This is a genomic window from Gordonia caeni (assembly GCF_039537105.1).
Lineage (GTDB): Bacteria > Actinomycetota > Actinomycetes > Mycobacteriales > Mycobacteriaceae > Gordonia > Gordonia caeni.
On the sequence record NZ_BAAAZW010000005.1, the window covers coordinates 341848 to 389651 of the forward strand.

General features: G+C 71.0%; 43 protein-coding genes and 1 pseudogene (1 of these 44 running past the window's edge). 40 read left to right on the forward strand and 4 right to left on the reverse strand.

The window, feature by feature from the left end; translation table 11 throughout:
• The 3 genes in view from ABD732_RS10645 to ABD732_RS10655 are tightly spaced (at most 25 nt apart) and all read left to right on the forward strand, a layout consistent with a single transcriptional unit that may run on beyond the window.
• On the forward strand, window positions 1–14 hold the 3' end of the coding sequence (locus ABD732_RS10645; protein WP_344783400.1) for an ABC transporter substrate-binding protein. Its footprint begins 1675 nt before the window's first position; only the last 14 of its 1689 coding nucleotides appear in the window; its start codon lies off the left edge, out of view; its stop codon occupies window positions 12–14.
• Complete coding sequence (locus ABD732_RS10650) at window positions 11–577, forward strand: adenine phosphoribosyltransferase (RefSeq protein ID WP_344783402.1); 567 nt, start codon at window positions 11–13, stop codon at window positions 575–577. Before ABD732_RS10645 ends, ABD732_RS10650 begins: the two co-directional genes overlap by 4 nt.
• 25 nt (window positions 578–602) lie before the next feature.
• Window positions 603–2906, forward strand: coding sequence for a RelA/SpoT family protein (locus tag ABD732_RS10655; protein ID WP_344783404.1), 2304 nt, complete (start codon window positions 603–605; stop codon window positions 2904–2906).
• Window positions 2907–2924: 18 nt separating this feature from the next.
• Here ABD732_RS10655 and ABD732_RS10660 read toward each other — a convergent pair whose 3' ends face one another.
• Window positions 2925–3899 carry a peptidylprolyl isomerase gene (locus ABD732_RS10660; RefSeq protein WP_344783406.1) on the reverse strand — a complete coding sequence of 325 codons (975 nt, stop codon included), beginning with the start codon at window positions 3897–3899 and terminating at the stop codon, window positions 2925–2927.
• Between the two features lie 217 nt (window positions 3900–4116).
• Here ABD732_RS10660 and ABD732_RS10665 point away from each other — a divergent pair, with 217 nt between their 5' ends.
• The 4 genes from ABD732_RS10665 to ABD732_RS10680 all read left to right on the forward strand — a co-directional run bounded on the left by ABD732_RS10665 (window position 4117) and on the right by ABD732_RS10680 (window position 8221).
• Window positions 4117–4818, forward strand: a complete 702-nt coding sequence (locus ABD732_RS10665) for an MBL fold metallo-hydrolase (RefSeq protein WP_344783408.1) — start codon at window positions 4117–4119, stop codon at window positions 4816–4818.
• Window positions 4815–6098, forward strand: a complete 1284-nt coding sequence (gene hisS / locus ABD732_RS10670; protein WP_344783410.1) for a histidine--tRNA ligase — start codon at window positions 4815–4817, stop codon at window positions 6096–6098. The genes ABD732_RS10665 and hisS overlap by 4 nt, the downstream gene beginning before the upstream one ends.
• 156 nt (window positions 6099–6254) lie before the next feature.
• Window positions 6255–6740, forward strand: coding sequence for a PH domain-containing protein (locus ABD732_RS10675; RefSeq protein ID WP_344783412.1), 486 nt, complete (start codon window positions 6255–6257; stop codon window positions 6738–6740).
• Window positions 6741–6799: 59 nt separating this feature from the next.
• Complete coding sequence (locus ABD732_RS10680) at window positions 6800–8221, forward strand: PH domain-containing protein (protein ID WP_344783415.1); 1422 nt, start codon at window positions 6800–6802, stop codon at window positions 8219–8221.
• Window positions 8222–8228: 7 nt separating this feature from the next.
• Here the strand turns inward: ABD732_RS10680 and ypfJ are convergent, their stop codons facing one another.
• A complete protein-coding gene (gene ypfJ, locus ABD732_RS10685) occupies window positions 8229–9104 on the reverse strand; it encodes a KPN_02809 family neutral zinc metallopeptidase (protein WP_344783417.1) in 876 nt (291 codons plus the stop codon).
• Between the two features lie 137 nt (window positions 9105–9241).
• Between ypfJ and aspS the strand changes: the two genes are divergently transcribed.
• The 12 genes and pseudogenes from aspS to aroB all read left to right on the forward strand — a co-directional run bounded on the left by aspS (window position 9242) and on the right by aroB (window position 23920).
• Window positions 9242–11071, forward strand: a complete 1830-nt coding sequence (gene aspS / locus ABD732_RS10690; RefSeq protein ID WP_344783419.1) for an aspartate--tRNA ligase — start codon at window positions 9242–9244, stop codon at window positions 11069–11071.
• A complete protein-coding gene (locus ABD732_RS10695) occupies window positions 11068–12192 on the forward strand; it encodes a hypothetical protein (RefSeq protein ID WP_344783422.1) in 1125 nt (374 codons plus the stop codon). Before aspS ends, ABD732_RS10695 begins: the two co-directional genes overlap by 4 nt.
• A gap of 39 nt (window positions 12193–12231) precedes the next feature.
• Window positions 12232–13701, forward strand: coding sequence for a replication-associated recombination protein A (locus ABD732_RS10700; protein ID WP_344783424.1), 1470 nt, complete (start codon window positions 12232–12234; stop codon window positions 13699–13701).
• A 64-nt stretch (window positions 13702–13765) separates the two neighbouring features.
• Complete coding sequence (gene alaS, locus ABD732_RS10705; protein WP_344783426.1) at window positions 13766–16450, forward strand: alanine--tRNA ligase; 2685 nt, start codon at window positions 13766–13768, stop codon at window positions 16448–16450.
• Window positions 16447–16905 (forward strand): Holliday junction resolvase RuvX, encoded by a 459-nt coding sequence (ruvX, locus tag ABD732_RS10710; RefSeq protein WP_344783428.1) that lies wholly within the window; start codon window positions 16447–16449, stop codon window positions 16903–16905. Before alaS ends, ruvX begins: the two co-directional genes overlap by 4 nt.
• A complete protein-coding gene (locus tag ABD732_RS10715) occupies window positions 16898–18841 on the forward strand; it encodes an endolytic transglycosylase MltG (protein ID WP_344783430.1) in 1944 nt (647 codons plus the stop codon). The genes ruvX and ABD732_RS10715 overlap by 8 nt, the downstream gene beginning before the upstream one ends.
• Window positions 18841–19686 carry a shikimate dehydrogenase gene (locus tag ABD732_RS10720; protein ID WP_344783432.1) on the forward strand — a complete coding sequence of 282 codons (846 nt, stop codon included), beginning with the start codon at window positions 18841–18843 and terminating at the stop codon, window positions 19684–19686. The genes ABD732_RS10715 and ABD732_RS10720 overlap by 1 nt, the downstream gene beginning before the upstream one ends.
• 93 nt (window positions 19687–19779) lie before the next feature.
• A complete protein-coding gene (locus ABD732_RS10725) occupies window positions 19780–20190 on the forward strand; it encodes a prepilin peptidase (RefSeq protein ID WP_344783434.1) in 411 nt (136 codons plus the stop codon).
• Between the two features lie 75 nt (window positions 20191–20265).
• Window positions 20266–21030, forward strand: a complete 765-nt coding sequence (locus ABD732_RS10730; RefSeq protein WP_344783436.1) for a DUF1906 domain-containing protein — start codon at window positions 20266–20268, stop codon at window positions 21028–21030.
• A gap of 26 nt (window positions 21031–21056) precedes the next feature.
• The gene (gene aroC, locus ABD732_RS10735; protein ID WP_344783438.1) at window positions 21057–22265 is read left to right on the forward strand and encodes a chorismate synthase; all 1209 of its coding nucleotides are present in this window, start codon (window positions 21057–21059) and stop codon (window positions 22263–22265) included.
• A 26-nt stretch (window positions 22266–22291) separates the two neighbouring features.
• A pseudogene (locus tag ABD732_RS10740) lies at window positions 22292–22732 on the forward strand (shikimate kinase); the annotation flags it as partial.
• Window positions 22733–22813: 81 nt separating this feature from the next.
• Window positions 22814–23920 (forward strand): 3-dehydroquinate synthase, encoded by a 1107-nt coding sequence (aroB, locus tag ABD732_RS10745; protein WP_344783519.1) that lies wholly within the window; start codon window positions 22814–22816, stop codon window positions 23918–23920.
• Between the two features lie 103 nt (window positions 23921–24023).
• On the opposite strand, the gene ABD732_RS10750 is transcribed toward aroB, so the two are convergent.
• Window positions 24024–24548, reverse strand: a complete 525-nt coding sequence (locus ABD732_RS10750; protein ID WP_344783440.1) for a B-4DMT family transporter — start codon at window positions 24546–24548, stop codon at window positions 24024–24026.
• A 42-nt stretch (window positions 24549–24590) separates the two neighbouring features.
• On the opposite strand from ABD732_RS10750, the gene ABD732_RS10755 reads away from it, so the two are divergent.
• From ABD732_RS10755 to pyrF, 10 genes are read left to right on the forward strand one after another with little or no spacing between them, the layout of a single operon-like run.
• Window positions 24591–25733: a M24 family metallopeptidase gene (locus ABD732_RS10755; RefSeq protein ID WP_344783442.1), complete on the forward strand. Its 1143-nt coding sequence runs from the start codon at window positions 24591–24593 to the stop codon at window positions 25731–25733.
• 56 nt (window positions 25734–25789) lie between these two features.
• Window positions 25790–26353 (forward strand): elongation factor P, encoded by a 564-nt coding sequence (gene efp / locus ABD732_RS10760; protein ID WP_344783444.1) that lies wholly within the window; start codon window positions 25790–25792, stop codon window positions 26351–26353.
• The gene (gene nusB / locus ABD732_RS10765; protein WP_344783446.1) at window positions 26340–26807 is read left to right on the forward strand and encodes a transcription antitermination factor NusB; all 468 of its coding nucleotides are present in this window, start codon (window positions 26340–26342) and stop codon (window positions 26805–26807) included. Before efp ends, nusB begins: the two co-directional genes overlap by 14 nt.
• 58 nt (window positions 26808–26865) lie before the next feature.
• Window positions 26866–27474 carry a bifunctional pyr operon transcriptional regulator/uracil phosphoribosyltransferase PyrR gene (pyrR, locus tag ABD732_RS10770; protein ID WP_344783448.1) on the forward strand — a complete coding sequence of 203 codons (609 nt, stop codon included), beginning with the start codon at window positions 26866–26868 and terminating at the stop codon, window positions 27472–27474.
• Complete coding sequence (locus ABD732_RS10775; RefSeq protein WP_344783450.1) at window positions 27471–28460, forward strand: aspartate carbamoyltransferase catalytic subunit; 990 nt, start codon at window positions 27471–27473, stop codon at window positions 28458–28460. The genes pyrR and ABD732_RS10775 overlap by 4 nt, the downstream gene beginning before the upstream one ends.
• The gene (locus ABD732_RS10780) at window positions 28460–29746 is read left to right on the forward strand and encodes a dihydroorotase (RefSeq protein ID WP_344783452.1); all 1287 of its coding nucleotides are present in this window, start codon (window positions 28460–28462) and stop codon (window positions 29744–29746) included. Before ABD732_RS10775 ends, ABD732_RS10780 begins: the two co-directional genes overlap by 1 nt.
• Window positions 29743–30318: a PH-like domain-containing protein gene (locus ABD732_RS10785; RefSeq protein ID WP_344783454.1), complete on the forward strand. Its 576-nt coding sequence runs from the start codon at window positions 29743–29745 to the stop codon at window positions 30316–30318. The genes ABD732_RS10780 and ABD732_RS10785 overlap by 4 nt, the downstream gene beginning before the upstream one ends.
• Window positions 30315–31535, forward strand: a complete 1221-nt coding sequence (carA, locus tag ABD732_RS10790; protein ID WP_344783456.1) for a glutamine-hydrolyzing carbamoyl-phosphate synthase small subunit — start codon at window positions 30315–30317, stop codon at window positions 31533–31535. The genes ABD732_RS10785 and carA overlap by 4 nt, the downstream gene beginning before the upstream one ends.
• A complete protein-coding gene (gene carB, locus ABD732_RS10795) occupies window positions 31535–34885 on the forward strand; it encodes a carbamoyl-phosphate synthase large subunit (RefSeq protein ID WP_344783458.1) in 3351 nt (1116 codons plus the stop codon). The genes carA and carB overlap by 1 nt, the downstream gene beginning before the upstream one ends.
• Window positions 34886–34913: 28 nt before the next feature.
• Entirely contained in the window at window positions 34914–35771 is an 858-nt protein-coding gene (gene pyrF, locus ABD732_RS10800; protein ID WP_344783460.1) for an orotidine-5'-phosphate decarboxylase, read from the forward strand.
• A 27-nt stretch (window positions 35772–35798) separates the two neighbouring features.
• On the opposite strand, the gene ABD732_RS10805 is transcribed toward pyrF, so the two are convergent.
• The gene (locus ABD732_RS10805) at window positions 35799–36875 is read right to left on the reverse strand and encodes an alpha/beta hydrolase (RefSeq protein WP_425553025.1); all 1077 of its coding nucleotides are present in this window, start codon (window positions 36873–36875) and stop codon (window positions 35799–35801) included.
• Between the two features lie 216 nt (window positions 36876–37091).
• On the opposite strand from ABD732_RS10805, the gene mihF reads away from it, so the two are divergent.
• From mihF to ribD, 11 genes are all read left to right on the forward strand, one after another.
• Window positions 37092–37406 carry an integration host factor, actinobacterial type gene (gene mihF, locus ABD732_RS10810; RefSeq protein ID WP_344783462.1) on the forward strand — a complete coding sequence of 105 codons (315 nt, stop codon included), beginning with the start codon at window positions 37092–37094 and terminating at the stop codon, window positions 37404–37406.
• A gap of 32 nt (window positions 37407–37438) precedes the next feature.
• Window positions 37439–37999, forward strand: a complete 561-nt coding sequence (gmk, locus tag ABD732_RS10815) for a guanylate kinase (RefSeq protein ID WP_344783464.1) — start codon at window positions 37439–37441, stop codon at window positions 37997–37999.
• Between the two features lie 65 nt (window positions 38000–38064).
• A complete protein-coding gene (gene rpoZ, locus ABD732_RS10820) occupies window positions 38065–38361 on the forward strand; it encodes a DNA-directed RNA polymerase subunit omega (RefSeq protein ID WP_344783466.1) in 297 nt (98 codons plus the stop codon).
• A 35-nt stretch (window positions 38362–38396) separates the two neighbouring features.
• Window positions 38397–39692: a bifunctional phosphopantothenoylcysteine decarboxylase/phosphopantothenate--cysteine ligase CoaBC gene (coaBC, locus tag ABD732_RS10825; protein ID WP_344783468.1), complete on the forward strand. Its 1296-nt coding sequence runs from the start codon at window positions 38397–38399 to the stop codon at window positions 39690–39692.
• Window positions 39689–40906 carry a methionine adenosyltransferase gene (gene metK, locus ABD732_RS10830; RefSeq protein ID WP_344783471.1) on the forward strand — a complete coding sequence of 406 codons (1218 nt, stop codon included), beginning with the start codon at window positions 39689–39691 and terminating at the stop codon, window positions 40904–40906. The genes coaBC and metK overlap by 4 nt, the downstream gene beginning before the upstream one ends.
• A gap of 114 nt (window positions 40907–41020) precedes the next feature.
• Complete coding sequence (locus ABD732_RS10835; RefSeq protein ID WP_344783524.1) at window positions 41021–42961, forward strand: primosomal protein N'; 1941 nt, start codon at window positions 41021–41023, stop codon at window positions 42959–42961.
• A gap of 1 nt (window position 42962) precedes the next feature.
• Window positions 42963–43919, forward strand: coding sequence for a methionyl-tRNA formyltransferase (gene fmt, locus ABD732_RS10840; RefSeq protein ID WP_344783473.1), 957 nt, complete (start codon window positions 42963–42965; stop codon window positions 43917–43919).
• Window positions 43916–45307, forward strand: a complete 1392-nt coding sequence (locus tag ABD732_RS10845) for an RsmB/NOP family class I SAM-dependent RNA methyltransferase (protein WP_344783475.1) — start codon at window positions 43916–43918, stop codon at window positions 45305–45307. The genes fmt and ABD732_RS10845 overlap by 4 nt, the downstream gene beginning before the upstream one ends.
• Window positions 45304–45855 (forward strand): hypothetical protein, encoded by a 552-nt coding sequence (locus ABD732_RS10850; RefSeq protein ID WP_344783477.1) that lies wholly within the window; start codon window positions 45304–45306, stop codon window positions 45853–45855. The genes ABD732_RS10845 and ABD732_RS10850 overlap by 4 nt, the downstream gene beginning before the upstream one ends.
• A 34-nt stretch (window positions 45856–45889) precedes the next feature.
• Complete coding sequence (gene rpe, locus ABD732_RS10855; protein WP_344783479.1) at window positions 45890–46591, forward strand: ribulose-phosphate 3-epimerase; 702 nt, start codon at window positions 45890–45892, stop codon at window positions 46589–46591.
• 47 nt (window positions 46592–46638) lie between these two features.
• The gene (gene ribD / locus ABD732_RS10860; RefSeq protein WP_344783526.1) at window positions 46639–47625 is read left to right on the forward strand and encodes a bifunctional diaminohydroxyphosphoribosylaminopyrimidine deaminase/5-amino-6-(5-phosphoribosylamino)uracil reductase RibD; all 987 of its coding nucleotides are present in this window, start codon (window positions 46639–46641) and stop codon (window positions 47623–47625) included.
• Window positions 47626–47804: the final 179 nt, after the last annotated feature.

The window sequence follows — 47804 nt, forward strand, 5'->3', positions numbered from 1 at the left end:
GGGTGCTCAATTGACCGCGGCGGCCACCCCGGACTCGGTGCACCGCGCCCGGGCCGCGATCACGCGGCACATCCGGCTGGTGGAGGACTTCCCCTCGCCGGGGATCGCCTTCAAAGACCTCACACCGGTGCTGGCCGATCCGGACGGTCTGGACGCCGTGGTCGCGGCGCTCGCCGAGTACTGCGCCGGAGCCGACCTGATCGCCGGCATCGATGCGCGCGGTTTCCTCGTGGGCGGTGCGATCGCCCGGGAACTCGGCGTCGGCGTGGTGGCCGTCCGCAAGGGCGGCAAACTTCCCCCGCCGGTGATCGGGGTCGACTACCAGCTGGAGTACGGCAGCGCCCGGCTGGAGGTGCCCGCCGCCGGGATCACCCTGCGCGGCCGTTCGGTCGCCGTCGTCGACGACGTACTCGCCACCGGCGGCACTCTGATCGCGACCGGAAAGCTGCTTGCGGAGGCCGGTGCCCGGGTGCACGGATTGTCGGTGATCATGGAGCTGGACGGCATGGGCGGCCGGGAGGCCGTGGCCGCCGGACTGGGGGCCGACGTGCCGGTCCACAACCTGTGCGGCGGGTGACCCCGGTGGTGGCTAAGCTTTCACCATGAGTGAAGCGGACACCGGTCGCCGGCCCGACGAGGGAACCCCCCTGAGTTCTCGTCGGGTTCGCGCCCGGCTGGCCCGGCGGATCACCGCCGGTCCGCGCAGTCCGATCGATCCGGTGCTCGAGCCGTTGGCCACCCTGCACCGGGAGGTGTACCCCAAGGCCGACGTCGCAGTGCTCCAGCGGGCCTACGAGATCGCCGCCGCCCACCACGACGGTCAGTTCCGCAAGTCCGGCGACCCGTACATCACCCACCCGCTGGCGGTGGCCACCATCCTGGCCGATCTCGGGATGGACACCATCACACTGGTCGCCGCCCTGCTGCACGACACCGTGGAGGACACCGGCTACTCGCTGGAGGAGCTCGAAACCGATTTCGACGCCGAGGTGGCTCACCTGGTCGACGGCGTCACCAAACTCGACAAGGTGGCCCTGGGCAGCGCCGCCGAGGGCGAGACCATCCGCAAGATGATCATCGCGATGGCGCGCGATCCGCGCGTCCTGGTGATCAAGGTGGCCGACCGCTTGCACAACATGCGCACCATGCGGTTTCTGCCGCCGGAGAAGCAGGCCCGCAAGGCGCGCGAGACCCTCGAGGTGATCGCGCCGCTGGCGCACCGGCTCGGGATGGCGACGGTCAAGTGGGAGCTGGAGGACCTGTCGTTCGCGATCCTGCACCCCAAGCGCTACGAGGAGATCGTGCGCCTGGTGGCCGATCGGGCGCCCAGCCGCGACACCTATCTGGCCCGGGTGCGCAGCGATCTGAACAATGCGCTGGGCGGCTCCCGCATCCAGGCGACGGTGGAGGGCCGCCCCAAGCACTACTGGTCGATCTATCAGAAGATGATCGTCAAGGGCCGAGACTTCGACGACATCCACGACCTGGTCGGCATGCGGATCCTGTGCGACGAGGTGCGCGACTGCTACGCCGCGGTCGGCGTGGTGCACTCGCTGTGGCATCCGATGGCCGGCCGGTTCAAGGACTACATCGCCCAGCCGAGCTACGGCGTCTACCAGTCGCTGCACACCACCGTGATCGGCCCGGAGGGCAAGCCGCTCGAGGTGCAGATCCGCACCCACGACATGCACCGCACCGCCGAGTTCGGCATCGCCGCCCACTGGCGGTACAAGGAAGGCCGGAAAGGCAAGGGCCGCAAGGCCGTCGACACCACCGAGGTCGACGACATGGCCTGGATGCGGCAACTCCTCGACTGGCAGCGGGAAGCCGCCGACCCGGGGGAGTTCCTGGAGTCGCTGCGCTACGACCTCGCGGTCAAGGAGATCTTCGTCTTCACGCCCAAGGGCGACGTGCAGACCCTGCCGACCGGCTCGACCCCCGTGGACTTCGCCTACGCGGTCCACACGGAGGTGGGGCACCGCTGTATCGGCGCCCGCGTCAACGGGCGGCTGGTGGCGCTGGAGCGTCCCCTGGAGAACGGCGAAGTGGTGGAGGTCTTCACCTCCAAGGACGAGAACGCCGGGCCCAGCAAGGACTGGCAGGGCTTCGTGGTCTCCCCGCGCGCCAAGGCCAAGATCCGGCAGTGGTTCGCCAAGGAGCGCCGCGAGGAGGCGCTGGAGGCCGGCAAGGAGGCGATCATCAAGGAGGTGCGCCGCGGCGGTCTGCCGCTGCAGCGCCTGATGTCCGCCGAATCGGTCACCGCGCTCGCCAAGGAACTGGGCTACAACGACGTCGACGCGCTCTACACCGCGGTCGGCGAGCGGAACCTGACCGCCGGCCGGGTGGTCCACCGCCTGGTCACCATGCTCGGCGGCGTGGAGAGCGCCGAGGAGGAACTGGCCGAGCGCGCCACCCCGTCCAGTGTGTCGCAGCGCCCGCGCACCACCCCCGGCGACGCCGGCGTCGAGGTGGAGGGCGTCGACAACATCCTGATCAAGCTGGCCAAATGCTGCACCCCGGTGCCCGGCGACGAGATCCTGGGCTTCGTCACCCGCGGAGGGGGCGTGAGCGTGCACCGCGACGACTGCACCAACGCGGCGGCGCTGCGGGCACAGGAGGAACGGCTGCTGCCGGTCCGCTGGGCGCCGAGCCCGTCCTCGGTCTTTCTGGTCGCGATCCAGGTGGAGGCGCTCGACCGGCACCGGCTGCTCTCGGACATCACCCGGGAACTGGCCGACGAGAAGGTCAACATCCTGTCGGCGACGGTGCAGACCACCCGCGACCGGGTGGCGGTCAGCAAGTTCACCTTCGAGATGGGCGACCCGAAACATCTCGGGCACGTGCTGAACGTGGTCCGCAACGTCGAAGGCGTCTACGACGTCTACCGCGTCACCTCGGCCGCCTGAGCGGCGGCCGGATCCGGCTCAGTCGCGGACGCTGGTGCCGGTGATGACGACCTCGGTCTTGGGGACGCCCGACTGGATCGGCTCGCCCTCCTTGACCTCTCCGGCGCCCGGGCCCGGGCTGATCCCGCCGTCGCGGACCTTGTCCAGGACGGCCAGGCCGTCTTCGTCGACGCTGCCGATCACGGTGTAGTTGGGCAGCAGCGGGCTGTCCTTGAGGAAGAAGTAGAGGTTGCCCGAACCGGTGTTCGCGCTGCCCGGCTGCATCTGCATGGGGTTCTCGGGCTGGTTGACGTTGAACACGGCGACCGTGCCGCGCGGGTAGACCACCAGCTGCTCGTTGGGATCGAGCGGGTTGGCCTCGCCGTGCTCCTCCAGCCCGGTGGGCTGCTCGTCGGGCATGCTCCAGCCCGGATTGCCGCCGGCCCAGCCGGTCGACGTGCCGGCGGTGCCCGTCGGATCGCCGCACAGGATCGCGCCGGCATCGTCGGTGACGGTCATGCCGTGGCAGGGGACGTCGTCGTAGTAGCCGTCCTGCGCCAGCGACAGGACGCCGTTGACGTTGCAGGCCCCGTCAGCGCGGTCGAGGGTGGTCGGGATGGCACCCGCGGTGGTGTCGAAGGTGAGGCCGACGGTGCCTTCCTTGAGCGGGTGGTCGTCCGGCTTGGGGGAGGTGCGCTGAAGCTTCTCGCCCTTCTTGTACAGATCGAACAGCTCCTGCGTCTGCTGGCGCTGCTCGGCCGGGACGGTGTCGGGCAGCTCGTCCGGAATCTGGTCGAAGGGGTTGACGGCCTCGTTGTAGGTGCAGTTGACGCGACGCCCGTTGTCCCAGGCCCGGTAGACGAAGAAGCCCGCCACGGCGGCGATCACCAGGACGACGACGCCGCCGGCGGAGACCCACATGAGGCGGCGGCGGCGCGTCTGCTGCCGCTCGGCCTCGAGTCGCTGTTCCAGCTTGCGCTTCGCGGCTTCGCGGCGCTCCTCATTGGTCGTCACGCGGGGGAACCCTCCTGGTGGACTGCCGACGTGCGCACCACGACGGCCCATCGGCGCCCAATGCTATCGCAGCGCACCGCCAGCACCCGTGACCGGTGCGCTGCGCACGCCTCACCGGGGCGGTGTCCGCACGCCGCTGGCGCCGCTCGGCGGCGGTGCTGAGATACTGGGGCCTACGCACCACCCGGCCCGCCGTCGCCGGAGAAGGAAGGCCGCCGTGATCATCACCGGATTCCCCGCGGGGATGTTCCAGACCAACTGCTACCTCGTCGCCGACGAGGAGAGCCGCGAAGCCATCGTCATCGACCCCGGACAGGACTCGGCGCCGCAGGTCCGCGACCTGCTCGCCGAGCAGTCGCTGACCCCCGTCGCGATCTTCCTGACCCACGGGCACCTCGATCACACCTGGAACGCGCAGGAGCTGGCCGACGAGTACTCGATTCCGGTGTACATCCACCCTGACGACCGCGGCATGCTGGCCGATCCCGGCGAGGGCCTCGGAGCGGCGCTCGCCTCGATGATCGGCACCCTGGAGTTCCGGGAGCCGGAGAAGGTGATCGAGTTCAGCGACGGCGAGGAGTTGGAGGTGGCCGGTATTCGCTGGACGGTGGACCACGCCCCCGGGCACACTCGTGGCAGCGTGCTGCTGTCCACGCTGGTTCCCACCGACGCCGGTGACGCTCCCGTCTGCTTCAGCGGGGACGTCCTGTTTCAGGGGTCGATCGGCCGCACCGATCTGCCCGGCGGCAGCCACCGGCAGCTTCTGGACTCGATCGCCGCGCGCCTGCTGCCGCGCGCCGACCACACGGTGATCCTGCCCGGCCACGGCCCGCAGACCACGATCGGCGCCGAACGCGCCGCCAACCCGTTCCTGCAGGACGTGCAGGGCGACATCAAGAAGGGACGATTCGGACTGTGAGTGGAGAATTCGCCGCACCAAAGGGGGTGCCGGACTACTTTCCGCCGGCCTCCGCCGATTTCCTCGCCGTCCGCAACGCCCTGACCGATGCCGCCCACCGCGCCGGCTACGGACACATCGAACTGCCGATCTTCGAGGACACGGCGCTGTTCGCCCGCGGGGTCGGCGAGTCCACCGATGTGGTCAGCAAAGAGATGTACACCTTCGCCGATCGCGGCGGCCGCAGCGTCACGCTGCGCCCGGAGGGCACCGCCGGAGTGGTGCGTGCGGTGATCCAGCACGGGCTCGACCGCGGTCAGCTTCCGGTGAAGGTCTGCTACTCCGGTCCGTTCTTCCGGTACGAGCGCCCGCAGGCCGGCCGCTACCGCCAGCTGCAGCAGGTGGGCGTGGAGGCCATCGGCGTCGACGATCCGGCACTGGACGCCGAGGTGATCGCCGTCGCCGACGAGGGCTACCGCCGGCTCGGCCTGTCCGGCTACCGCCTGGAACTGAGTTCACTCGGCGACGACAGCTGCCGTCCGCAGTACCGAGCGGCCCTGCAGGAGTTCCTGCTCGGTCTCGACCTGGACGAGCCGACCCGCGAGCGGGCCCGCCTCAATCCGCTGCGCGTGCTCGACGACAAGCGCCCCGCGATCCGGGAGGCCACGGCCGGGGCGCCACTGATGATCGACTACCTGAGCGACTCGGCCCGCGACCACTTCGACCGGGTGCGCGGCCACCTCGATCGGCTCGGGGTTCCGTACCAGCTGAATCCGCGTTTGGTCCGCGGCCTGGACTACTACACCAAGACCACCTTCGAGTTCGTCCACGACGGACTGGGCGCGCAGTCCGGGATCGGCGGCGGTGGCCGCTACGACGGCCTGATGGGCCAGCTCGGCGGCAAACAGGAGCTGTCCGGCATCGGCTTCGGCATCGGCGTCGACCGCACCGTGCTCGCGCTGGCCGCCGAGAACGTCTCGGTGGCCGGGGATCCGCGCGTGCAGGTGTACGGCGTCCCGCTCGGCGGGGCCGCCAAGGACGAGCTGGTGGCACTGGCCGCGCGACTGCGGGACAAGGCCGTCGCCGTCGACCTGGCCTACGGCGACCGCGGTCTCAAGGGCGCGATGAAGGCCGCCGACCGCTCCGGAGCCCGCTTCGCGCTGGTACTGGGGGAGCGTGAGCTCGACGCGGGGGTGATCGAAGTGAAGGATCTGCGCACCGGCGACCAGCAGGAGATCGCGCTGGACTCGGTGGTCGACCACCTCGCCGCCCGTCTCGCCGGGGACCCGGCCACCGAGTAGGACGCGCGACTCCGCGGGCGCGGTGGATTTCGGCGCTTTGACCGACCTCGGCGGTCTGCTCGAGCGCCAAGATCGGCAGGCGAAGTCCTTCCGCGGAGGCTCCGGAGGATTCCGCGGTCGAACGGCGCCATCGAACGGCACAGTAGGTTGGACGCCATGGTGCTCGATCTGCTGCAACCCGACCATCCGCAGCTGACGCCGGTCTCACCCCGCCTCTCCACCGCGCGCCGGATGAGTTCGGCGCTGTTCTTCGCGATTCCGGCGATCGCCGGCGCGGTGCTGGCCGCGCTGGTCCAGCCGGCGTTCTGGGCGCTGACCGGGGCGGCGGTCGCCGCCTGGGCGGTGTCGTTCTGGGTGATCGGTCGACGGGTGTCAGCGCACCGGTACCTCGAAGATCGTGCCGACATCATCGTCGCGCGCGGGCGCTGGTGGCGGCAGGTGACGGTGGTCCCGTACGGCCGCATTCAGTTCGTGGACCTCGACGAGGGTCCACTGCTGCGGCTCTTCGGGCTGGCCCGACTGCAACTCAACACGGCCTCGGCCACCTCGGATGCGGCCATCGACGGCATCCCGCGCGCGGCCGCCCAGGAACTGCGTGAACGGCTCTCCGAGCGGGCGCGGGAAGCGATGGCCGGACTGTGACGTCCCCGGCGACTCCCGGCTACGCCACCGGCAGGCGGCGGGTGCATCCGCTCACCGCCGTGAGCGGACTGATTCCGGCGGGGGCGACCCTCGCGGTGGTCCTGGCTTTCAACGGTTCCGCGGCGCTGGCCGGTGTCGACCGGCTGACGCAGGGCCGCGGCGGTGCGGCGGCGGTCCTGGCCGTGCTCGGGATCCTCGTGGTCTGCGCGCTGGTGCTGGTGGCGGCCGGCTGGATCTCGTGGCTGTACCGGTTCTACGAGCTCGACGCCGACCAGATGTCCATCGGCTCGGGCTGGCTCATCCGCAGCCGCCGCACGGCGCGGCTGGACCGGGTGCAGGCGGTGGACATCACCCGCCCCCTGCTCGCCCGGCTCGCCGGCCTCGGGGAGGTGCGGATCGAGACCGCGGGCGGCCGCAACTCCGATCTGGTGGTCAAGTACCTGACGGTGGCTGACTGCGAGGACCTGCGGGCCCGGGTGCTGGAGGGGACGAGGGCGCGCGGCGAACCCCGGGGGCGCGCGCACGCCGCGCCGCACGCGGGCACGGCACCGTCGGCCGGCGCACCGCCGGCGGGAACAGCACCGGCGGGGGCGCCGACGGCCGGGGGATCGGGGCCGACCGTGCTCGACGGCCCGTTGCCGGCGGATCGGCTGTTGGGTTCGGTCCTGTTGAGCTCAGGGATGGTGGCGCTGGCCGGCGTGGTCACGGTGCTCGTGGTCGCCGGGATCGTCGCCCTGGCATTCGGGCTGTTCGCCGCGGCGCAGCCGCTGACCTGGATCGCCGGTGCGCTGGGGGCGGTGTCGGTCGGTACCGTCTCGGCGATCGTCTTCGGCCTGCTCGGCGTCCTCGGCAACGCGTGGTCGGCGTGGAATCGCTTCCACGGGTTCACCGTGAGCGACGATCGCGCCGCCGGGCAGTTGTACATCGAGGCCGGTCTGACCACCACGCGGCGGCAGAGCGTCCCGGTACGCCGCATCCACGCGCTGGAGGTGACCGAACCCCTCTGGTGGCGCCGGCACGGCTGGGCGCGGGTCACCTCGGACATCGCCGGGTACGCCGGGGAGACGGCCCAGGTGGCCACCACGCTGCTTCCGGTGGCCCCGAGGGCCCGGGCCGACGCGCTGGTCGACCGGATTCTCGGTCAGATCGCGCCCGGGGCGTCCGCAGAGGCCGAAGACCGCTGGGCCACGCCGCGGCGGGCCCGGTGGGTTTCACCGATCGATTGGCGGGCACAGTCGGTCACGGTCACCCCGCGTGCCCTGGTGGTCGGTCGCGGCCGATTCTTCGCGCGCCGGGCGGCGATCCCGTGGGCCCGCATCCAGGGACACACGGTGGTCCAGGGGCCCCTCGCGCGCCGACTCGACGTGGTCGACGTCCGCATCGATCTGGTGCCCGGTCCCGTCGTGGTCACCGCCGCGCAGCTGACGCCGTCGGATGCGGCCGCGTTGACGCGCCGCCTGCAGGAACGCCGAGGGGCCTGACGGGAAGTTACAGGTCGTTGGTGGCGAAGGTGTCGCAGCGGCGCGGGTCACCGTCGGCGTAGCCGATCTTGAACCACCGCACGCGCTGGTCCGCCGAACCGTGCGTCCAGCTCTCCGGGTTGGAGCGCGCCCCCTGGATGGTGTCGTCACCGATGGCGCGGGCCGTCTTGATCACCGAGTCGATCTGCTCGTCGGTGAGCGGCTCCAGCATCGCGTCCGGCCCCTTGTCCGCGTGGTAGGCCCACACGCCGGCCAGGCAGTCGGCCTGCAACTCGATCCGGACCGATCCCTCGTTGCCCATCCGCTGTCCCTTGGCCAGCACACCGGTCAGGTTCTCGATGTGGTGCGCGAACTCGTGGGCCACCACGTACTCCTGGGCCAGTGGCCCGTCCGAACCGCCCATGCGTTTGAGGTCGGCGAAGAACGAGGGATCGAAGTACGCGGTCTCGTCGGCGGGACAGTAGAACGGGCCCATCGCCGAGGAGGCGGCGCCGCAGCCGGTGTTGATCGAGCCGGAGAAGATCACCGTCTTCGGTGCGGTGTACCCCTTCATCAGCGTGGGCCACACCTTGTTGAGGCTGTTGGTGGTCGCCACGATGCGGCAGACGTCGCTGGTGTTGGCCAACTCGATCGTGCAGTCGTCGATCTGCTGCTGGAGGGCCTCGTTGGAGCCCACATCGTTGCTCTGCTGGTAGGCGCTGGTCCCGCCGCCGCCGGTGATGTCGCCCGGATTGATGCCGAAGAGCAGGGCGACGATGGTCAGCAGGAGGCCGGCGCCGCCGCCGATCGCGATCTTGCCGCCGCCGAAACCACCGCCACCACCGCCGGAACCGCCTGCGCGGACGCCGCTGGTATCCAGGCCACCACTGCCTTGAAAAGTCACGGTTCTCATGATGACACGCAGCGACCGGTCTGCCGGTAGATGCGCGCCAAGGGGATGCGAAGTGCCGTCTGTCGCCGGGGACCACTACGATTGTCGGTTGAGTATGTCTGCCGTCCGGCACCGCTGAAAGGAACTCAGTGCTTCGCACCCATCCCGCCGGTTCTCTCCGTCGTGAGAACGCCAATCAGACCGTCACCGTCGTCGGTTGGGTGGCCCGCCGCCGCGACCACGGGGGAGTGGTCTTCATCGATCTCCGCGACAGCTCCGGGCTGGTGCAGGTGGTGTTCCGGGACGAACAGGTCGCCGAGGCCGCGCATCGGCTGCGCGCCGAGTTCTGCGTGCAGGTGACCGGTCAGGTCGAGGTGCGTCCGGCCGGGAGCGAGAACCCGTCGCTGGCCTCGGGTGACGTGGAGATCAACGCGGTCGAGCTCACGGTGCTCAACGAGTCGGCGCCGCTGCCGTTCCAGCTCGACGAACACCCCGGGGAAGAGGCCCGGCTGCGGTACCGCTACCTGGATCTGCGGCGCGAGGGCCCGGCCCGTGCGCTGCGGCTCCGTTCGCAGGCCAACGCCGCTGCCCGCGCGGTTCTGGCCGAGAACGACTTCCTTGAGATCGAGACGCCGACGCTGACGCGGTCGACGCCCGAGGGCGCCCGCGACTTCCTGGTGCCCGCGCGCCTGCAGCCGGGCTCGTTCTACGCGCTTCCGCAGAGTCCGCAGTTGTTCAAGCAGTTGCTGATGGTCGCCGGCATGGAGCGCTACTACCAGATCGCCCGCTGCTACCGCGACGAGGACTTCCGGGCCGACCGCCAGCCCGAGTTCACTCAGCTCGACCTGGAGATGAGCTTCGTCGACGAGGACGACGTGATCGCTCTCGCCGAACAGATCCTGGTGGCGCTGTGGCGCCTGATCGGGCATGAGATCACCACCCCGATCCCGCGCATCACCTATGCCGAGGCGATGCGCCGCTTCGGCACCGACAAGCCGGATCTGCGCTTCGGCCTGGAACTGGTCGAGTGCACCGACTACTTCGCCGACACCCCGTTCCGGGTCTTCCAGGCTCCGTACGTGGGGGCCGTGGTGATGCCGGGCGGCGCCTCCCAGCCCCGCAGGCAGCTCGACGCCTGGCAGGAGTGGGCCAAGCAGCGCGGCGCCCGGGGCCTGGCCTACGTGCTGGTCCAGGAGGACGGCACGCTGACCGGTCCGGTCGCCAAGAACCTGTCCGAGACCGAGCTCGCCGGGCTCGCCGCACACGTCGGCGCCCAGCCGGGCGACTGCATCTTCTTCGCGGCCGGCCCGGTCAAGGGCATGCGTGCTCTGCTCGGCGCCGCCCGGGTGGAGATCGCGAACAAGCTCGACCTGATCACGCCGGGGGACTGGGCGTTCACCTGGGTGGTGGATGCGCCGCTGTTCGAGCCGGCCGACGACGCGACCGCATCCGGGGACGTCGCCGTGGGTGCCGGCGCCTGGACCGCAGTGCACCACGCCTTCACCTCGCCCAAGCCGGAGTCGCTGGAGAATCTCGAGGCCGATCCGGGCGGGGCGCTGGCCTACGCCTACGACATCGTCTGCAACGGCAACGAGATCGGCGGTGGCTCCATCCGTATCCACCGTCGGGACGTGCAGGAACGCGTCTTCGCGCTCATGGGCATCGATCACGATGAGGCGCAGGAGAAGTTCGGCTTCCTGCTCGACGCCTTCGCCTTCGGCGCCCCGCCGCACGGCGGTATCGCCTTCGGCTGGGACCGCATCACCGCGCTGCTGGCCGGCGAGCCTTCGATCCGCGAAGTGATCGCCTTCCCGAAGTCCGGCGGCGGAGTGGACCCGCTCACCGACGCGCCCGCACCGATCACCGCGCAGCAGCGCAAGGAGTCGGGCATCGACGCCCGGCCGGCCCCGAAATCCCAGCCCGCCACCGCGAAGGGCGACGTCGATCCACAGAAGGCCGAGACCGCACCGATCCGATGACCGCCATCGCAGAACAACATCTCGCCGAGGTTCTGGCCACCGGCGAGGCACTGCTGGCTCGTCGTGCGGGTTCGTCGATCACCCTCACCGACCCGGAGGATCTGGGGGGCACCGGCCGCAGCGTGGTGGTGCGCGCCCGGCTGCTGGACAATCCGCTGGCCACGGGCCGCACCGTGGTGATCAAGGTGCTCGACGAGGACGCGCCGACGGCCCCGTTCCTGCGCGAGGTGGCGGCCTACCGCTATGCGACGGCGCTGCCCAATCAGTCGCGTCCCGGCCCGCAGCTGCTCGCCTCCGACCCGGCCAGCCGGATGCTGGTGCTCACCGATCTGGGCCACGGCCGCGGAATGGTCGAGCTCCTCGGCGAGAATCCGGCCGCCGCGCGGCGCGGAGTGAGTGCCTGGGGTCAGGCGCTCGGCCGCATGCACGCCGCCACGGTCGGCGGCGAGAACGACTTCGATGCGCTGTTGCGTCTGACCGCCGGCCGCGGGACCGAGGGCAGCCGCGACGAGGTGGCCACCCAGGCCCGCGCGGCGCGGGACGGCGCCACCGCGCTGACGGCGCGGCTCGGCATGGAGTTGCCGCCGCGGCTGGCCGACGATCTGGCCGCCGGCTGCCGTCTGTTCGCCGGCGGCGACCTGCGGGCCTTCAGCCCGTCCGACGTCGGTCCGGAGAACATCCTGATCAACGAGGACGGCGTCCAGTTCATGGACTACGAGTTCGGCGCGTTCCGGGATGCCTCCCTCGATGTGGCCTACGCGCTGGTGACCTTCCCGGCCTACCTCGCGGAAGGCTCGGTGCGCCGGCGCGTCGATCTGGAGACGCAGCTCGTCGACGCCTGGCGCAGCGAAGTGCAGGGACTGTGGCCGTCGGTGGGCAGCGATGCGTCCCTGGCGAGACTGGTGCTGGTCGCCCGCACCCTGTGGGTCTGGCTCAGCACGCACTGGATGGTCACCGGTGGTACCGGCGGCCACGACTGGGCGCTGCACACCAGCGATGCCCGGCTGGTCCTGACCCGGTGGGCCGATCTGGCCGACGCGGCCCGCCGCGCCGGCGACGACGAACTGCTGGACGCGGTGGAGGCTACCGAACGCGCGCTGCGCCTGTTCTGGTTCGACTGACGCGAACACGCACGGCGCGACGAGGATTGGGATGAGGCGATGAACGAGGCGGAGCCCGGACTGTTCGCCGACCCGGCCGATCCGGCGCCGGCCGGTGCTGGTGGCGGGGTCCCGCGCGGGCCGAACCGGCCCCTCGCCGTCCGGATGCGGCCGGAATCACTCGACGAGATCGTCGGTCAGGACCACCTGCTCGGCGATCGTGCGCCGCTGCGGCGGCTGATCGAGGGCTCGGGTGCCTCGTCGGTGCTGCTCTACGGTCCGCCCGGTACCGGCAAGACCACCATGGCCTCGCTGATCAGTCGCGCCACCGGGGGGCGCTTCGAGGCGCTGTCGGCGCTGTCGGCCGGAGTCAAAGAGGTCCGGGCGGTGATCGACCTGGCGCGGCGGCGGCTGGCGCAGGGCCAGCAGACCGTCCTGTTCATCGACGAGGTGCACCGGTTCTCCAAGACCCAACAGGACGCCCTGCTCGATGCGGTGGAGAACCGGATCGTGCTCCTGGTGGCGGCGACCACGGAGAACCCGTCGTTCTCGGTGGTGGCGCCGCTGCTGTCCCGCTCGCTGGTGCTGCAGTTGCGGCCTCTCGCCGACGACGACATCGCCGCGGTCCTGGATCGGGCGATCGCCGACGAGCGGGGTCTCGGCGGTGCGGTCGCCCTGTCCGCCGAAGCACGCGACCACCTGATCGCCATCGCCGGCGGCGACGCCCGGCGTGCGCTGACGGCGCTGGAGGCCAGCGCCGACGGAGTGCTGCGAGACACCGAACCGCACGGGATCGACGAGGGCGACGCCGCTCAGGAGGCTGATCACGACGCGGAGCAGGCGGATGCCGCGCCGGCCGCGGTCCGGGAGCTTTCGGTCGCCGACGTCGAATCGGCCGTAGACCGGGCCGCCGTCCGCTACGACCGCGACGGCGACCAGCACTACGACGTCACGAGCGCCTTCATCAAATCCATCCGCGGCTCCGACGTCGATGCCGCACTCCACTACCTGGCCCGGATGATCGCGGCGGGGGAGGACCCGCGCTTCATCGCCCGCCGGCTGATGATCCACGCCAGCGAGGACATCGGGATGGCCGATCCGACCGCCCTGCAGACCGCGGTGGCCGCGGCGCAGGTGGTGCAACTGGTCGGCATGCCCGAGGCGCGCCTGGCACTGACGCAGGCCACCATCCACCTGGCCACCGCCCCCAAGTCGCCCGGCGTGGTGCAGGCGCTGGGGGCCGCGCTGGCCGACGTCAACGCCGGCCGGATCGGGACCGTGCCGCCGCACCTGCGCGACGGCCACTATCAGGGCGCAGAGACCATGGGTAACGCGGTCGGCTACAAGTACGCGCACAGCTACCCGGGCGGCGTCGTCACCCAGCAGTACCCGCCCGATCCGATCGTCGGGCGTGACTACTACGAACCCACCGATCACGGATTCGAGCGGGAGCTCGCGCCGCGGGTGGGGCGCCTGCGGGCGATTGTGCGCGGCCTGTCCGGGCGCCGCGGCGGACGCGGCGGCGCCTGATTCGGCGAGCGCCGGTAGACTGACGGGCTGACTCTCCGCGACCGTAGGTAAGGACACTCGCCCAGTGCAGACGCATGAAATCCGGAAGCGCTTCCTGGATCACTTCATCCGGGCCGGACACACCGAGGTGCCCAGCGCCTCACTGATCCTGGACGACCCCAACCTGCTGTTCGTCAACGCGGGAATGGTGCCATTCAAGCCGTACTTCCTGGGCGACCAGACCCCGCCGTATCAGCGCGCGACCAGCGTGCAGAAGTGCGTGCGCACCCTCGACATCGACGAGGTGGGCGTCACCACCCGGCACAACACCTTCTTCCAGATGGCCGGCAACTTCTCTTTCGGCGACTACTTCAAGCGCGAGGCCATCGAGTTCGCCTGGTCGCTGCTGACCGATCCGGTCGACGAGGGCGGCTACGGCATCGACCCGGAGAAGCTGTGGCCCACGGTCTACCTCGACGACGAAGAGGCCGAGACCATCTGGCGCGACGTGATCGGCGTGCCGGCCGAGCGCATCCAGCGCCGTGGCATGGCCGACAACTACTGGTCGATGGGTGTGCCCGGCCCGTGTGGTCCGTGTTCGGAGATCTTCTACGACCGCGGCCCCGAGTACGGCGTCGAGGGTGGCCCGGAGGCCGACGAGGACCGCTACATCGAGATCTGGAATCTCGTGTTCATGCAGAACGAGCGGGGCGCCGGTACCAGCAAGGACGACTACGAGATCCTGGGGCCGCTGCCGAAGAAGAACATCGACACCGGCATGGGGATCGAACGCGTCGCCTGCATCCTGCAGGGCGTCGACAACGTCTACGAGACCGATCTGCTCAAGCCGGTGATCGACCTGGCCGCGGAACTGTCCGGGCGCGCCTACGGTGCCGGCAACGCCGACGACGACGTCCGGTTCCGGGTGATCGCCGACCATTCGCGCACCGCCGTGATGCTGATCGGTGACGGTGTGATCCCCGGCAACGACGGCCGCGGCTACGTGCTGCGACGGCTGCTCCGCCGCGTCGTGCGGTCGATGCGGCTGCTGGGGGCCACCCAGCCGACCATGGCGGCGATCGTGCAGAAGGTGATCGACGAGATGAGCCCGGCCTACCCGGAGCTCGCCGAGCAGCGCGACCACATCCTCGCCGTCACCGTCGCCGAGGAGGAGTCCTTCGGCAAGACGCTGGCGTCGGGCTCCAAGCTGTTCGCCGACGCCGCCGCATCCACCCGGCAGGCGGGGCGGAGCCGGATCAGCGGTGACGACGCCTTCACCCTGCACGACACCTACGGCTTCCCGATCGACCTGACGCTGGAGATGGCGTCCGAGGCCGGACTGGAGGTGGACCGGGACGGGTTCGCCGCCCTGATGGCAGAGCAGCGCGGCCGGGCCAAGGCCGACGCCTCCGCCCGCAAGAGCGGTCACGCCGACCTGTCGGTGTACCGGGACTTCCTCGACCGGGGCCCCACCGAGTTCACCGGCTTCGACGAACTGGTGTCCCAGGCGCGGGTGCTCGGCCTGGTCTCCGGCGGCGAACGCGTCGCCTCGGCCGCGCCGGGCACCGAGCTCGAGGTGATCCTGGACCGCACTCCGCTGTACGCCGAGGCGGGTGGTCAGCTGGCCGATCTGGGCACCATCACGACCGGCTCGGGCGTGCGCCTGAGCGTCAAGGACGTGCAACGCGTCAACAAGCAGGTCTGGCTGCACCGCGTGGTGGTCGACGAAGGCGAGATCGTCGAGGGCGACGAGGTGCTGGCGGCCGTCGACGCGGCCTGGCGGCACGGCGCCACCCAGGGTCATTCGGGCACCCACCTGGTGCACGCGGCCCTGCGGCAGGTGCTCGGCCCCACCGCGACCCAGGCCGGTTCGTTGAACCGCCCGGGATATCTGCGCTTCGACTTCCACTCGCCGGCGCCGCTCAGCGAACTGCAGCGCGCCGAGATCGAGCGCATCAGCAATGAGGCGGTGGAGGCGAACTACGCCGTCAACACCTTCCAGACCGACCTGGCGACCGCCAAGTCGATGGGTGCCCTCGCCCTGTTCGGCGAGAACTACGGGGACGAGGTCCGCGTAGTGGAGATCGGCGGCCCGTTCTCGATGGAGCTGTGCGGCGGCACCCACGTCGCCGGGTCCGCGCAGATCGGCCCGGTCACCGTGATCGGCGAGGGCTCGGTGGGATCGGGGGTGCGCCGGGTGGAGGCCTATGTCGGCATGGACTCGCTGCGCTACCTGTCCAAGGAGCGTGCGCTGCTGGCGGGACTGGCGTCGTCGCTGAAAGTGCCCTCCGAGCAGGTCCCCGAACGGGTCGAGAACCTGGTGACGCGACTCAAGGATGCGGAGAAGGCGCTCGAGGCCGTCCGTGCCGAGCAGGCGCGCGCCGCGGTCGGCGGCCTGATCGATTCGGCCGAAACCGTCGCCGGGACCCTGGTGGTGACCGGCCGGGTGGCCGACGGCGTGGATGCCAACGGCCTGCGGTCGCTGGCGACCGAGCTGCGCGGCAAAGTGGCCGCCCGCGACGCCGTGGTCGTGCTGCTGTCGGTGGACGGCGCCAAGGTCCCCTTCGTCGCCGCCACCACCGAGGCCGCGCGTGCGAGCGGACTGCGCGCCGGTGACCTGGTGAAGGAGATCGCACCACTGGTGTCCGGCCGCGGCGGGGGCAAGCCCGACCTGGCCCAGGGGTCGGGCAGCGATGCCGGCGGCATCGACGCCGCCCTCAAGCGTGTGCGCGAAGTGGTCGGCGAACGCGGTACCGACTCCGCCCGATGACGGGCATCCAGCCGCGCGGGCGCCGCCTGGGCATCGACGTCGGGAGTGTGCGGATCGGGGTCGCCAGCTGCGATCCGGACGGCATCCTGGCCACTCCCGTCGAAACGGTGCAGCACACCACCACCGCTGCCGCCGTGCGCCGGATCGCCGAGATCGCCGACGAGTACGAGGCGGTCGAAGTGATCGTCGGATCGCCACGGACCCTCCGGAACACCGAGGGTGCCGCGGTGGCCGCCGCACGCGAGTTCGGTGACGCGGTGGCCGCGGCCATCGCTCCGGTCCCGGTGCTTTATCACGACGAGCGACTCACCACGGTGACGGCCGCGGGCGCCCTGCGTGCAAGTGGAAAGAAGGGCAAAGCCGCGCGTGCCGTGATCGATCAAGCAGCAGCTGTAGCTATCCTGCAAGGATGGTTGGACGCCCGACGCAGTGGAGGATGGGACTCAAGTGACTGAGCAGGATGGGGCGAACGGACCCGGCGAGGACTCGCCGCCGGCCGGTTCCCGGGTCCCCCCGGGCGGTTCGCCGGAGGCACCGCGGATCCGCCACCGGCGCCGTCGTGCTCCCGGTGACCCCACCACCACGGGGAGTATCCCGATCATCCGCACGCCGTCGGGCACCCCGGATCCGACCGTCGACTATCGACGTCCCGAGCCCTCCCAGAATCCGTACCTCGAGATCCGGTACGCACAGCCGAAGCTGCCCGACTCGCAGGTGAATCAGCCGGGCTTCGCCGAGCCGGCGCCCCCGGCCCCGCGGCCCGAGCGCCGGCGTGCCGAACCCCCGCGTGCCGAACCCCCGCAACCCGAACCCCCGCGTGCCGAACCTGCGCGAGTGGAGCCGCCGCGTGCCGAACCTGCGCGCGTTGAACCGCCGGAGCCCCCCACCGTTCCCGCACCGATCGCGCAGCCGCGACAGTCGGTCTCGCCCGCTGACGTGACACCCACGGCGCCGACCACCTCGCAACTGCCGGGCGAATCAGCCGCCCACCGCACCGAACCGGCTCCGGCCGACATCGCTTCGCCCGACCTGCTCTCGCCTGACGTTCTCTCGTCCGGGCCGGTGCCGGCCCGGGAGACCTCGCACGCCGGTCTGGGCGCGGCGGCACCGACCTTCGACATCCTCGACGAGGGTCCTGGTGCGCCCGGTCCCGCGCCGCACGGCGGCTGGGACGGACCGGACGGTCCCGACGGTCCCGACGGTCCCGACGGGCCGGGAGGCTTCGGCGACGCCGAGGATCGGCGCGGCATGCCTGCCCCGCACAAACGGCACAAGGCGCTGATCGCGGTGGTCGCCGTGATCCTCGTGGTGTTGCTCGGCGCAGTGATCGGACTGCGGCAGGTGGGCGTCTTCGATTCGCGCAAGGATTTCGATTCCACCACCGGGGGCAACTCCGCGCTGGTGGAGATCCCTGAACAGTCGTCTCTGCGCGACTTCGGCCGGATCCTCGCCGACGCCGGCGTGGTGGGCAGTCAGCGTGCTTTCGTCGACGCGGCGGGCGACCGCCAGCTGTCCGCCGGCTACTACACGCTGCCGACCGGGATCTCCGGTACCGCAGCCGTGGACATGATGGAAGGCGACGCCCACCGGGTCGGTCGCCTGGTGATCCCCGAAGGGCTCCAGCTGGACTCCAAGAAGGGCGTGGACGGCAAGACGACCCCCGGGATCTTCGAGATGCTGGCCGACGTCACCTCGGTGGAGGCCGACGGGCAGCAGTACGGCGTCACGGTCGACGAACTGCAGCGTGCCGCCGCCGAATCGTCGGTGGAAGAGCTCGGCGTGCCGAAGTGGGCGGCCGCCGCGGTGAAGCGACTCGACAACGACCACCGCCGCATCGAGGGTCTGATCGCCTCGGGTGCCTGGGAGGACATCGATCCGCGTCAGGACGCCGCCGAGCTGCTGCACTCGCTGATCACGCGCAGCGTCACCCGCTTCGAGACGTGGGGATTGCTGAGCGCCAACAACTCGGGCCTGATGCCCTACGACACGCTGATCGTGGCGTCGATCGTGGAGCGTGAGGTGAGCAACGACGACGACTACGGCAAGGCCGCCCGGGTGATCCTGAACCGTCTCGACGAGGGCCAGAAACTCGAAATGGACTCCACCGCCAACTACACCGCGCAGGTGACCAACATCGATGTGCACGGTGAGGCGTACACCGACAAGACCGAGTGGAACACCTACCAGCGCGACGGCTTGCCGGTGACGCCGATCGGCGCGGTCGGCGAGCGGGCCCTGGAGGCGGTGGAGAGTCCGGCGACGGGGGACTGGCTGTACTTCGTGACCGTCGATTCGAAGGGCACCACCCTGTTCGCGAGGACCTTCGACCGCCACAAGAAGAACCGCCAGATCGCCTGCCGGAACAAGTTCATCACCACCGGCTGCAGCTGATGGACCGATCGGCAGCCGGCGCGGAAGGTCCGCGCAGAGCCGCGGTACTGGGCTCTCCGGTGGGGCACTCGCGCTCCCCGGACCTGCACCGGGCCGCCTACGAGGCGCTCGGCCTGGCGGGCTGGACCTACGTGGCTGTGGAGACCACCGCCGAGGAACTGCCCGGCCGGATCGCCGCCGCCGGCCCGGAGTGGGTGGGGTTCTCGGTCACCATGCCCGGCAAGTTCGCGGCCCTCGCCGTCGCCGACGAGCGCACCGAGCGCGCCGAGCTGATCGGCTCGGCCAACACCCTGGTGCGCCTGCCCGACGGTCGCTGGCGCGCGGACTGCACCGACGTCGACGGCATGACCGGCGCGCTCGACGAGGCCGGCGTACCGCGCGGGGCCGACCGCGCGGTGGTGATCGGTGCGGGTGGGACCTCGCTGCCCACCATCGCCGCGCTCGCCGAGTGGGGGGTGCGCGCGCTGACCATCGTCGCTCGCAGCGCCCCGCGCGCGCGGGCCGCGGTGCACCTGGCCGAGCGGCTCGGCATGTCCGTCGAGGTGGTCGGCTTCACCGGCGGGGAACCGTTGCGGGAGGCGGCGGCCGGCGCGGATGTCGTGGTCTCCACGGTGCCCGCGGGCGCGACGGGTGAGATCGTCGAGTCGCTGCGCGGCATCGGCCGACTGATCGACGTTATCTACGACCCCTGGCCTACTCCGCTGGCGGCCGCGGTCGCCGATGCGGGCGGCACGGTGGTCGGCGGCCTGACGATGCTGCTCAATCAGGCCTACAGCCAGGTCGAACAGTTCACCGGCCGCCCCGCGCCGCGTGCCGCGATGGCCGCGGCCCTGGGACGCTCCTGATCGACCCGTCCGATTGTGGACACCCGCCGCCGAGCGGGTGCCGGCTGTGGACGTCGCGGAGCCGCCAGATTCTGCGAGGTCCACGCTGGATCCATGACCTGGGCGCTGGCCGGAGACCTCGCGATCGCCGCGTACCTGGTGCTGCTGGCGGACGTCGACCGCCGGACGGGACGCCTGCCCAACCGTCTGCTGGCACCCCTGCTGGCGATCGCTCTGGCCGCGGCGTGTGTGCATCCGCCCGCTGTCGCGGGGGCGCTCGTCGCCGCAACGGTGTACCTGGCAGGCTTTCTGGCGCATTCGTGCGGCGGGGGCGACGTGAAGCTGGCGGCCGGGTGCGGAGCGCTCCTCGGTTCGATGGCCGCGGCGCTGCTCGCGGTGGCGGCGGCCGCCCTGCTCACCGTCGTGCTGTGCCTGGTCACCCGGCGGCAGGCGGTTCCGCACGGACCGGCGCTGGTCGCTGCGACACTGGCGGTGGGAATGCTGCGTCTCTTATCCGAGTTGTGACATGTGGTGTACGAGTGACCAGAGGTACGGGAGTTACTCTGAGCGGGTAGTCTGCCGCCCACCCGTGAGGTCACCGTGTCCGTTTCTCGTCGCCGCTTCTTCTCCACCGTCGCCGCCGGCGCGGGCGCCGCCGCACTGCTCACGGCGCCGCGAGCACGAGCCGACACCCTCGCCGATCTGGTGCCGAGCGGCTCCTCGGAACTGCCGCCGTCGTTACCGCCCGACGTGGCGCACGGCACGCTCCTGGACTACGCCGTGGGAATTCCGGAACCCGAAGCGGTGAAGGCCGCCGGCCACGCCGGCGTGATCCGCTACATCTCCGACCGGCGGCCGGGTGCGGAGTACATGACGGGCAAACCGCTGCGGGCCGAGGAGGCGACCGCGATGCGGGCCGCCGGCCTGACGGTGGTCTCCAACTATCAGTTCGGCAAGGAAGCGACCGCCGACTGGCTGGGCGGCTACCCGGCCGGACTCGATCACGCCAAGCGCGGCGTCGCCATCCACCGGGCGGCAGGGGGACCGGGCTCGGCGCCGATCTACGTCTCCATCGACGACAATCCGACCTTTACGCAGTTCGTCACCCAGATCGCGCCGTATCTGCTGGCCTGGCAATCGGTGATCGGGCCGCTGCGCACCGGCGTCTACGGCAACGCCCCGGTGATCCAGTGGGCGTCCAGCTTCGGGCTCGCACGCTGGTTCTGGCAGCACGATTGGGGCACCCCGCAGGGCTACCGCCATCCGTCCGCGCACCTGCATCAACTCCGCGGTCAGCAGCAGGTCGGCGGCGTGACCGTGGACGTCAACACCATCCTGAAGCCGCAGTACGGTCAGTGGACCTGAGCCGCTGAGACCGCTGCGGCGGGCTCGTGGAACAATCGTTCATTGTGTTGCGCTGGATAACTGCTGGAGAATCGCATGGGCCCGCCCTGGTCTCAATGGTCGACGGAATGGTGGCCGGGGTCGAGGTCACCTCGACCGACATCGCTGAACAACTCGCGCGCCGGCGCCTGGGCTACGGCCGCGGCGCCCGGATGAAGTTCGAGGCCGACCAGGTGACCGTGATCGGCGGGATCCGGCACGGGAAGACCCTGGGGAGTCCGATCGCGATCGAGATCGGCAACACCGAGTGGCCCAAGTGGGAGCAGGTGATGGCCGCCGACCCGGTGGATCCGGCCGAACTCGCCGGCAGCGCCCGCAACGCGCCGCTGACCCGTCCGCGCCCCGGTCATGCCGACTACTCGGGAATGCTCAAGTACGGCTTCGACGATGCGCGGCAGGTCCTCGAACGGGCCAGCGCCCGCGAGACGGCTGCGCGCGTCGCCGCCGGGACCGTCGCCCGGAACTTCCTGCGCCAGGTGTTCGGGATCGAGGTCCTCTCGCACGTGGTCTCCATCGGAGACAGCGAGCCCTACGACGGTCCCGCGCCGGTGTACGCCGATCTGACCGCGATCGACGACAGCCCCGTGCGCGCCTTCGGCAAAGACGCCGAGACCTCGATGATCGACGAGATCGAGGCCGCCAAACGCGACGGCGACACCCTCGGCGGCGTCGTCGAGATCCTGGCGACCGGTGTGCCCGTCGGGCTCGGCTCGCACGTCTCCGGGGAGACCCGCCTCGACGCCCGACTGGCGGGCGCCCTGATGGGCATCCAGGCCATCAAGGGCGTCGAAGTGGGTGACGGCTTCACCACGGCTCGCCGCCGCGGCAGCCAGGCGCACGACGAGATGGTGCCCGGCGCCGACGGCGTCCTGCGCTCCACCAACCGCGCCGGCGGCCTCGAGGGCGGCATGACCAACGGCGAGGACCTCCGGGTCCGTATCGCGATGAAGCCGATCTCGACGGTGCCGCGCGCCCTGTCCACCGTGGACATGGAGACCGGTGAACCGGCCAGCGCCATCCATCAGCGCAGCGACGTCTGCGCCGTGCCGGCCGCCGGGGTGGTCGCCGAGGCGATGGTCGCCCTCGTCGTCGCCCAGGCCGCACTGGAGAAGTTCGGCGGCGACTCGGCCCGCGAGACCGCCGCGAACCTGCGCGGCTACCTCGACGCCATCGACGCGCGGCCGCCGCGGCCGTGACGCCTCGCGCGGTGCTGACCGGGTTCATGGGATCCGGGAAGTCGACCGTCGGCCGCGCCCTCGCCGCCGCGCTGGACGTGGACTACCTGGACACCGATGCGGAGATCGAACGGCGGGCCGGCCGCACCATCGCCGAGATCTTCGCCGCCGACGGTGAACCGGCTTTCCGTGACCTCGAGCGCGCCACCGTCCTGGACGTGCTCGCCACCGCCGACGGCGTCGTGTCGCTCGGCGGCGGATCGGTGACGATCCCCGAGGTGGCCGCGGCACTCGCCGGACACCACGTCGTCTATCTGCACATCGGCGCCGACGAGGGGTTCGCCCGCGTCGCGCATTCCAGCCGGCCCCTGTTGAAGCATCCCACCCCGGCCGCCCGCTACGCCGAACTGCTGGCCGGCCGCCTCGACGCCTATCAAGCGGTCGCGACGCACCGCGTGGATGCGACCCGGCGCGTGTCCGACCTCGTCGACACGGTGCTGGGCGCCCTGCCGGCCCCCCCGAACCGAACAGACCCCGATCAGCCCGCCCCGAATCAGGAGGATCCTGCCGTGACCGAACCGGTGAAGGTGGCCGTCCGCGCGGCCCATCCCTACGACGTGATCATCGGCCGCGGCCTGCTGACCGACCTCGCCGAGGCGGCGGCCGGAGCCGACCGCGTCGCCATCGTCTACCAGCCGTCTCTCAAGCAGACTGCCGAGCAGATCCGGGAGTTCCTGGCCGAGCGCGGTCTGGAAGCGCACCGGCTCGAGATCCCCGACGCCGAGGACGGCAAGGATCTGCAGGTGGCCGCCTACTGCTGGGAGATCTTCGGCCGCATCGGCCTCAAGCGCAACGACAAGGTGATCAGCCTGGGCGGCGGCGCGGCCACCGACCTCGCCGGTTTCGTCGCCGCCACCTGGATGCGCGGTATCGGCATCATCCACGTGCCGACCACCCTGCTGGCGATGGTGGACGCCGCCGTCGGCGGCAAGACCGGCATCAACACCGACGCGGGCAAGAACCTGGTGGGGTCGTTCCACGAGCCGGACGCGGTCCTGATCGACCTGGGCACTCTGGAGACCGTCCCGCGCAATGAGATCATCGCCGGGCTGGCCGAGGTGATCAAGACCGGTTTCATCGCCGACCCGGTGATCCTGGACCTGATCGAAGCCGACCCGGAGGGGGCCGTCGACCCGGCCGGAGACCTGCTGCCCGAACTGATCCGCCGGTCGGTGCAGGTGAAGGCCGACGTGGTCTCGGCGGACCTGAAGGAATCGTCGTTGCGGGAGATCCTCAACTACGGCCACACGCTCGGGCATGCGGTCGAACGCCGTGAACGGTACAAGTGGCGCCACGGTGCCGCCGTCTCGGTCGGGATGGTGTTCGCCGCGGAACTGGCCCGCCTCGCCGGGCGTCTCGACGACGAGACCGCCGATCGCCACCGCCGTCTCCTGGAACTGGTCGGCCTACCGACCAGCTACGACCCGGACGCCCTCGGCGACCTGCTGAAGACGATGGCAGGGGACAAGAAGAACCGTTCGGGCATGCTGCGGTTCGTGGTGCTCGACGGTCTGGCCCGACCCGGCCGTCTCGAGGCGCCGGACCCGGCCCTCATCGCCGCGGCTTACTCGGCGGTGGCCGGCGAGCGCGGCACCGGCGGCGTCCTCCTGGGCTGACCCCGTTCTTCCGGGGAGGACCAGAGCACACTGATCAGCCCGGGGTCGCCGGGCTGATCAGTGATGGTGGGAGTGTGGCCCGCACACCGGGCCAGATGGACCGTCAGGCCTTGATCTCGGCGGTCTGGACCTCGGTGGTCCGGGCGTCCGCTGCGGGCTGGGTGTGCAGTTCGTGGTGCGACCAGTCGTCGTCCACGCCCTTGTTCTGCTCGCGACGGATCAGCCAACGTCCGATGCTGACCCCGAAGAAGGCCGGCACGTAGATGATCAGGGTGATGAACGAGGTGCCCGCGATCATCTCGATCCAGAAGTCCGCCTGCCCGATGCCGTCGAGCCAGAAGGTGCCCAGCAGCCAGCAGACGAAGCACGAGATCGCGCCGGCCAGCACGCCGGCCTTCAGCCAGCGCATGGTCAGATCGGCGTAGTCGTCGGGGTCCGGGTTGGCCCGGGCGTCCCGGATGCCGTCGAGACCGCCCCAGACGACGGCGATCAGGACGACGGCCGCGATGGCGATCGTGCGGTAGATCGTCGACTGGACGGGCCATGCGATCACGGCGAAGCCGAGGAGGACACGCGCCGCGATCTGGACGATCGACATGACGATGCCGCGCAGAAGCCAGGATTCCATGGGGACAACATACCGGGGTGAGAGGTGTACAACAATCTCAACATGCCTGTGAACCCTGATGCCCCCGCTCATTCCGACGTTCGCGCCGACTACGCGGGCCGCCGCGCCGCACTGGCCGGAGGTCTGCCCGCGCACGGCGCCGACGCGATCGTGGTCAGTGATCTGATCAACGTCCGCTATCTGACCGGATTCACCGGCAGCAACGCCGCGGCGCTGGTGTGGACGGGCGACCGGCCCCACCGGATCGCCACCGACGGCCGGTACACCGCCCAGGTGGCCGCACAGGCCCCCGACCTCGATGCCGTCCTCGCCCGGGACACCGTCGCCGCACTGCTCGCGACCGTGGCGGACGAGTGGACGGGGGAGGCGCCGGTGCGGCTGGCCTTCGAATCCGATGCGGTGACCGTCGCCCAATTCACCGAGCTGTGCGCGGCGCCGTCCGCCGCCGAGGTGGAACTGGTGCCGGTGCGCGGCGCGGTACAGGACCTGCGGGAGGTGAAGGACGACGGCGAGATCGCCCTGATCGAGCAGGCCTGCCGCATCGGCGACCAAGCGCTGGCCGCGCTGCTCGACCGCGGGGCCGTGGCCCCCGGTCGCACCGAACGCGAGGTGGCGCGGGAACTGGAGTGGGAGATGTACGCGCGCGGCGCGGAGGCGATCGCATTCGAGACCATCGTCGCGGCCGGTGCCGGTTCGGCGATCCCGCATCACCGTCCGACCGGAGCCGTCCTGGCGCACGGCGACCTGGTGAAGATCGATTTCGGGGCGGTGGTCGGCGGTTACCACTCGGACATGACGCGAACCTTCGTTCTCGGCGAAGCCGAGCCCTGGCAGCGCGAGATCTACTCGATCGTGCAGGAGGCTCAGGAAGCGGGACGGGCGGCGCTGCACCCGGGTGCCCCGCTCGCCGCGATCGACGCGGCGGCCCGCGAAGTGATCACGGCAGCCGGCTACGGCGAGCAGTACGTCCACGGCCTCGGACACGGCGTGGGACTGCAGATCCACGAAGCGCCCGGAATCGGCAGTGCCGCGAGCGCTACACTACGTGACGGCGCGACTGTCACCGTCGAGCCGGGGATCTACCTTCCCGGTCGCGGTGGGGTCCGGATCGAAGACACCCTCGCGGTGTCCGCCTCGGGCCCGCGGTCGCTGACGAGCGCCCCCCGGGCGCTGCAGATCCTGTAGGAGCGGGATCGTTCGACGGGCTGCACGGTCCGACAGACTTCACAAGGAGAACTCGCATGGCGACCACCGCCGACTTCAAGAACGGCCTCGTCCTCAAGATCGACAACCAGCTCTGGCAGATCCTGGAGTTCCAGCACGTCAAGCCGGGCAAGGGGCCCGCCTTCGTGCGCACCAAGATCAAGAACGTGCTCACCGGCAAGGGCGTCGACAAGACCTTCAACGCCGGCGTCAAGGTGGAGACCGCCACCGTCGACCGCCGCGACATGACGTACCTGTACAACGACGGCACCGACTACGTCTTCATGGACGGCGAGACCTACGACCAGGTCGCGATCACCCCGGAGACCATCGGCGACGGCCACCGTTTCCTGCTGGAGAACATGAGCGTGCAGGTCGCCACGCACGAGGACGTGCCGCTGTACGTGGAACTGCCGGTCACCGTCGAACTGGAGGTGACCCAGACCGATCCCGGCCTGCAGGGTGACCGCTCCACCGGCGGCACCAAGCCGGCCACCCTGGAGACCGGCGCCGAGGTGCAGGTCCCGCTGTTCATCAACACCGGCGACAAGCTCAAGATCGATTCGCGCGACGGGAACTACCTCGGCCGTGTCAACAACTGATCGCAGCGGGGAGCCCCGCGGACGTCACCGCCAGCGCCGCCGCGCGGTGGACCTCCTTTTCGAGGCCGAGGCCAAGGGTGTGCCGGCCACCGAGCTGATCGCCCAGCGCCGCGAGGTCTTCGACACCGACGACAGCGTCGGCGAGATGACCGGTTATGCGGTGCAGGCCGTCGAAGGAGTCGTGGCCGACTCCGACCAGATCGACGCGATCATCACCGCGCGGCTGGAGAACTGGGAGTTCGACCGGCTGCCGGCCGTCGACCGGGCGATTCTGCGCCTCGGCACCTGGGAGTTGCTGTACGCGCCCGACGTGGACGTCAAGGTGGTGCTGGACGAGGCGGTGAAGCTGGCGACGGCGTTGTCCACCGACGACTCGCCGGCCTTCGTCAACGGGGTGCTCGACCGCATCGCGGTCCTGGCCCCCCAGGTGCGCGCCGCGACCTCCGGGGAGTAGAGTCCAGTCCGGCAATTCCTTTAACGATCCGTCCGGTGAGGCGGAGAAGGAGGTCGGTTTGACTACGCCTGTCCACGGGTCCCCGGACCGCGATACCGCTGCAGCGCAGCGGCGCACCCGGACCCTGCTGGATGCGTCCGACGTCGGCCGCACCGTGGCGCGCATGGCGCACCAGGTGATCGAGAAGACGGCCCTGGACGCCGAGCATTCCACCCCCGTGGTGATCATCGGAATCCCGACCCGCGGCACCACCCTCGCCCGCCGCCTCGCGGCCAAGATCGAAGAGTTCAGCGGCGTCGCCGTGCCCACCGGGTACCTCGACATCACGCTGTACCGCGACGATCTGCGCGACAAGCCGCACCGCCCGCTCGAACGCACCCTGGTGCCGCCGGGCGGCGTGGACGGCGCGCTGGTGATCCTGGTCGACGACGTGCTGTTCTCCGGCCGCACGGTCCGCGCCGCGCTGGACGCGCTGCGCGACCTCGGCCGCCCGGCCTCGGTGCAGCTGGCCGTGCTGGTCGACCGCGGCCACCGCGAGCTGCCGCTGCGCGCGGACTACGTGGGCAAGAACATCCCCACCTCCCGCGACGAAGACGTCGACGTCCATCTCGCCGAGCACGACCGCATCGACGAGGTGGTCCTCCGGACGGCGGCGACCGACCGATGAAACATCTGCTGTCGGCCGCCGACCTGAGCCGCGACGACGCCGTCGAACTGCTCGACGAAGCCGCCCGCTTCGAACAGGCCCTGGCCGGACGGGAAGTCCGCAAGCTGCCCACCCTGCGCGGGCGCACCGTGATGACCGTCTTCTACGAGAACTCCACCCGCACCCGCGTCTCCTTCGAGGTCGCCGGCAAATGGATGAGCGCGGACGTGATCAACGTCAGTGCCGCCAGCTCCTCGGTCAACAAGGGGGAGTCGCTGCGCGACACCGCCAAGACGCTCTACGCCGCCGGCGCCGACGCGCTGATCGTGCGGCATCCCGCCTCCGGATCGGCAGCCCAGATCGCCGCGTGGACCGGTGACGGCGAGGGCGGCGGCCCGTCGGTGATCAACGCCGGCGACGGCACCCACGAGCATCCGACCCAGGCGCTGCTGGACGCCTACTCGCTGCGCCAGAAGTTCGGTGAACTCGACGGCCGCAAGATCGCCGTGGTCGGCGACGTGCTGCACTCGCGCGTGGCCCGCTCCAACGCGCACCTGCTGTCCACGCTCGGCGCCGAGGTGGTGCTGGTGGCGCCGCCGACTCTGCTGCCCACCGGGGTGCAGACCTGGCCGGTCCGGGTCACCAGCGACCTGGACGCCGAACTGCCCGGCGCCGACGCGGTGATGATGTTGCGCGTGCAGGCCGAACGCATGAACGGCGGCTTCTTCCCGAGCGCCCGCGAGTACTCGGTGCGCTACGGCCTCAACGACAACCGGCTGGCCCTGCTGCCCGAGCACGCCGCGCTGCTGCACCCGGGCCCCATGCTGCGTGGCATGGAGATCGGCTTCGACGTCGCCGACGCCCCGCAGTCGCTCGTCCTGGAGCAGGTCCGGGCCGGGGTGCACGTGCGCATGGCGGTGCTGTTCCGCCTGCTGGCCAGCGACTCCGCCGACAACGACCCCGCCGGGGCGACCCCGGCCCAGCACCAGTCAGGAGGGGCCCAGTAGTGGCGGCCACCGGTTCGGTCCTCATCACCAACGTCCGGCCCTACGGCGAGGGCGAGCCCCTCGACGTGGCGGCCACCGACGGCGTCATCACCGCGATCGGCCCCGGGCTGATCGCACCCGACGGAGCCACCGTGATCGACGGGAAGGGCGGCGTCCTGCTGCCCGGCCTGGTCGACCTGCACACCCACGTGCGCGAACCCGGGCGGGAGGACACCGAGACCATCGCGACCGGCTCGGCGGCCGCCGCCCGCGGCGGCTACACCGCGATCTTCGCGATGGCCAACACCAGCCCGGTGGCCGACAACGCCTCGATCACCGATCTGGTGTGGCGCATCGGCCAGGAGGTCGGCCTGGTGGACGTGCACCCGGTCGGTGCGGTCACCGTCGGTCTGCGCGGCGAACAACTGGCCGAGATGGGCATGATGGCCGACGGCGCCGCCAAGGTGAAGCTGTTCAGCGACGACGGCAAGTGCGTGCACGACCCGATGGTGATGAAGCGCGCCCTGGAGTACAGCTCGGGCCTGGGCGTGCTGATCTCCCAGCACAGCGAGGATCCGCGACTGACCGCCGGGGCCGTCGCCCACGACGGTCCCACCGCGGCCCGGCTCGGTCTGGCCGGCTGGCCACGCGCCGCCGAGGAGTCCATCGTCGCCCGGGACGCCCTGCTGGCCCGCGACGCCGGGGCACGCATCCACGTGGCGCACGCCTCCACCGAGGGCACCGTCGAACTGCTTCGCTGGGCGCGGGCCCAGGGCATCGACGTCACCGCCGAGGTGACCCCGCATCACCTGCTGCTCGACGATTCGCGGCTGGAGACCTACGACGGCGTGAACCGCGTCAACCCGCCGCTGCGCGAGGAGCGCGACAAGGTCGCGCTGCGCGCGGCGCTGGCCGAGGGCGTGATCGACTGTGTCGCCACCGATCACGCCCCGCACGCCTCCCAGGAGAAGTGCTGCGAGTTCTCCCAGGCCAAACCCGGCATGCTCGGTCTGGAGACCGCGCTCTCGGTGGTGGTGGAGACCATGGTCCGCCCCGGTCTGCTGGACTGGCGCGGGGTGGCCCGGGTGATGAGCGAGCGGCCCGCACAGATCGTCGGCCTCGACGACCAGGGCCGCCCGATCGAGGTCGGGGAACCAGCCAACCTGACCGTGGTCGATCCGGACGCGGAGTGGGTGGTGGACCCCGCCGCACTGGCGAGCAAGTCCCGGAACACGCCGTACGAGGCGATGTCGCTGCCCGCCACAGTGCTCGCGACCGTCCTGCGGGGCACGGTGACGGCCGGATGAGCCCCTGGATGTACGACGTCATTCTGGTGGTGGCGGTGCTGCTGCTCTGGCTGGGCCTGGTGCTGCTGGCCCTGCGCGGCTGGCGCCGCCGCGGCCGCTCGCAGGCCGAGAGCATCGGCGACCTGCCGGCGGTGCCCGCCGATCCGGGTGCGCCGCTGCGCGGTCCGGCCACGGGAATCTACGTGGGCAGCACCCTGGCCCCGGCCTGGGCCACCCGCGTCGCCGTCGGCGACTTCGGCGACCGGGCCGCCGTGGAGTATTCGCAGCACGACGCGGGCATCCTGCTGGCGCGCCACGGCGCCTCGGACATCTGGATCCCGAACGAGACCGTCACGGCGGTGCGCACCGAGAACCGGCTCGCCGGCAAGGTGATGACCCGCGACGGACTCCTGGTGATCCGCTGGCGACTGCCGTCGGGCACCGAAGTCGATTCGGGGATCCGCGGCGACGACAAGTCGGTGTACCCCGAATGGACGCAGGCCTACGCCGAGGTCACCGACCGCACGCGCGCAGAACTTGATGAGGCCGCTCGCGACGCCGGCGCCGAGAAGACGAAGAGGAAGAAGTCATGAGTAAAGCGGTACTGGTGCTGGAGAACGGCACGGTGCACACGGGCCGCAGCTACGGCGCGGAGGGGACCACGCTGGGCGAGGCCGTCTTCTGCACGGCGATGACCGGCTACCAGGAGATGCTCACCGACCCGAGCTATCACCGGCAGATCCTGATCTCCACCGCCCCGCAGATCGGCAACACCGGCTGGAACACCGAGGACGGCGAGAGCCTGCTGGGCAAGCGCTCGCAGGTGCGCTGGTCGGCCGAGTTCATCGACCACAACGATCCGGGCAAGATCTGGGTCGCCGGCTACGCCGTGCGCAACCCGACCCGTCGCGTCTCCAACTGGCGCGCCACGTCGAACCTGGAAGACGAGCTCACGGCGCAGGGGATCGTCGGCATCTCCGGCCTGGACACCCGCGCAGTGGTGCGCGAACTCCGCGAGGCCGGCGCCATGCGCGCCGGGATCTTCTCCGGGCCCGCGATCACCGATACGGCCGACATGCTGGCCCAGGTGCGCGCGCAGGCTCCGATGGCCGGTGCCGAACTGGCCCGGGAGGTCAGCACCGAAGAGACCTACGTGGTCGAGGCCGCGGGCGAACCGCGGTTCCGCGTCGCCGCCCTCGATCTCGGGATCAAGGCCAACACGCCCCGCATGCTCGCCGCCCGTGGCGTGGAGGTGCACATCCTGCCCGCCGACGCGAGTTTCGACGACGTGATGGCGGTCGGCCCGGACGGCTTCTTCCTGTCCAACGGACCGGGCGACCCGGCCACCGCCGACCGCGCCGTCGACCTGACCCGCGAGGTGCTGTCGGCCGGGCTGCCCACCTTCGGCATCTGCTTCGGCAACCAGATCCTGGGCCGCGCCTTCGGCCGCAAGACCTACAAGCTCAAGTTCGGTCACCGCGGTATCAACATCCCGGTGGTCGACGTGATCACCGGCGAGGTGGCCATCACCTCGCAGAACCACGGGTTCGCCCTCGAGGGTGAAGCCGGCGACGAGTTCGACACCGACTTCGGCCGCGCGCGGGTGAGCCATGTCTGCGCCAACGACGGGGTGGTTGAGGGCGTGGCACTGCTCGACGGCAGCGCCTTCTCCGTGCAGTACCACCCCGAGGCCGCGTCCGGCCCGCACGACGCCGCCGACCTGTTCGACAAGTTCGTGGCCGCGATGGCCGCACGCACCCCCGGGCAGCCCAGCGCCACCGGGAGCCAGCCGGAAGGGACCGATTCCTGATGCCACGCCGTACCGACCTCTCTCACGTCCTGGTCATCGGCTCGGGCCCGATCGTCATCGGCCAGGCCTGCGAATTCGACTACTCGGGCACCCAGGCCTGCCGGGTGCTGCAGGCCGAGGGCCTGCGCGTCTCGCTGATCAACTCCAATCCGGCCACGATCATGACCGACCCGGAGTTCGCCGACGCCACCTACATCGAGCCGATCACCCCCGAGTTCGTCGAGAAGGTGATCGAGACCGAGCGCGACGCAGGCCACCCGATCGACGCGGTCCTGGCCACCCTCGGCGGGCAGACCGCCCTCAACACGGCGGTGGCCCTGCACGAGCAGGGCATCCTCGCCAAGCACGGCATCGAACTGATCGGCGCCGACATCGACGCCATCCAGCGCGGCGAGGACCGGCAGATGTTCAAGGACATCGTCGCCGAGATCGGCGGCGAGAGCGCCCGCTCGCGGGTCTGTCACACCATGGAAGAGGTGCACGACACGGTCGCCGAGCTGGGCTACCCGGTCGTGGTCCGGCCGTCGTTCACCATGGGCGGCCTGGGCTCGGGCATGGCCTTCGACGAGGACGACCTGAACCGCATCGCCGGCGGCGGCCTGTCCGCGTCGCCCACCGCGAACGTCCTGATCGAGGAGTCCATCCTCGGCTGGAAGGAGTTCGAGCTCGAACTCATGCGGGACAACCGCGACAACGTGATCGTGATCTGTTCGATCGAGAACGTCGACCCGGTCGGCGTGCACACCGGCGACTCCATCACCGTCGCCCCGGCGATGACGCTCACCGACCGCGAATACCAGCAGATGCGTGATCAGTCGATCGCGATCATCCGCGAGGTCGGAGTGGACACCGGCGGCTGCAACATCCAGTTCGCCCAGGATCCGCGCGACGGCCGGCTGGTGGTGATCGAGATGAACCCGCGCGTCTCGCGCTCCTCGGCGCTGGCCTCCAAGGCCACCGGCTATCCGATCGCGAAGATGGCCGCCAAGCTGGCCATCGGCTACTCGCTGGACGAGATCACCAACGACATCACCAAGGCCACCCCGGCCGCCTTCGAGCCGTCGATCGACTACGTCGTGGTGAAGGCCCCGCGGTTCGCCTTCGAGAAGTTCCCGGGCGCCGACGACACCCTCACCACCACCATGAAGTCGGTGGGTGAGGCGATGAGCCTGGGCCGCAGCTTCGCCGAGGCCTTCGGCAAGGTGATGCGTTCCCTGGAGACCAAAGCCGCCGGCTTCTGGACCGAGCCGGACCGGCCCGACCCGGCCACGCTGGATCTGCCGGCGCTGCTCGACGACATCCGGGTGGCCCGGGACGGCCGCATGTACAAGATCGCGCAGGCCTTCGAGGCCGGCGCCTCCGTCGAGCAGATCTTCGAGGCCACCGCGATCGACCCGTGGTTCCTGGCCGAGCTGGAGTACATCTGCCAGGTGGGCGCGCAGGCGCGCGAGGCCGACGCCCTCGACGAGGACCTGCTCCGGCTGGCCAAGTCCACGGGACTGTCCGATCGGCAGCTCGCGGCGCTGCGCACGGCCGCCGGCGACGCCGCGCTCGGCGACGAAGCCGCGGTCCGCGACCTGCGGCACCGTCTGGGAGTCCGCCCGGTGTACAAGACGGTGGACACCTGCGCCGCCGAATTCGAGGCCCGCACGCCGTACCACTACTCGTCGTACGAGCTCGATTCGGCCGCCACCTCGGAGATCGCGCCGCAACCGGACCATCCGAAGGTCATCATCCTGGGCTCGGGACCCAACCGGATCGGGCAGGGCATCGAGTTCGACTACTCGTGCGTGCACGCCGCGCTCACCCTGAGTCAGGCCGGCTACGAGACCGTGATGGTCAACTGCAATCCGGAGACCGTCTCCACCGACTACGACACCGCCGACCGCCTCTACTTCGAGCCGCTGACGCTCGAGGACGTGCTCGAGGTGATCCACGCGGAGAACGAATCGGGCACAGTCGCCGGGGTGATCGTGCAGCTCGGCGGCCAGACCCCGTTGGGCCTGGCGGCGCAGCTGGAGGCCGCCGGGGTGCCCATCGTCGGGACCGGGCCCAGCGCCATCGACCTGGCCGAGGACCGCGGCGAGTTCGGCAAGGTGCTCGTCGAGGCCGACCTGCCGGCGCCGAAGTTCGGCACCGCCACCACCTTCGACCAGGCGCGCGACATCGCCGCCGACATCGGGTACCCGGTGCTGGTCCGGCCGTCGTACGTGCTCGGCGGGCGCGGCATGGAGATCGTCTACGACGAGGCCGGCCTCGCCGACTACATCTCGCGCGCCACCGAGATCTCGCACGACCGGCCGGTGCTGGTCGACCGCTTCCTCGAGGACGCGGTGGAGATCGACGTCGACGCCCTGTACGACGGCACCGAGCTGTACATCGGCGGCGTGATGGAGCACATCGAGGAGGCCGGGATCCACTCGGGCGACTCGGCGTGCGCGCTGCCGCCGATCACGCTGGGAGCTGAGGAACTGGAGGCGGTCCGCCGGTCCACCGAGGCGCTGGCCAAGGGGATCGGGGTGCGCGGCCTGCTGAACGTGCAGTACGCGCTCAAGGACGGCGTGCTGTACGTGCTGGAGGCCAACCCACGGGCCAGCCGCACCGCCCCGTTCGTGTCCAAGGCGACCGCGGTGCCGCTGGCCAAGGCCTGTGCGCGCCTGATGATGGGCATGTCCATCGCCGAGCTCCGCGGCCAGGGCGTGCTGCCGGCGTCCGGCGACGGCAGTGTGATCCCGGTGAACTCGCCGGTTGCCGTCAAGGAGGCCGTGCTGCCGTTCAACCGCTTCCGCACCCCGGACGGTGCGGCCGTGGACACCCTGCTGAGTCCGGAGATGAAGTCGACCGGTGAGGTGATGGGCTTCGACCGCGACTTCGGCCGGGCCTTCGCCAAGGCACAGGCCGCCGCGTCCGGCGCGTTGCCCACCAGCGGCACCGTCTTCGTCTCGGTGTCCAACCGCGACAAGGCCTCCATCGCCTTCCCGGCCAAACGGCTGGCGGACCTCGGGTTCACCATCCTGGCCACCAAGGGCACCGCAGACGTGCTGCGCCGCAACGGCATCGAGGTGACCGAGGTGCGCAAGCACTTCGAAGCCGCCGACGGCGAGGAGTCGGTGGTCGACATGATCCGCGACGGACGGGTCGATCTGATCATCAACACCCCCGCGGGCAGCTCCGGTCCGCGCGCCGACGGCTACGAGATCCGTTCGGCGGCCATCACCGCCGGGATCCCGTGCGTCACCACGGTGCCCGGCGCCGGGGCCGCCGTGCAGGGGATCGAGGCCGCCCTGGGCGCCACGATGGGGGTGGAATCGCTGCAGCGCCGCCACGCGACCCTGCGCGGCGACAAATGAGGACACGCGAGCGAGTGAGGACCCGCCGATGACCGACCGGAACACCCCGGCCACCGGCGGCGACGGCTTCGCCGGCCGCTATCGTGCCGCGGTGGCCGAGCGCGGGCGGCTGTGCGCCGGAATCGACCCGCACCCGTCCCTGCTCGAACAGTGGGGGCTACCGGTCTCGGTGGACGGTCTGCGCAGCTTCGCGCAGTCCTGCGTCGCCGGTCTGGGCCCCACCGCCGCGGTGATCAAGCCACAGGTGGCGTTCTTCGAGGCCTTCGGTTCCGCCGGCTTCGCGGTGCTCGAGGAGACGATCGCGGGCTGTCGCGCCGCGGGCGCCCTGGTGCTGGCCGACGCCAAACGGGGCGACATCGGCTCCACGATGGCCGCCTACGCCGCGGCCTGGCTGGAGCCGGCGGCGCCACTGTGCTCCGACGCGGTGACCGTCTCGCCGTACCTGGGTTTCGGGGCGCTCGATCCCGCGGTCACCCTCGCCCGCACCACCGGCCGGGGAGTGTTCGTGCTGGCCCGCACCTCCAACCCGGACGGGACCGAACTGCAGACCGCGCAGGTCGCCCGCACGCGGACCGTGGCCCAGAGCGTGGTGGACGCGGCCGCGGCGGTGAACGCCGACGGCTCCGGGACCGCCGGAGTGGTCGTGGGCGCCACCCGCGAGCACGGCCTGGACCTGAGCGCACTGGCCGGTCCGATCCTGTCGCCGGGCCTGGGCGCGCAGGGGGCGAGCGCCGCCGACGTGGCCGCCGTCTTCGCCGACACCGCCGACCCGGCCTGGCTGCTGCCTGCCGCCTCGCGCGCCATCCTCGCCGCCGGGCCCGGTGCCGCAGATCTGGCCGCCGCCGCCTCGACGGTCCGCGATCAGATCGAGGCCGCGCTGAGCTGACGGCCAGTCGTCGGGTCCGCTGGTCGCCTACAGGCGTTCGGCGTCGAGCCGGTCGCGGAACGCGGCGATGGCCGGCCACGTGGACCGTTCCGCCACCGCACCGCTGAGCAGGCCGAGGTGGCTGGTCTCGACGGTGTGGAACTCCACGTGCGCCGACGAGGTGAACAGATTCTGCCCGTGCTGCACCGCCGCGTGCGTGGCGATCGCGTCCCGGTGGGAGCCCACCATGAAGATCGGCGCCGTGATGGAGGTCAGGTCGACGGTGTGGTTCTCGAACTCCAGCGTGCCGCGACGGAGCTCGTCGCGAACGATGAAGTTGACCAGCATCTGTTCGGCCACCTTGCCCGGATAGCCCGGCAGCGACCGCTGGAAGCGGTCGATCACCTGCATCCGGGCCAGCGCCTCCGGATCGTCCAGGTTGGACAGGATGTACCACGGCTTCTTGATCTCACGTTGCCAGGCGAAGCCGCGGTAGACCGTGCGCACGATGGGGGCGGGGATCCCGGCCAGGGCCCGCAGGGCATAGGTCGCGGGCCTGCCGTCGGTCGGTCCCAGTACCCGGTGCACCAGCGGGTAGGGCGGCAGTTTCATGTAGTTCAGGGGAGTGCCGACGGTGATCACCGAGCGGATCGGCAGCTGCTTGTCGTTGGCCGCGGTCATCAGCGACACGGTGCCGCCGAGGCTCCACGCCATCAGATCCACCGCATCGCTGCGGCCGCGGAAGTCCTCGACCACCTCCCGGATCGCCCGTGGCACAAAGGAATCGAAGTAGTCCTCGAATCCCAGATGACGGTCGGCGCGGCCCACCTCACCGAAGTCGACCACGTAGGGCACGGTGCCCGTGGACAGCAGGAACTCGACCACCGAGTTGCGCGGGGCGGCGCCGGGAGCCAGGTCGTAGCAGCGGGCGGTCACCGCGAGCGGCGGCACCAGCAGCACCGGGACCGCCCCGGTCTCCCGGGCCAGGTCCAGCTGGTCGGGGGACCCGTAACGCACCAGGCGGGCATGGGGTCGATCGGACACCACGACCGACTCGGTGGCGGCGTGCGGAGCGATGTCGTCGCGCAGGACGCGCGCGAGAGTGGCCAGGTCAGACTGCAGCATGGACCAGGAGGCTACCCGGCCGAAGCCTCGGCCGACGCGCCCGGGGCGGTGTTCGCCGTAACGGCTCGCAGCGGGTACCGTCCTTCCTGGTCATGACGAGAATCGTTACGATCGTCGTGAAGCGCCGGGTCCGCCGGACCCGGTCGTGGACGACCACCCGCCGCTGTTATAGCGTCGGTGGGCAAACCGAACCGACCAACGAAAGACGGAGGAACCGTGGCTCTTCCCCAGTTGACAGATGAGCAGCGCGCAGCCGCACTGCAGAAGGCGGCCGAGGCTCGTCGTGTCCGTGCCGAGCTGAAGGAACGTCTCAAGCGCGGCGGCACCGACCTCAAGCAGGTCCTCGCCGATGCCGAGAACAACGAGATCCTGGGCAAGATGAAGGTCTCCGCCCTGCTCGAGGCTCTGCCCAAGGTGGGCAAGGTCAAGGCGCAGGAGATCATGACCGAGCTCGAGATCGCTCCGACCCGCCGTCTGCGTGGCCTGGGCGACCGCCAGCGCAAGGCCCTGCTGGAAAAGTTCAGCTCCTGAGCGTGACCGCTGAGCAATCCTCACAGGATCCCGTGCCGAGGGGCCGACTGGTTGTACTGGTCGGCCCCTCGGCTGTCGGGAAGTCGACTGTCGTCGCCCGGATCCGGGAACTCCTGCCGGAGGTCCGGTTCTCCGTCTCGGCCACCACCCGCGATCCGCGGCCCGGCGAGGTGGCCGGCCGGGACTACCACTTCGTCACCCGCGCCGAGTTCGACGCGATGATCGAGCGCGGCGAACTGCTCGAATGGGCCGACATCCACAACGGACTGCAGCGCTCGGGCACCCCCGCCGGACCCGTCCAGGCGGCCCTGGCCGCCGGCGAGCCCGTGCTGGTGGAGGTGGACCTGACCGGGTCGCGCCTGGTGCGCGAGGCGCTGCCGGAGGCGATCACCGTCTTCCTGGCGCCCCCGAGCTGGCCCGAACTGGAGCGCCGGCTGATCGGCCGCGGCACCGAGAGCACCGAGGTGATCGACCGCAGACTGGCCACGGCCCGCATCGAAATGGCTGCGCAAGACGAGTTCCAACACGTCGTCGTGAACGACGATGTCGACGCTGCCGCTCGGCGGTTGGTAAGCTTGCTCATCGGCCCTTGACGGCCGCCTGTACTTGCGCCCCGGTCGGGGCGAAGCGACAACGAACTTTCGTAGGAGACATACGCGTGAGCACCGAAACCGAGGTCGACATCGATCTCGTCGAAGAGACCGTCTACGACACCCCGCTGGGCATCACCGACCCGCCCATCGACGAGCTGCTCGACCGCGCCTCCTCGAAGTACGCCCTGGTGATCTACGCGGCCAAGCGCGCCCGCCAGATCAACGACTACTACAACCAGCTCGCCGAGGGCCTGATGGAGTACGTGGGTCCCCTGGTGGAGCCCGGCGTGCACGAGAAGCCCCTGTCGATCGCCCTGCGCGAGATCCACTCGGACCTGCTCGAGCACACCGAAGGCGAATAGGCCCGCGGTGACAGCACCCGCCCACCGCGCCCACCGTGTCTGAGACCGATTCGGCACGCCGGCACATCATCGTCGGCGTCGGCGGCGGCATCGCCGCCTATAAGGTCTGCTCGGTCATCCGGCACTTCACCGAGGCCGGCCACGACGTCCGGGTGATCCCGACACGGTCCGCGCTCAAGTTCGTCGGCGCCGCCACGTTCGAGGCGCTCTCGGGCAACCCGGTCACCACCGAGGTGTTCGACGACGTCGACGAGGTGGCCCACGTGGCCCTCGGACGCCAGGCCGATCTGGTGGTGATCGCACCGGCGACCGCCGATCTGATGGCCCGCGCCGCCGCCGGCCGCGCCGACGATCTCCTGACCGCCTCGCTCCTGACCGCCCGCTGTCCGGTGCTGTTCGTGCCGGCCATGCACACGGAGATGTGGGAGCACCCGGCCACGGTCGCGAACGTCGCCACGCTACGCGCCCACGGCTCCACCGTGCTCACTCCCGCCTCCGGGCGTCTCACCGGTGCCGACACCGGTGCCGGCCGCCTGCCCGAGTCGACCGAGATCGGCCTGCTGGGGGATCTGCTCCTGGCCCGCGCCGATGCGCTCCCGCAAGATCTGACCGGCGTCGACGTCCTGATCAGCGCCGGCGGCACCCGCGAGGCGCTCGACCCGGTGCGTTACCTCGGCAACCACAGCTCGGGGAAGCAGGGCTATGCCCTCGCCCGTGTCGCCGCGCAGCGCGGCGCCCGCGTCACCCTGGTCTCCGGCGCCGTCAGCGATCCCGGCGACCCCGCCGCCGTCGACGTGGTGCACATCGACTCGGCCGACGAACTCAGCCGGGAGATGCACGCGCGCGCCCCGCAGGCCGACGTGGTCATCATGGCCGCGGCCGTCGCCGACTTCCGCCCGGTGGATGTGGCCGGCGCCAAGATCAAGAAGGGGGAACAGGGGCCGGCACCGATCGAACTGACCACCAACCCCGACATCCTGGCCTCCCTGGTGACCGCCCGCAGCGAGGGCACCATTCCCGCCACGACGGCCATCGTGGGCTTCGCCGCCGAGACCGGGGACGCCGAAGGCGGCGTCCTCGATCACGGGCGCGCCAAGCTGCGCCGCAAGGGCTGCGATCTGCTGGTGGTGAACGCGGTCGGCGACGGGCGCGCCTTCGGCACCACCGACAACACCGGCTGGGTGCTGGCCGCCGACGGCGCCGAAACCGGATTGCCTTACGGTTCAAAGACATTGATGGCGAGCAGAATCCTTGACGAAGTCGTCTCGCTCGTGCCTGATAGGAAAGGCCGTACGGCCGACCACGACCAAGAATCCGAGAGGAACCGATGACCGCGTCAGCGTCCCGCCTGTTCACCAGCGAGTCCGTCACCGAAGGACATCCGGACAAGATCTGCGATGCCATCAGTGATTCGATCCTGGATGCGCTGCTGGAACAGGACCCGAACGCGAAGGTGGCCGTCGAGACGCTCGTCACCACCGGGCAGGTGCACGTCGCCGGCGAGGTGAACACCACCGCCTACGCCGACATCCCGAACATCGTCCGGGAGAAGATCCTCGAGATCGGTTACGACTCGTCCACCAAGGGCTTCGACGGCGCCTCCTGCGGCGTCAACGTCGCGATCGGCGCGCAGTCCCCGGAGATCGCGCAGGGCCTGACCGACTCGCACGAGAAGCAGACCGGCACCCACGCCGACGACCTCGACCTGCAGGGTGCCGGCGACCAGGGCCTGATGTTCGGGTACGCGACCGACGAGACCCCGGAGCTGATGCCGCTGCCGATCGCGCTGGCGCACCGGATCTCCCGCCGCCTCACCGAGGTCCGCAAGTCCGGCCGGCTGCCGTACCTGCGTCCGGACGGCAAGACACAGGTCACCATCGAGTACGCCGACGACGTGCCGGTGCGCCTGGACACCGTCGTGGTGTCCACGCAGCACGCCGCCGACATCGACATCGAGGGCATGCTGACCCCGGACATCGCCAAGCACGTCCTGGCGCCGGTGTTCGAGGACCTGGACCTGCCCACCGCTCTGGACACCTCCAGCCCGCGCCTGCTGGTGAACCCGACCGGCAGCTTCGTCCTCGGTGGTCCGATGGGCGACGCCGGTCTCACCGGCCGGAAGATCATCGTCGACACCTACGGCGGCATGTCCCGCCACGGCGGCGGCGCCTTCTCCGGCAAGGATCCGTCGAAGGTCGACCGCAGCGCCGCCTACGCCATGCGCTGGGTGGCCAAGAACGCGGTCGCCGCCGGCCTGGCCAAGCGCATCGAGGTGCAGGTGGCCTACGCCATCGGCAAGGCCGCACCCGTCGGACTGTTCGTGGAGACCTTCGGTACCGAGAAGGTGGACGTCGGCACCATCCAGAAGGCCATCTCCGAGGTCTTCGACCTCCGCCCGGCCGCGATCGTGCGCGACCTGGATCTGCTGCGCCCCATCTACGCACCGACCGCCGCGTACGGTCACTTCGGCCGCACCGACGTCGACCTGCCCTGGGAGCAGACCGACCGGGTGGCCGAGCTGCGTGCGGCCGCCGGTCTGGCCTGACCCGCCGGCGCTGGACTCGCCGGGGTGAGCGACCCGGAGCCGGGCACCACGTCGGCCGCCGATAAGCACCGGCGGCTGCCGGCCCCGCAGCTCCCGGTCGCGCGGGTGCTGCCGATGCTCGGGCTGACGCACCTGGACCGCCCGTTCGACTATCTGGTCGACCAGGCGATGGACGCCGACGCGCAGCCCGGGACCCGGGTGCGCGTCCGGTTCGCCGGGCGCCTGGTGGACGGCTTCATCCTCGAGCGCCTCGAGCGCAGCGATCACGGCGGCAAATTGGCCTGGCTCAACCGGGTGGTGTCGGCCGAACAGGTGCTCACCCCGGAACTGGCGAGCCTCGCCCGGGCGGTGGCCGACCGCTACGCGGGAACCATGCCCGACGTCCTGCGGCTGGCGTTGCCGCCGCGTCACGCCCGCGTCGAGAAGGCCGCGCCGGCCGGTGAACCGGAGGCTCCGGTCGCCGAACCCGACCTGACCGGCTGGCACGCCTACGACGGCGGCGAGGCCTTCCTGGAGGCGCTGGTCTCGGATCTGCACCCCCGCGTGTCGTGGCAGGCCAGACCCGGTGAAGACTGGCCCGCCCGGGTGGCCGAACTGGCCGCGGCGGTGGCGGTCCGGGGCCGCGGCGCCGTGGTGGTGGTGCCCGATCAGCGGGACCTCGACCGCGTGGCCGAGGCCTGCGAGCCGCTGCTGGGCGACTGGTGCGTCACGCTGGCCGCCGGGCTGGGACCGACGGCCCGCTACCGGCGGTGGCTGCAGGCGCTGCGCGGGCAGGCGCGGGTGGTCATCGGCACCCGCAGCGCGGTCTTCGCCCCGGTGCACGATCTGGCGCTGACCGTCGTCGTCGACGACGGTGATCCGAGCCTCGACGAGCCCCGCGCCCCGTACCCGCATCCCCGGGAAGTGGCGGTCCTGCGTGCGCACCAGACCGGTTCGGCGCTGGTGATCGGCGGTTTCGCCCGGACCGCCGAGGCACAGGCTCTGGTCGAATCCGGCTGGGCCCGCGATCTGGTGGCACCCCGGCGCACCGTCCGCGCGGACATGCCGCGGGTCGACGGCATCTCCGAGGAGGACCGCCGGATCGCCGGGGATCCGCTCGCCCGGTCGGCCCGGATACCGGCCATCGCCTTCGACGCGGCGCGACGCGCCCTGGCCGACGACCGTCCGGTGTTGTTCAGCGTGCCGCGGCGCGGCTACCTGCCGTCGGTGGCGTGCGCCCGGTGCCGAGAGCACGCCCGCTGCCGCGCCTGTCACGGGCCGCTGCAGATGAACGAGCGCGGCGATCTCGCCTGCCGCTGGTGCGGCCGCCCGGAGAACCGGTTCGTCTGCGCCGCCTGCGGCGGCACCGCGGTGCGCGCGCTGATGATCGGGGACAAGCGCACCGCCGAGGAGTTGGGGCGTGCGTTCACCGGTGTGCCGGTGGTCACCTCGGGTGGGGACAAGATCGTCGACCGGCTGCCCGCCGGGGCGCGCGTGGTGGTGGCGACGCCGGGCGCGCAGCCGCAGGTCGAGGGCGGCTACGGCGCCGCCGTCCTGCTCGACACCTGGGCGCAGCTGGATCGTCAGGATCTGCGGGCCGGGGAGGAGGCCGTGCGCACGTGGATGGCTGTGGCCACTCTGGTCCGCCCGCATGCCGACGGCGGTCGCGTGGTGGTCGTCGCCGATGCGACTCTGGCCCCGGTGCAGGCGCTGATCCGCTGGGACCCGGTGGGTTTCGCCGCCCTCGAACTCGGTCTGCGGCGCGAACTCGGCTTCCCGCCGGCGGTCACGATGGCTTCGGTGGACGGTCCGCCGGCCGCCGTAGCGGCCTTCCTCGGCATGGTCGGCGACGACGCGGATGCGCAGCGGCTGGGCCCGGTGCCGCTGCCGCCCGGGGTGCGCGTGCCCGCCGGGCTGGACCCGGCCGACGGCATCGAACGGGTCCTGCTGCGCACCGATCGCAGCCACGGACGCGATCTGGCCGCCGCCCTCCGCGCGGCCCAGGTGCTGCGCCACGCCCGCCACGAAGACACCGCGGGTATCCGGGTGCAGGTGGACCCGCCTACGATCGGTTGACATGAGAGTGGTGTTCGCGGGGACCCCGCAACCGGCGGTCCCGACGCTGCAGGAACTGATCGATTCCGACGACCATCAGGTGGTCGGGGTGATCACCCGCCCGGACACCACCGCCGGCCGCGGCCGCTCGGTGGTGCGCTCGCCGATCGGGACGCTCGCCGACCGGCACGCGATCGACGTGATCACCCCCTCCCGGATGTCTGATCCTCAGGTCGCCGAAGCCCTCGACCGCTGGAATCCCGAGATCGGGATGGTGGTGGCCTACGGCGGGCTGATTCCGCAGGCGGTGCTCACCGCGCTCCCGTTCGGCTGGGTCAACCTGCATTTCTCGCTGCTCCCGGCGTGGCGCGGGGCCGCACCCGTCCAGGCGGCCCTCGCCGCCGGCGACGAGGTGACCGGCGCCAGCGTCTTCGCTCTCGAGGAGGGCCTGGACACCGGCCCCGTCTTCGGCACCTTCACCGAACCGATCGCTCCCACCGACACCGCCGGCGAACTGCTCGACCGGCTGGCCGACGCGGGCGCGGTCTTCGCGCGCACCGTGCTCGACGGCATCGCCGCCGACGAGCTGTCACCGGTGGCGCAGGAAACCGACGGGGTGTCGTACGCGCCGAAGATCACCGTCGCCGACGCCCGGATCCGGTGGGATCTGCCTTCGCACCTGATCGACCGCGCCATCCGCGCCCACACGCCCGCCCCGGGCGCCTGGACGCAATTGGACGAGGCCCGCATCAAGGTCGGACCGGTCTCGCTCGCCGACGACGCCGAGCTGCTCAACGGCACCGTCGCACCGGCGGACCTTCCGGTCGGCCGGATCTGCGCCGGAAAGAAGGCCGTGTACGTCGGCACCGCCTCGGGTGCGGTGCAACTCGGCTGGGTGCAGCCGCCGGGGAAGAAGGCTCTGCCGGCCGCGGACTGGGCACGCGGCGCCCGCCTCACCGGGGCGGAGGAACTCGCATGAGCGGCCCCGACAAGAAGCTGCGCAGCAAAGACCTCGATCCGTCGCGGATGGTCGCGCGGGACGTGCTGCGCGCCGTCCGCGAACGCGATACCTACGCGAACCTGTTGCTGCCCAGGCTCCTTCGCGAGCGGGGTATCACGGGCCGGGATGCGGCCCTGGCCACCGAACTGACCTACGGCACCGCCCGGACCATGGGCGTCCTCGACCAGATCATCGCCGCGGCGGCGGGCCGGCCGGTGACCGACATCGACGGTGACCTGCTCGACGTGCTGCGGCTGGGCGCCTACCAGCTGCTGCGGACCCGCATCGGTTCGCACGCCGCCGTGTCCACCTCGGTCGACCTGGTGCGCAGCGAGAAGGGGATGGGCCCGTCCGGCTTCGTGAACGCGGTGCTGCGGAAGATCTCCCAGCGCAGCGAACCGTACTGGATCGATGACCTGGCGCCACCGATCAGCGACGACCTGATCGGGAACCTCGCTTTCACCTACGCGCACCCGCGCTGGATCGCCGGGGTCTTCTACGACGCCCTCGGCGGCTCGGCGGGGGAGCTGCAGGCGGCCCTGGCCGCCGACGACGAGCGCCCCATCGTGCATCTGGTGGCCCGCCCCGGTCAGATCACCGCCGAGGAGCTCGCCCTGATCAGCGGGGGAGAACCGGGGAGGTACTCGCCGTACTGCGTCTATCTGGCCGACGGCGATCCGGGCAAGCTCGACGCCGTCCGCGAAGGTTTCGCCGGGGTGCAGGACGAGGGCAGCCAGCTGGTGGCCCTGGCCCTGGAGCGGGCCGAGCCGCTCGGCCCCGACACCGGCCGATGGCTGGACCTGTGCGCGGGCCCCGGCGGCAAGGCGGCGCTGCTGGGGTCGCTGGCCGACCTGCGCGGCGCGCACCTGGATGCGGTGGAGATCTCCGATCACCGCGCCCAGCTCATCGAGAAGGTGGTCGATTCGCTGCCGGTGGACGTGCACGTGGCCGACGGTCTCGACAGCGGGCTCGAGCCGGGCTTCGATCGCGTGCTGGTCGACGCGCCGTGTTCGGGCCTCGGTTCGCTGCGCCGGCGGCCCGAAGCCCGCTGGCGGCGGACCCCGGACGAGGTTCCGGGCCTGGTCGACCTGCAGACCCGGCTGCTCACCGAGGCGCTGCGGCTCACCCGGCCCGGAGGTGTCGTCGTCTATTCGACGTGCTCGCCCCATCCGGCCGAGACCACCGGGGTGGTCGACGCCGTCCTGGCGGCCGTGCCCGGGGTGTCTCAGCTCGACGCGCGGCCGCTGGTGGCCGGCGACATGGTGGCACCGGCCACCCTCGGTGCCGGCCCGCACGTGCAGCTGTGGCCGCACCGGCAGGGCACCGACGCGATGTTCCTGGCCGCACTGCGCAGGGACGCCGAGTGAGCGATTTCGTCCAGTTCTACTTCTCGCTCGACGACGCCGGCGCCGCCGCCGAAGAGCAGCTGACCGACGCCGTGCGGCTGGTCCTGAGCGCCGACCCGGAGGACGACCCGGTCGTGCCGGGGGCGCGGCCGGTCGACGAGGCCGTCCTGGTGGAGATCCTGGCGATCGCCCACCAGGCCGCCGGGGACGGCTTCTCCCTGCCGCTGGAGGAACGCGGCAGCGTCTCGGTGGATCTCGGACCGGGAGCCACCGTCAGCGCCTTCTCCGACAGCGCGCCGCCGGAATGTCCCCGCTGTCACGAACTGCTTGACCACTGGGAGCCCGAACCCTGGTGGGAGAGCGGGGAGGAACCGGTCGAGGAGTGCCCGTCGTGCGGTTTCACCGCACCGGTCGGGGACTGGGAGATCCGGAACACCCCGTACGCCCGGACCGACTGCGGCCTGGTCTTGATCGAGTGGCCGCCCCTGGAGGAGTACGGCCCGCAGCTGCACGACGCCCTGCTGGCGACCGTCGGTAGCCGGCCGCGGTACGTCTCCGGCACGCTCTGACGGCGCGACCACCGGCGGCCGTAGACTCACACGCATGTGTCAACGCCCCGCGCCCATGATCGCGCCCTCGATCCTGTCCGCCGATTTCGCGAACCTCGCCTCGGAGATCGCCGCCGTCGGCCCGTCCCCGGTGGACCCCGGTGTGGACTGGGTCCACGTCGACGTGATGGACGCCCACTTCGTGCCGAACCTGACCCTGGGCCTGCCGGTGGTGGAGTCGCTGCTGAAGGCCACCGAGATTCCGCTGGACTGCCACCTGATGATCGAGGATCCGGGCCGCTGGGCACCCGGCTACGCCGAGGCGGGCGCCTACAACGTGTCCTTCCACGCCGAGGCCACTGATGATCCAGTGTCGGTGGCGCGGGACATCCGTGCCGCCGGCGGCAAGGCCGGACTGGCCATCAAGCCGGGCACCGCGCTGGCCCCGTATCTGGAGATCCTGCCCGAATTCGACACCCTCCTCGTGATGAGTGTGGAGCCGGGCTTCGGCGGCCAGAAGTTCATGCCCGAGGTGCTCGGCAAGGTGCGGGAGTTGCGCAAGGTGATCGACGCCGAGCAGCTCACCCTGCTCGTCGAGATCGACGGCGGCATCCATACCGGCACCATCGAGGAGGCGGCCGAGGCGGGCGTGGACTGCTTCGTCGCCGGCTCGGCCGTCTACGGCGGCGACGATCCGGCGGGCCGCGTCGCCGAGTTGCGGCGCCTGGCCGCCGAAGCCTCCGCCGCGGGCGTCTGAGCGCGGTCGTGACGCCTCCCGCGGTGCCCGAGGCCGTCGACCGAGCGATGCTGCTCGCCATCGAGACGTCCGGCGCCGCCCAAGGAGCCAGTACCCCCAATCCGCCGGTCGGCGCGGTGATCCTGGATGCGGACGGCGCGCTGGCCGGCGTCGGCCACACCCAGCCGGTCGGCGGGCCGCACGCCGAGGTGATGGCGCTGCGACAGGCGGGCCAGTCCGCCCGCGGCGGCACCGCCGTGGTCACTCTGGAACCGTGCAACCACACCGGCCGCACCGGCCCGTGCGCCCAGGCTCTGCTCGACGCCGGGATAGCGGCCGTCTACTACGCAGTGCCCGACCCGAACCCGCAGGCGGCGGGGGGAGCGGCGGCCCTGTCGTCCGCCGGGGTGACCACTGTCGGCGGTGTCCGGGAAGCCGAGGTCCGGCGCGGCCCGCTCGGTCCCTGGCTGTTCCGGCAGCGCGAGGGCCGGCCGATGGTGACCGCGAAGATCGCCGCCACCCTGGACGGGCGCGTCGCCGCCCCGGACCGCACCAGTCAGTGGATCACCGGGCCGCAGGCGCGCGAGCACGCCCATGCCCAGCGCGCCCGGCTCGACGCGATCGTGATCGGTACCGGCACGGCACTGGCCGACGATCCCGCCCTGACCGCCCGGCGCCCCGACGGCAGTCTGTACGAGCATCAGCCGACCCGGGTGGTCCTCGGTACCCGGGGCCTGCCGCCGCAGGCACGGTTGCGCGACGGCACGGCACCGCTGGTTCAGGTCCGCTCGCACGATCCGCACCAGGTCCTCGAGGCGCTGCCCGACGCGCAGTGGGTGCTGGTGGAGGGTGGTCCCGGGATCATCGGTGCCTTCCTGGCGGCCGGTCTGGTCGATCAAGTGCAGGCCTACCTGGCCCCGACGATTCTCGGCGACGGCCACCCCGCGGTGCTCGACCGCTCGGTCACCACCCTCGCGCAGGCCCACCGCCTCCACCGTGAATCGGTCACCGAACTCGGCGACGACCTCCTCATCACCCTCACCGCGGCCCGTTAGCCGATCGAGCGCTGTCCGCCGGTCGAGCGCCGGTTCGCCGATCGAGCCCGGTTCGCCGATCGAGCGCAGTCGAGATCATCCCGGCCGAACGAAGAGACCCGCTGGGGGAGCCACCGAGGGTGAATCGGGCTGTTTCGATTTCGTTCTGACGGGGCGCGCTGATGGGGCCGCTGTGGCGG

Coding starts and splice junctions, on each gene's coding strand:
- ABD732_RS10655 (WP_344783404.1), top strand. CDS start 603: ATGAGTGAAGCGGACACCGGTCGCCGGCCCGACGAGGGAACCCCCCTG.
- ABD732_RS10675 (WP_344783412.1), top strand. CDS start 6,255: ATGGTGCTCGATCTGCTGCAACCCGACCATCCGCAGCTGACGCCGGTC.
- ABD732_RS10695 (WP_344783422.1), top strand. CDS start 11,068: ATGACCGCCATCGCAGAACAACATCTCGCCGAGGTTCTGGCCACCGGC.
- ABD732_RS10700 (WP_344783424.1), top strand. CDS start 12,232: ATGAACGAGGCGGAGCCCGGACTGTTCGCCGACCCGGCCGATCCGGCG.
- ruvX (WP_344783428.1), top strand. CDS start 16,447: ATGACGGGCATCCAGCCGCGCGGGCGCCGCCTGGGCATCGACGTCGGG.
- ABD732_RS10720 (WP_344783432.1), top strand. CDS start 18,841: ATGGACCGATCGGCAGCCGGCGCGGAAGGTCCGCGCAGAGCCGCGGTA.
- ABD732_RS10725 (WP_344783434.1), top strand. CDS start 19,780: ATGACCTGGGCGCTGGCCGGAGACCTCGCGATCGCCGCGTACCTGGTG.
- ABD732_RS10750 (WP_344783440.1), bottom strand. CDS start 24,548: ATGGAATCCTGGCTTCTGCGCGGCATCGTCATGTCGATCGTCCAGATC.
- ABD732_RS10755 (WP_344783442.1), top strand. CDS start 24,591: ATGCCTGTGAACCCTGATGCCCCCGCTCATTCCGACGTTCGCGCCGAC.
- efp (WP_344783444.1), top strand. CDS start 25,790: ATGGCGACCACCGCCGACTTCAAGAACGGCCTCGTCCTCAAGATCGAC.
- ABD732_RS10775 (WP_344783450.1), top strand. CDS start 27,471: ATGAAACATCTGCTGTCGGCCGCCGACCTGAGCCGCGACGACGCCGTC.
- ABD732_RS10785 (WP_344783454.1), top strand. CDS start 29,743: ATGAGCCCCTGGATGTACGACGTCATTCTGGTGGTGGCGGTGCTGCTG.
- carA (WP_344783456.1), top strand. CDS start 30,315: ATGAGTAAAGCGGTACTGGTGCTGGAGAACGGCACGGTGCACACGGGC.
- carB (WP_344783458.1), top strand. CDS start 31,535: ATGCCACGCCGTACCGACCTCTCTCACGTCCTGGTCATCGGCTCGGGC.
- pyrF (WP_344783460.1), top strand. CDS start 34,914: ATGACCGACCGGAACACCCCGGCCACCGGCGGCGACGGCTTCGCCGGC.
- ABD732_RS10805 (WP_425553025.1), bottom strand. CDS start 36,875: ATGCTGCAGTCTGACCTGGCCACTCTCGCGCGCGTCCTGCGCGACGAC.
- metK (WP_344783471.1), top strand. CDS start 39,689: ATGACCGCGTCAGCGTCCCGCCTGTTCACCAGCGAGTCCGTCACCGAA.
- ABD732_RS10835 (WP_344783524.1), top strand. CDS start 41,021: ATGCTCGGGCTGACGCACCTGGACCGCCCGTTCGACTATCTGGTCGAC.
- fmt (WP_344783473.1), top strand. CDS start 42,963: ATGAGAGTGGTGTTCGCGGGGACCCCGCAACCGGCGGTCCCGACGCTG.
- ABD732_RS10845 (WP_344783475.1), top strand. CDS start 43,916: ATGAGCGGCCCCGACAAGAAGCTGCGCAGCAAAGACCTCGATCCGTCG.
- rpe (WP_344783479.1), top strand. CDS start 45,890: ATGTGTCAACGCCCCGCGCCCATGATCGCGCCCTCGATCCTGTCCGCC.
- ribD (WP_344783526.1), top strand. CDS start 46,639: ATGCTGCTCGCCATCGAGACGTCCGGCGCCGCCCAAGGAGCCAGTACC.